Origin of the sequence: Streptomyces sp. NPDC050287 (assembly GCF_044459385.1) — a bacterium.
Classification (GTDB): domain Bacteria; phylum Actinomycetota; class Actinomycetes; order Streptomycetales; family Streptomycetaceae; genus Streptomyces.
This window is the reverse complement of sequence record NZ_JBITIY010000014.1, coordinates 170395-227686: the sequence shown is the minus strand read 5'-3', so window position 1 is coordinate 227686 and position 57292 is coordinate 170395. Positions and strand designations below refer to the sequence as shown.

Genomic DNA, 57292 nt, shown 5'->3' with positions numbered 1-57292 from the left:
GGGCTCGCCGTGGTCGGCGCGCAGATCGAGTTCGGCCTGTTCCCAGCGCGCCTGGATGGCGTCGGCGTGCGCGAGCAGACTCTCGGCGGCCGGGGTGAGCCGTACCCCGCGCCCTTGTGGTTCGAGGAGGTCGACATCCAGGTCACGGGCCAGTTGCCGGATCTGCTGGGAGGCGGCGGAGGGGGTGAAGTGGAGGGCGCGGGCGGCGGCGGTGACCGTGCCGTAGTGCGCCACCGCGCGCAGGACATGGAGTCGGCGCAGGTCAATCATGAAGCCGACGCTTCACGGTGACGTCCACAAAGTCAACCTGGACGTGTACGAACCCTTCCGCGCACGCTGGTGGTGTCGCGACGGCCACCAGTCCCCCGTACGAAGGAGAAGCCCATGACCAGCACGACCGGCGCCGTCTGCCCGCACTGCGGCCGGCCCGACGCCGCCGAGCCGTTCCGGGTGGTGTCCCGGCACGGCACCGCGGCCGGACGCACGGTGTGGACGCGCTGCGGCTGCGGCTCGTTGCAGGTCCGGATCGTCGACGACCGCGGCACACGAGTGGTCTCGCGCAGCCGGCCCGCGGTCGCTCATTCGGCCACCGGCGCGTAACCGGAAACGGCACGCTCAGTCCCAAGTGGCCGCCGCTCAGCCCCAGGGCAGCGCTCGACCGGAGGCCGCCGCTCAGCCCCAGGGCTGCGCTCGACCGGAGGCCGCCGCTCAGTCCAGAGCGGCCAGTCGCCGAACCGCGGGAGCCACGAAGCGCTCGATCCACGCGGCCGGTTCACCGACGCGTGGACCGACAATCACCGTGTCGATGCCCAGGTCGGTGTAGCCCGTCATGTCCCTGGTGAAGGCGTCCAGGTCGCCCTCGGTGGCGGGCTCGCCGGTGTAGGTGACCGTCTTGCGGATCTCGTCGTAGTCGCGGTTCTCGCGCTCGCAGTGGCCGCGCAGCACGTCGAGCTTGTGCTTGACCTCCTCGGGGGAGGTGGCGAACAGGTTGCAGGCGTCGCCGTACCTGGCCACGAGCCGGAGGGTCTTCAGCTCTCCGCCGCCGCCGATCATGATCTCGGGGTGCGGGCTGCTCAGCGGCGCGGGGACGCACAGCGTCTCGGCGAGCCGGTAGTGCTCGCCCTCGTAGGGGCCGTTCGCCTCCGGGTCCCACATCTGGAGACAGATCCGCAGGGTCTCCTCCAGCCGTTCGAAACGCTCCTTGAGCGGCGGGAACGGCACGCCGAGACCGTGGTGCTCACGGTCGTACCAGGCGGCCCCGATACCGAGCGTGGCCCTGCCGCCGGACAGGACGTCCAGCGAAGTGGCGATCTTGGCGAGGAGGCCGGGATGGCGATAGGTCACTCCGGTCACCAGGGCGCCGAGCCGGACGGTGGAGGTGTGGGCCGCGAGGTAGCCCAGGGTCGTGTAGGCCTCCAGCATCGGGGCCTCGGCGCCGCCGTTGAACTCCATCTGGAAGTAGTGGTCCATGACCGACAGCCAGCTCACGCCCGCCGCCTCGGCCGCGGCGCCCGCCGCAGCGAGTTCGGCACCGAGCGCGGGCCCGCCCCCGCCGTGGTCGAAGCGGTTGATGTGCACGCCCACTCGCATGTCCGTCTCCGTTCACCGGAACCTCCGCCGACTCCGGTGACGCTACGACTTGGAGCGTCCTCGAAGTCAAGGGGCCCACCGGCTGACCGCTCCTCAGACCACCCGTTCCGCCTCTTCCCGCTCCACTTCGGCTGTCTCCTGTTTCTTCGCGGCCCTGAGGCTGGTGATCGTGGTGACCGCGAGGACGAGCGTTCACTGATACTCCTGGTGCGTGGGGGGCATCGACAGCGTCGTCAGCGTGTCCGATGCCTTCCCACCGACAGCAGGTGGGGAAGAACCCGTGTCCGGGCAAAGAAGAGCAGGTCACGTAGGTGGGTGGCCGGAAGCCGGGAGGCCACCCGCCAGACGGCGGGGAGGTTCCGCCGGACGGCGGCGCCCCGGACGGCATCCGGTGTGCGAACCATTGCGCCAAGAGCCGCCGCACTTCGTGTGAGGAGAAGCCATGAGTCATGTTCCGCCCCCGTTCGACCCCGAGCTGGCCGCCGCCCTCGAACTCATCAAGGACGTCGTGTCGCCCGGTCTCACCCCGGACGAGATCGACACCGTGCGCCAGGGTGCGGGGATCGAGATGCTGGCCGACCTGGACCTGACCATGGACGGATTCTTCGAAGTCGAGGACCGTACGGTGCCGGGGCCCGAGAACGCCCCCGACATCTCGCTGCTGATCTGCCGCCCCGCCGCTCCCGCGATCGCGGGCCCGCTGCCGGTCGTGTACCACGTGCACGGCGGCGGCATGATCCTCGGCACCAACCGGGTGGGCGTGGACGGGCCGCTGACCTGGGCGAGGGAACTGGGCGCGGTCGTGGTGTCCGTCGAGTACCGGCTGGCGCCCGAGCACCCGCATCCGGCACCGGTCGAGGACGTCTACGCCGGCCTCGTATGGACGGCGGAACACGCTGCCGAGATCGGCGGCGACCCGGAGCGGATCGTGATCGCGGGGGCCAGCGCGGGCGGGGGCCTGAGCGCGGCGCTGGCCCTGCTCACCCGGGATCGCAAGGGTCCGCGGCCGATCGGCCAGATGCTGCTCTGCCCGATGCTCGACGACCGCAACGACACCCCGTCCTCCCACCAGATGGCGGGCCTCGGAGTCTGGGACCGCACCGCGAACGAGACCGGCTGGGGGGCGCTGCTGGGTGAGCTGCGCGGCGGCCCCGACGTACCCGCGTACGCGGCACCGGCCCGCGCGGAGGATCTGTCCGGTCTTCCCCCGGCCTTCCTCGACGTGGGCTCCGCGGAAACCTTCCGGGACGAGGTCGTCGCCTACGCCTCCCGCATCTGGCAGGCGGGCGGAGTGGCCGAGCTCCATGTCTGGCCCGGCGGCTTCCATGGCTTCGACGGCTTCGCTCCCCAGGCAGCCCTCTCCCAGGCGGCCCGAGCGGCTCATCTGACGTGGCTGCGGAGGTTGTTGGGCCAGTGAAGAGGGGCGGCGGGGACGGGCGGCGGAAAGGGCGGCGGGAGCAGCGGGGACAGCTGATCGGGGCTGGGCGGTCGAGGGGCTGACGGTCTGGAGGAGGGGCTGTTCGGTGGGGGCGGCGCCCGCCCCCACCCCGCGGAACCAATCCCCCGCAAGGCTGCACGGAACGTGACCCCATGCCGCACCATGGGCATATGAAAGAGCTGGCCGGGCGGCTGACCGCGCTGGATCCGGACGCCGGGGCCGCGGTGCAGGTCATCGCCTACTTCGACCGGCTGTCCGAGTCCCGGGCGGGGCTGGAGGCGCTGGTGCGCGGGGCCGCGGTGCTGGCCGGGGTGCCCGCACGGCTGGCGGACGCCGAGCGGCGGGTGCAGGTCCGGGTCGAAGCCGACGGCACGCGCCGGGACACGGATCTCCCGCCCGATCCCGCCTGGCCGTCCGCCGCGCTGACCCCGGGCAGAGCGGCCGCCCTGTGGCTGGAGCGGACGGAGGCCGGGCCGAGCGTGGTCGACGCGGTGATCCTGGAACGGGCGGCCGGCGCCGTACGTCTCGTCCTGGACCGCACCCGGGGCCGGGCCCCCGTCAACGACCCCGCGCTGGTCGAGACGGTCCTCGACGCCACCGCCCCGGACCAGGTCCGTCTGCACGCGGCGCGTGGACTGGGCCTGGACCCCGCGGCGCGGGCACGCGCGCTGGCCTCGCGCGACGGCCGCCCCCGGATCATCGCCGCGCACCCGGCCGCCGAACTGCCCGAAGGACGCCTCGGCGTAGGCCCCGCCGTCCCGGTGCTCGACCTGCCCCGGTCCTGGACCGAGGCCCGCACCGCCCTGCGGTTCACGGCGGACGGCACCGCGCAGGACCCCGGTCAGCGGGTGGTGTACGCCGACGAACTCGGCGGCGTCGCCCTGCTGGCGGACCTCGTCGTACCGGGCGCCGAGCCGCCGCCGGACGTCCGCGACCTGGAGACGGCCGCCGCGGCCACGCCCTGGCTGCTCTCCACCCTGTACGCGGTCGCCTCGACGGCGAGCCTGCGGGCGGCCGCCGCGGAGGCCAACGTCCACCACTCCACGCTCCAGGACCGTCTGGCCCACGCCGAGCACCTGCTCGGCTGGCCGGTGCGCACGCCTCAGGGCCGGCTCAGGCTGCAAGTGGCCCTGACCATGCGGGCCCTGGCGCGGCCGTGACCCGTCCCGGAGGTCACCGGAAAGCGTCTCGCTCTCCGTACCCGCCGTACCCGCCGTACCCGCCGTGCCCGGCTCGCAGCCGACCGTCCACCCGACTCACAGCGGACCGGCGCCCAGCTCGCGGCCGACCAGCCGCGGACCAGCTGCCGACCAGCTGCCGACCACAGCATTTAATTGCACACGCCTCATAAGAGCACGCGCCGGAAATTTCACTGATGCCATATCCTGGACGTCAGTCACCTCGGGACGGAGGAGCAACCCCCATGACCGCCACAGACCCCGCACTCACCGCCCTCGCCCAGGGCTGGTGCGCCCTTTCGCTGCTGCACGGCAGGATCGAGGCCCACATCGAGCGGGCTCTGCAGGCGAAGCATGACCTGAGCGTGCGCGAGTACTCCCTGCTCGACGTGCTCGGCCGCCAGCACGACGGAGTTGGCGGCCATCTCCAGATGAAGCAGGTCGCCGACGCGGTGGTCCTGAGCCAGAGCGCCACCACCCGCCTGGTGACCCGGCTGGAGGATCGCGGGCTGCTCTCCCGCTACCTGTGCCCCACCGACCGTCGCGGCATCTACACGGACGTCACCGACTCGGGCCGCACCCTGCTGGAAGAGGCGCGCCCCACGAACGAGGCCGCCCTGCGCGAGGCCCTCGACCAAGCCGCCGAGAACCCCGAACTGGCTCCCCTTGTCCGTGCGGTGGAGACACTCGGCGCCCCGGCCTGAGGCCGACCTACGGGTCGCTCCGGCTGCATGACGGGCCTTACGGGCTGACGGCCTTACGGGCTGACGGGCTGACGGGCTGACGGGCTGACGGGCTGACGGGCTGACGGGCTGACGGGCTGACGGGCCAAGAAAAAGCACAGGTCAGCGGGGATGCCCACCGTCGGCATCCCGTTGACAGCCCTTGCAGGCGCCCGTACAAATGGGCCCCATGAGCCTCCCGCAGCACCGCCCCCTGACCGGGATCACGGTGGTCAGCCTGGAACAGGCCGTGGCCGCCCCCTACGCCACCCGTCAGCTCGCCGACCTCGGCGCCCGGGTGATCAAGGTGGAGCGGCCCGGCGACGGCGACTTCGCGCGCCGCTACGACACGACGGTGCACGGCCACTCCAGCTATTTCGTCTGGCTCAACCGCTCCAAGGAATCCCTCACCCTGGACCTGAAGGACCCCCGGGCCCGCGAGATCCTGCACCAACTCCTCGACAGCGCCGACGTGTTCGTACAGAACCTGGCCCCGGGCGCCGCCGACCGCCTCGGTCTCGGCGTGGAGGCTCTCGGCAAGGGTCACCCCCGGCTCATCCCATGCACGATCTCCGGATACGGCACGTCGGGCCCCTGGGCCGACCGCAAGGCGTACGACCTGCTGGTGCAGTGCCAGACCGGGCTGGTGTCGCTCACCGGAACGGCCGAGGAGACCGCCCGGACCGGGATCTCCGTCGCCGACATCGCCGCCGGGATGTACGCCTACAGCGGCATCCTCACGGCCCTGTACACGCGTGCCACCACCGGCACGGCGCACCCCGTGGAGGTCTCCCTGTTCGAGGCGCTGGCGGAGTGGATGGGCCAGCCCGCCTACTACACCCGCTACGGCGGCACCCAGCCCCCGCGCCTGGGAACCCAGCACGCCACCATCGCGCCGTACGGCGCCTTCACGGCCGCCGACGGCAAGGACGTGCTGTTCTCGATCCAGAACGAGCGCGAGTGGGCCGCCCTGTGTGCTCGGTTCCTCGGCCGGCCCGAGCTCGCCGACGACCCGCGCTTCGTCACCGGGTCCGACCGGGTCGCCCACCGGGAGGAACTCAACGCCGTCGTCGCCGAGCGTGTCGCCCGCTCCGACGCCGAGAAGATCCTCAAGGAGCTGGAGGACATCGGCATCGCGTGCGCCGGCGTCAACGACGTCGCCGCGTTCCTCGACCACCCGGTGCTGGCCGCCCGCGACCGCTGGCGCGAGGTCGGCGTGCCCGGCGGCGCCCGGGTCGAGGCGCTGCTTCCGCCGGCGGACCTGGCGGGTCTGCCCGCGCGCATGGATCCGGTACCGGGGGTGGGCGAGCACACGGAGGCGATCCTCACGGAACTCGGCCGCGCCGACATCGAGGCGCTGCGCGCCGACGGGGTGATCTGAGCGCTTCCGCCGGCCGGCTCCGCCGGACACTGCCGCCGAGATCGCCTGCCAGGCCGGCGTTCCCTACCAGGCCAGCGGGCCCTCGGCGTCGAAGTAGGCGCCGGTCGGTCCGTCGGGGCCCACCTGGGCCATCCGGACGATGATCTCGGCGCCCTCCTCGACGGTCTGTGTGCCCGTGTTGCCGTTGAGGTCCGTCGCGGTGTAGCCGGGTTCCACGGCGTTGATCCGCATACCGGGGAACGCCTTCGCGTACTGCACCGTGATCGCGTTGACCGCCGTCTTCGACGCCGGGTAGGCGACGCCCGGGTAGAAGTGTGCCGGGTGGGACGGATCGCTGAGCGCGGTCAGCGAGGCGAGGCCGCTGCTGACGTTGACCACGACCGGCGCGGCCGAGCGACCCAGCAGCGGCAGGAACGCGTGGGTGACGCGGACCAGGCCGAAGACGTTCGTGTCGAACACCGTCCGCATCTGGTCGGCGGTCACGTCCGCGGCGCCGACCACGGTGTTGCCTTCTCCCCTCGCCTCGATTCCGGCGTTGTTGACCAGGACGTCGAGTCCGCCCTCGGCCTCGATCGTCCTCGCCGCGGCTTCGACGGAGGCGTCGTCGGTGACGTCGAGGAGGACCAAGCGGGCGCCGAGCTGTTCGGCGGCCCGGCGTCCGCGTTCGGCGTCGCGGCTGCCGACGTAGACGGTGTGGCCCGCCGCGACGAGGCGTCGGGCGGTCTCGAAGCCGAGGCCCTTGTTGGCTCCGGTGATCAGTGTTGTCGTCATGCCCCTACCCTCCGGCGCGCCGGGCCGGTCAGCCAGATGACCCTTCTTCCTGGGACTGCGGATACCAGGCAGCTGCCCGGCGGACGGTGTTCACTGGGAGCCATGACGACGACGGAACTCGGACAGGCGCTGCGGCGCTGGCGCGACCGCGTCTCCCCCGGGACGGCCGGGCTGCCCACCGGCGGCCACCGGCGCGCGGCCGGGCTGCGGCGCGAGGAACTGGCCCTGCTGGCCGGGATCTCCGTCGACTACGTCACCCGCCTCGAACAGGGCCGGGCGGCGAACCCGTCCGGGCAGGTCGTCGAGGCGCTGGGCCGGGCGCTGCGGCTGTCGGGGGACGAGCGCGCCCACCTGTTCCGGCTGGCCGGGCTGGTCCCGCCGGGTCCGGAAACCGTGCCCGCGTATCTCACACCAAGCCTCCAACGGCTGCTGGACCGGCTGGTCGACACGCCCGTCGGGGTCTCCGACGCGGCCATGACGCTGCTGCTGGCCAACCCGATGTACGCGGCGTTGATGGGCGATCCGTCCGGCTGGCACGGCTTCGAACGCAACGGCGTGTGGCGCAACTTCACGGGCGCGCCGACCCGTGTCCGGCACACACCACAGGAGCGGCGGGACTTCGAGACCGGCATGGTCGCGGAACTGCGTGCCACCGCCGCCCGATATCCCGCCGACCGTCAACTACGGCGGCTCGTCACGGAGTTGCGTTCCTCCAGCGAGCGGTTCGCCGAACTGTGGGACGCGGGCGTCGTCGGCCGCCTCGAGTCCTCCCGCAAGACGATCGAGCACCCGCACGTGGGCACGCTGACGCTGGACTGCGACGTGCTCCGCGTGTCCGGCAGCGACCTGCACCTTCTCGTCTACACGGCCGAGCCGGGCACCGAGGACGCCGAGCGGCTGGAACTGCTCGCCGTACTGGGCACCCAGGCCCTGGTCGGCTAGCCGGACAGCACCGACCGGTCGCCGTCCGCTCCTACGATGGTGCGGCCGCCTGGCTCAATGAGAGGCCAGAGGCCGTCGACTCGACGAGAGGTCAAGGCCGTTGACCTGACGAGCGGGCACGGCCGTTGACTGACGAGAGGGCAGAGGCTGTTGACCCGACGGGAGGTCACAGACCGTATCGGCTCTTGAGTGGCGCAGAAGTCGCGGAGCATCCACGAGATGAGTGCGCATGAGTGAACTCCCTTTGTGGGATACGGGATTTCACCCCTCTGGTTGCTGCCGGCGCGGTGGGGGTTGCCCGGTTCGGGCGTGGAGACCGTACGGATCGCCCGCCCGGCGGTCATCGAGGCAGAGGCACCGCGCCGGCGACCGCCGCGGTCGGCCGATGCCGACTCGCCCGTGAGTCACGGCAGCACAGAGAACGCACCATGACCACCGTGGCATTCACCCACGAGCGACAGTTCGGCCGGCGATGTCACCGCCCGTCGCCGCACAGGATGCGAGGGCGTCAGCCGTTCCCGCACGACGGGGCCTGTTTCACCGGCAGGACACTGGGATCGCCCTCGGTGACAGGCGTGATGTTCAAGAGGGAGTCGTCAGCGCCCACGCTCATCACGGTCCAGTCGTCCGACAAGCGGGAGAGTCCGTCGCCGTCCCGCTTCCAGATGACACCGTCCCGGTCGCGGAACACCATCCAGCGGACGACGCCGGGTGGCCGGTCGCCCGGTGCGTACGGCGGTCCCTGCCCCTCCTGTCCGGCCCACGCCGTTTCCTTCACGACCGTTTCGGAGCACGGCGCCAGGACCGGGAGCTGGAGCACATGATCCGGCCCCGCTTCTTCGGGCGACAGGAGCAGATCGGCTTCCGACACCGGATCGGGCGAACTGTTGATGACGTGCAAGCGTTTGACGAACGGGGTCGGGTATTCCGTCCAGTAGGACACGCGCAGGGCCTGGGCACGGGCCTCCTGATCGGCCGCCCGGTGCGCCTGCTGCAGCTCGCCCTGCGAGACGAGCGCGTCGTAGAGCGTGGACACGCCCGTGAGCAGCAGTCCCGCGAGAGCGGCGACGACCGCGGTGATGGTGCCGGCCCTGCCCCAGTCGATGCGACGCCACCACCGAGGGGGCCCTGCCGGCCTTCGAGGCCGGGCCCGGACCCGGATCCGGCCGGGTCCCGGCCGCCGCCCGGCCAGTCGTACCTCCGTCGCCCGTTGCCGACCGCCGCCCACCATGCCACTCTCCCCCTTGCGTCCGTCGGAAAGTAAGGACGCAGAGGTTGTCTGCCCGGACGTGCCGCGCCCTACGACACCGAATGCACGCTCGGCCCGTGGTGGTTGAGCGGCACCCGTCCCTCCCGGTCACACCCGAGCCAGCCGCGTCACCAACCTGTCCGGTCAGCACACCCGGCTGTGTTCGTCAGGGCGTCGAGCCGTTTCTCGGCCGGGACCGCGCCCGCTGCCACGTCGCCGAAGGGTCGGCCCGGTCCTGGAGGCGCCCTCCGCACACGGGCTTTGCCTGGTGTTGGCCCGGAGTACGGGCTTCCTTGCTTCCATCGGGGAATGGCGCACGAGGGCGAGACGACGGAACTGATGTCAGAGCTGCGGGTCGACTACACCGATCACGACGATCCGGTGCTGATCCGGCCGGACGGCACTCCCATCGACACCTGGCGGGAGAACTACCCGTACGACGAGCGCATGGAGCGCAAGGAGTACGACCTCCACAAGCGGCTCCAGCAGATCGAGTTGCTGAAGCTGCAGAGCTGGATCAAGGAGACCGGCCGGCGGCTCGTCATCGTCTTCGAGGGACGGGACGCGGCCGGCAAGGGCGGCACCATCAAGCGGTTCACCGAGCACCTCAACCCGCGCGGCGCCCGCGTGGTCGCGCTGGAGAAGCCGACCGAACGGGAACGCGGGCAGTGGTACTTCCAGCGGTACGTCGAACATCTGCCGACCGCGGGCGAGATCGTGCTGTTCGACCGGTCCTGGTACAACCGGGCCGGTGTGGAACGGGTGATGGGCTTCTGCACGGACGACGAGTACCGCCGTTTCATGCGGCAGGCGCCCGCCTTCGAGCGGATGCTGGTCGACGACGGCGTCGACCTGATCAAGTTCTGGTTCTCCGTCTCACAGAGCGAGCAGCGCACCCGGTTCACGATCCGCCAGGTCGATCCCGTACGGCAGTGGAAGCTCAGTCCCATGGACCTGGCGTCGCTGGACCGCTGGGACGACTACACCGCGGCCAAGGTCGCCATGTTCCGCGAGACGGACACCGAGCAGGCACCGTGGACCGTGGTCAAGAGCAACGACAAGAAGCGGGCCCGGGTGGAGGCCATGCGCAGCGTCCTGGCCCGCTTCGACTACACGGACAAGGACGAGGCGGTCGTCGGCAGCCCAGACCCACGCATCGTGGGCGCGGCGGCCACGCTGCTGGAGGCGGGCGAGGACTACACGAGCTCCGAGCACTGACGATCAGGGCCGGGGTCGGGCCCCGCGCCCGGACCGGGACCTGGCGCGGGAGCGGGAGCAGGAGGGGGGCCAGGAGCAGGAGGGGGACCAGGCGCATCCCAGCCCACCGCGTCGCGGGGTGTGGCAGTCCCCTCAGGGGTACTCGACACCGCGTCCCACCCCACTCACACGTAGTCGGCCGGACACGGACACGGTCCTCGGCCCCCGGCCCCGGCCCCCGGCCCCCGGCCCCCGGCCCCCGGAAGGGAGCTGCCCGATGCACGATCGCCCGAACCGGACCGACGCGGACCTGCTCGGCATCTACCTCAACGATCACCTCGCCGGAGCCACGCTCGCCGTGGACCGGGCAAGGCTGCTGGCCGAGGCGGAGGCGGAGCGGGACCCGGCGCTCGCCGACGCCGTGCGGCCGTTCGCCGACGAGATCGCCGAGGACCGCGCGAGCCTGCTGACGATCATGCGGTCGTTGGACGTGCCCGTGCGCCGGTACAAGATCGTCGCAGGCCGTCTGGCCGAGAAGGCGGGCCGGCTCAAGGCCAACGGCCGGCTCGTCCGCCGCTCACCTCTCTCCCCCATGCTGGAGCTGGAGCTGCTGCGTCTTGGCGTGGAGGGCAAGGCCGCCGGCTGGCGGACCCTGCGCCGGCTGACGGGCGCCGACCCGCGCCTCGATCCCGGACACCTCGACTCCCTCCTCGAACGCGCCCAGCGGCAGCTGGACACGCTGGAGGAGCTCCGTCTGCGCCAGATCACGCGGACCTTCCAGCAGGCCGCCGACCGGCCCACACCCCAGGAGTCGCCCTCCTGAGCGACACGGCGCAGGGCCGCCGGGGCATGGGCCCGGCGACGGAGATCGTCGACGACCTCGTCGTTCCTCCTGTCATCGGTCCTCCCGTCATCGGTCCTCCCGTCATCGCTCCTCCCGTCATGGCTCCTCCCGTCATCGGTCCTCTGTCATCGCTCCTCTGTCATCGCTCCCCCGCCTTCCGGTTACGGATGTGTTCCGGACTCTTGACGGGCGCCTTATGACTGCGTAGACATGACTGCGCAGTCAGCCAGCAGGAGTCTGGCATCATCAGGCTCTACCGCGCGGCGATCCGGAGGCACCATGACGCGAGAGACAGGACGGGGCCGTGGCTCAGCCACGCCCCGCAGCGTGGACGTGGCCCGCCTGGCCGGGGTGTCGCAGAAGACGGTGTCGCGTGTCTTCAACGACGAGCCGTACGTCTCCGCCGACGTGCGCCGGCGGGTGCTGGAAGCCGCGGAACAGCTCGGTTACCGGCTGAACAACGCCGCTCGGGCACTGGCCTCCGGGCGGACCCGCTCGATCGGCGTCGTCACGCTCGGCACCGCCCTGTACGGACCCGCCTCGTTGCTCATGGGGGTGGAGCGGGTCGTCCGGGACACGGGATACGCGCTGCGCGTGGTCAACACGATGGAAGGCGACCCGGCGGGCCTCGCCGGTGCCGTGGACTCGCTCCTCGATCAGGGCGTGGACGGCATCGTCATCTCCGAACCGATCGACGAGGAAGGGGTCGACGGACAGCCGTCCCTCCACGTCGACGTACCGGTCCTCGTCCTCGGCGCGCCCTCACCCGTCACCGCTCCCACGGTGCTGACCGCGGGGGACGGTGCCGACCTGATGGCCCGCACGGCCACCGAACATCTGCTGACCCTGGGGCATGTGACGGTCCATCACCTGGCCGGACCGCAGCGGTGGTACGCCGCCCGGGACCGTCTGGAAGGGTGGCGAGCGACGCTGACCGACCATGGCAGGGAGATCCCTCCGGTCGCCGAGGGCGACTGGTCGGCGGGGTCCGGCTACCGGGCGGGGCGCTCACTCGCGGAGAACGGTGACGTCACCGCCGTCTTCGCCGCCAATGACGACATGGCGATCGGCCTGATCCGCGCATTGGCGGAGGCCGGCCGGCGCGTGCCGGAGGACGTCAGCGTCGTCGGCTTCGACGACATCCCGGTCGCCGCCTATGTGACACCTCCGCTGACCACGGTGCGGCAGCCGTTCGACGCCGTGGCGCAGGAGGGACTCAAGCGTCTGGTGCACACCATCGAGAACCCGGACGTGGAGCCGCTGCCGGTGAGCGACCCACCGGTCGACCTCATCGTCCGCACGTCCACCGCGCCTCCGCCGAGCCGGACGACCCCGGCCCGCGGGCGGCGTACCGCCTCCCGTCCGCGTGGAGGCACGCACCGTCCGTCGCCGCCGAACGGAGGCCAGTCCACTCACGGTTGAACCACAACGGTCGGCCCGTACCTCACGAACTCACGGCCTGCGCGTGATCCCGGAACGAGCAGCTTCACCGGTCACGCCCACGCCCTTGCGGACGCCTCGGCAGAACGGGCGTCGCAGGGCCACCCCTGCACACAGCAGACACAGCAGACACCATAGACAGAGCGGGCACAGCAGGCTCTGATCCACGTATGCGGTCCCCCTTCGAACACGCTCTCTTCGAACACCCTCCCCGGACCGTCCGACCACATCGGCTTCACGCCCTCGGTCGTCACCTCCGTGTCTTTCCACCATGCCTATGCGCGTGCCCGCGCCAGGCGTGCCCTCATCTTCGCCACCGGCGGGAGTCCACCATGCGCACATTCAGGTCAACATCCACATTCACATCCACGTCCCTGCCCCTCCCCTCCCCGATGAGCCGTCGGCTGTTCCTCACCGCGACGGGTGCCCTGTCCCTGGGCACGGCTCTCACGGCGTGCGGCGGCGGTGACTCCGGTGGTTCCTCCGCCGCCGCCAAGCCGGTCAGCCAGTCCGACATCGACAAGGCGATGAAGACGCCGACCCAGCTGACGTTCTGGACCTGGGTCCCGAACATCGACAAGGAGGTCGCACTCTTCGAGAAGAAGTACCCGGCGATCGAGATCAAGGTCGTCAACGCAGGCCAGGGCACCCCGCAGTACACCAAGCTGCGCACCGCGCTGAAGGCGGGCAGCGGTGCTCCGGACATGGTGCAGATCGAGTACCAGGCCATCCCGACCTTCACGATCACCAACAGCCTGCTGGACCTGCGCCCCTACGGCGCATCCGCGCTCAAGGGCCAGTTCGTCGACTGGACCTGGGGTCAGGTCAGCGGCAGCGACGGCGAAGTCTGGGCGATCCCCCAGGACACCGGGCCGATGGGCATGCTGTACCGGCAGGACATCTTCGACAAGCACGGCATCGACGTGCCCAAGACATGGGACGAGTTCGCCGCCGCGGCCCGCAAGCTGCACAAGGCCGACCCCGACGTCTGTCTCACCAACCTCGCGGCGAACCAAGTCGCCGCCTGGCACGGCCTGTTGTGGCAGGCGGGCGCCAAGCCGTACGTCACCTCCGGCAAGAGCGACATCGCCATCAGTGTCGACGACGCCGTCTCCAGGAAGCTCGGCGACTACTGGGGCGGGCTCGCGAAAGAGGGCGTCATCGGCGTCGAGCCGGACTTCACCGACGCCTGGTACGCCGCGCTCAACAAGGGCAAGTACGCCACCTGGATCACCGCCGCCTGGGGGCCCGTCTTCCTCTCCGGCTCGGCCAAGGCCACCGCGGGCAAGTGGCGCGCGGCCCCGCTGCCGCAGTGGGACGCGGCCAAGCCCAGCTCGGGAAACTGGGGCGGCTCGACCACCGCGGTCATCCGCTCGACCAAGAACCCCATCGCCGCGGCCCAGTTCGCGCAGTTCCTCAACAGCGACCCGGCCAGCGCGAAGATGTTCGCCACCGAGCAGTTCTTCTTCCCGGCGACCAAGGCACTGCTCACGGACGCCGACTTCGTCGGGGACGCGCCCTCCTTCTACGGCGGCCAGAAGGTCAACCAGGTCTTCGCCGACATCAGCTCCACGGTCAACGCCCACTTCCAGTGGCCGCCCTTCCTCGACCAGGCCGCGACCGACTGGACCGAGACAGTCGGCAAGTCCCTCGCCGACAAGACCGACACCGTCCGCGCGCTCGGCACCTGGCAGACACGGCTGACCACCTACGCCAAGAACCAGGGCTTCACCGTCAAGGGGAGCTGAGATGACGACCGCCACCACCGCGGCCCCCGCCAGGGGGCGGCGCCGTTCGGCAGGGCCCCTGTTCGTCGCCCCGTTCATGGTGCTGTTCCTGCTGCTGTTCCTCGCCCCCCTCGGTTACGCCGGCTACCTCAGTCTGTTCCAGGAGCGCTTGGTCGGCGGCACCGCCTTCGTCGGCCTCGACAACTACGTCCAGGCTCTGGGTGACTCCCAGTTCCTGCACGGCGTCGGACGCGTCGCGCTGTTCTTCGTGATCCAGGTTCCGTTGATGCTGCTGCTGGCGCTGCTGTTCGCCCTCGCGCTCGACAGCGGTCTGCTGCGGCTCGCGCGAGTGATCCGGCTGGGCATCTTCGTCCCGTACGCCGTCCCGAGCGTGGTCGCGACCCTGATGTGGGGCTACCTGTACGGACCGGACTTCGGCCCGTTCGCCCAGCTGAGCCGGAAGCTGAGCCTGCCGGTCCCGGACTTCCTCAGCGACAGCTGGATGCTCGGCAGCCTGGCGAACATCGTGACCTGGGAGTTCGTCGGCTACAACATGATCATCCTGTACGCCGCCCTGCGGACGATCCCCCACGAGCTGTACGAGGCGGCCTCGATGGACGGGGCCGGTGCCTGGCGTATCGCCTGGTCCGTCAAGCTGCCGGCACTGCGCCCGGCACTCCTGCTCACCCTGCTGTTCTCGGTGATCGGCAGCTTCCAGCTGTTCAACGAGCCGAGCCTGCTGATGAAGATCGCCCCGGATGTCATCAGCAGCTCCTACACCGCCAACCTCTACGCCTACTCCCTCGCCTTCACCGGCCAGCAGGTCAACTACGCGGCCACGGTGTCCTTCCTCCTCGGCCTCGTCATCGTGATCGCCTCCTACGCCGTCCTGCTCACCGCGAACCGCAGGAGGACCCCGTGACCACGACCACCCCTCCGGCCCCGGTCGCGCCCAAGGCGACGGAACGGGTGCACGCCGCTCCCGCGAAACGGCACCGGGCCCGCCGCAGCACCCCGCTGACGATCGCCATGCTGGCCGTCCTGGCGTACTTCCTCCTCCCCCTGTTCTGGCTGCTGATCGCCTCGACCAAGAGCGCCCAGGACCTGTTCAACAGCTTCGGCCTGTGGTTCTCGCACGCCCCGCAGTTGCTGACGAACGTCGAGAAGACCTTCACCCAGGACGACGGGGTCTTCGTGCACTGGCTGCTCAACACGGTGTTGTACGCGGGCGTCAGCGCGGTCGGTGCGGCGCTGCTCGCCGCCGCCGGCGGATACGGCTTCGCCAAGTTCCGCTTCCGCGGCGACCGGGCCGCCTTCAACCTGGTGCTCGGCGCCGTCATGGTCCCGACCACCGCCCTGGCGATCCCGACCTACCTGCTCTTCGCCAAGGCGGGCCTGGTCAACACCCCGTGGGCGATCATCCTGCCCTCACTGGTCAACCCCTTCGGCCTGTACCTCATGCGCATCTACGCCCAGGACGCCATCCCGGACAGCCTCCTGGAGGCCGCCCGGATCGACGGTGCCGGCGAACCCCGGATCTTCTTCCGGATCGCGCTCAGGCTGCTGGGCCCGGGCCTGGTGACGGTCCTGCTGTTCACGCTCGTGGCGACCTGGAACAACTACTTCCTGCCGCTGATCATGCTGAACGACCCGGACCTGTACCCGATCACGGTCGGCCTGTCGTCCTGGGCCGCGCAGGCGCAGAACGGCGGGGCCGGTTCCAGCAGCGACATGCTCGCGCTGGTCGTGACCGGTTCCCTGATCTCGATCCTGCCTCTCGTCGTGGCCTTCCTCCTGCTCCAGCGGTACTGGCAGAGCGGCCTGGCCACGGGCGGCGTCAAGCAGTAGGGCGCGCAGTCCTCGTGAGGGCCACGCAGCCCTCGTTCCACTCCCTGTCTTCGGAGGTTCCCTTCATGGCGGCTCTGCCTGCCCGCGTCCTCTTCGGCGCCGCGTACTACCACGAATACCGGCCCCCCTACGGCACCGACCTCCCCGACGAGCGCCTCAAGACCGACCTCGACCTGATGGCCGACGCGCATCTCACCGTCATCCGGGTCGGCGAGTCGGTGTGGTCGACCTGGGAGCCGGAGAACGGGCGCTTCGACCTGGACTGGCTCCAGCCGGTGCTGGACGGCGCCCACGAACGGGGCATCTCCGTCGTCCTCGGCACGCCGACGTACGCCGTGCCGCCGTGGCTGGCCCGGCAGTACCCGGAGATCACCGGCGAGCGGCGCACCGGTGAGCGCATCGGCTGGGGCGCCCGTCAGGAGGTGGACTTCACCCACCCGGCGTTCCGGTTCCACGCCGAGCGGGTGATCCGTAGGATCGTCGCCCGCTACGCCGACCACCCGGCCGTCATCGGCTTCCAGGTCGACAACGAACCGGGCAACGAACTGCTCCACAACCACGGTGTGTTCCAGCGCTTCGTCGACCACCTGCGGGCCAGGTACGGCGACGTCGAGACCCTCAACCGCGAGTGGGGCCTGGTCTACTGGTCGCACCGGCTGTCGACATGGGCGGACCTGTGGACCCCGGACGGCAACGCCCAGCCGCAGTACGACGTCGCCTGGCGGGAGTTCCAGGCCCGTCAGGTCACCGAGTTCATCGGCTGGCAGGCCGACATCGTCCGCGAGTACGCCCGGCCCGAGCACTTCGTCACCACCTGCATCTCCTACAAGCGCCCCGCGGTGGAGGACGACGAGCTGACCGACCGGCTCGACATCGCCTCCGGCAACCCCTACTACGACATGCAGGACGGGCTTCTGCTGCCCGATCCCACGCCCGACGGCCACGAGCAGAGCTGGAAGACGACCGGCGTGTGGTCGCTGTACCAGACCGCCGACTGGATGTTCTCCTCGCGCCAGGAGCCGTTCCTGGTCACCGAGACCAACGCCGGCTCCATCGGCTTCCCGTGGGACAACCGGCCCGCCTACGACGGGCAGTGGCGGCAGGCCGCCTGGGCGCTCGTCGGGCGCGGGGCCCGCATGATCGAGTACTGGCACTGGCACACGCTGCACTTCGGTGCGGAGACCTACTGGGGCGGCATCCTGCCGCACACCGGCCGGCCCGGCCGCACCTTCGCCGAACTCGCCCGTCTGGGCGCCGAGTTCGAGGCGGCAGGGGAGCTCGTCGCCGGGCTCGAACCGGACGCGGACATCACGATGGTGTACTCGACGCCGAGCAAGTGGCTCATGCAGAAGTACCCGCCGCTGGCGAAACCGGACGGCCTTCCGGACCCGGAGGCCTACCACCGCATCTTCGACCCCTTCTACCGCGGCGCGTTCGAGGCCGACCGCCAGGTCCGCATCGTCCACGCCCGCCAGCTCCACGACCCGCGCGGGGAACGCGAGGGCCTGACGCCCGAGGAGGCCGTCCGCCGCCACCCCGCCCTCGTCGTCCCGGCGTTGTACCTCGCCGCCGACTCGACGCTCGACTGGTTCGCGGCCTACGCGGAGGCGGGCGGCCACCTGGTCCTCGGCCCGCGCACCGGCTACGCCGACCACGAGGCCAGGGCCCGGCAGGAACCGGCCCCGGGGCGGCTGACCGGCGCCGCGGGGGTGACGTACGACGAATTCAGCAACCTCGCGGCGGACATCCCCGTGCGCTCCACGCCCGGCGGGCCGCTCGACCTCCCCGAGGCCGCCACGGCGACGCGCTGGGCGGACGGCCTGACCGTCACCGACGCCGAGGTGCTGGTCACGTACGACCACCCGCACTTCGGCCGCTGGCCCGCGGTCACCACCCGCCGGCACGGGGCGGGCCGCGTCACCTGCGTCGGCACCGTCCCCGGCCACGGCCTCGCCCAGGCACTCGCCACGTGGCTGGCGCCGGCCTCCCGCAGCACCTGGCGGGACCTCCCGGCGTCCGTCACCGTCACGAGCGGCACCTCCCCCGACGGACGCCGCGTCCACATCGTCCACAACTGGAGCTGGGAGCCGGCGAGCGTCCCCGCTCCGGTGGACCTCACCGACGCCCTGGCCGGCACGCCCCTCCCCGCGGGCGCGGCGCTGGATCTCGGCGCCTGGGACGTCCGCGTGTTCGCCTCCTGATCCACCTTCATCCACCCCTCGATCCACCTCTTGCAGGCATCACCGTGGTCGTCGTCCCCCGAGGAGGGGCTATGCAGAGAAGAAGACTGGTGCAGGCGCTGGGAACCTTCGCCGCGGCATCCGCGATGCTGGCGATACCCATGGCCGGCGCGCGGGCGTACAACCCGACGGGCGGGATCCTCTACCAGCTCGGCAGCGATCCGTGCCTGAAGGGGCGGGGCAACTGCGCGATCTACCCCAAGTCGTCGCAGCTGCCGAGCGGCCGGCTGGTCGCGTCGTTCGAGAAGTCCACCGTCGTACCGGCGACGGGCAGCGCGGACCAGCAGACGCTCCCCGTCTACAAGAGCGACGACCACGGAACGACGTGGCAGCCTTTGTCGGAGGTGAAGGCTCCGGCGTACCTCTCCAGCGACCCCGCGTACGCGAAGTACACGAGCAACTGGACGAACCCCTACCTCTACACGCTTCCGCAGGACGTCGGGAACCTGAAGCAGGGCACGCTGCTGCTGGCGAGTGTCGTGTCCGGCGACGACTACTACTACAAGGAACACAAGGCGGCCGACCCGAACTGGACGCCGACCAACGACGGGGACCGCAAGGACCTGGCGATCGCCCTGTACTCCAGCACCGACGAAGGCGCGACGTGGAAGGTCGTCAACGTCGTCGCCACCGGCGGCTGGCAGGGCGGCAGCGCGGGCGCGACCGGCCAGAACATCGCGAACGCCAACACCGGCAAGCAGACGGATCCGCTGTGGGAGCCGTACCTGATGGTCTACAAGGGCCGGCTCGTCTGCTACTACTCCGACGAGAACGACTACACCGGCTTCGACGCGACGACCGGCGTCCCGACCCTGGACCCCGCGAACGACACGGCGAAGGACTCACTCGGCCAGATCCTCGTCCACAAGACCTGGGACGGCCGCAGCACGGCGTGGAGCGCCCCGGTCGTCGACATCGCCGGACTGACCCAGGACATGGGAGGCGGCAAGACGGAGATCGGCGGCGGCCGTCCGGGCATGGCCAACGTCGTCCGCATGACGGACGGCAAGTGGCTCCTCACCTACGAGTACTGGGGCGGCGGAGCGAACACCAGGTACCGGATCGCCACCGACCCGTTGAAGTTCTACACTGGCTCCGCCACCGGCGACGGCGTCACCTCGCTGCCCGTCGACACCGGCTCGCACGCCCTCGCGACCGGCGGCAGTCCGGTCCTCATCAGGCTTCCCGGTGGGCGCCTGGTGTACAACGCGGCCGGCAGCGGCAACGTCTGGGTCAACGAGAGCGGACGCGGCAACGGGGTCTGGAAGGAGTACCAGACGACCTCCCCGGCCGGCTACAGCCGCAACCTGCAGTACGTCGACGGCACCGGACGCCTCGCGATCCTCAACAACCAGGGCACGTCGACGCTCGCCTACGCCGAGGTCGACCTCGGCCATTCCGACGGCGCCTACTACCAGTTGGTGAACCGCAAGACCGACCAGGTGATCGGCACCGGGAACAAGACCAACGACGCGAACATCGGCAACGGGGACGTCCCCGACGTCGTCCTGGAGGATCCCGGGTCGGCGGCGAACGACGACACCCAGTACTGGCATGTGGTGACCGAGCCGAACGGCGGCACGACCCTGCTGAACAAGTCGGGTGGCCGGGCCGCCGCCATCTGGACCGGGAACGCGACGGCCGGCCAGCGGATCGGCCAGTGGGTCGACAACAGCGCCACCGGCAGCTGGAATCTCGTCAAGACCAGCGACGGCTTCTACAGACTGCAGGCGGTCAAGAACACCGGCCTGTACCTGACCGGCGCGTCCGCCGGGGCGCCGCTGACCCTGCAGACCGCGGCTCAGGACGGCTCGCAGGACTGGGAGCTCGTCCGGTAGGGCCGCTGCCCACGCTCTGCTCCGCCGCACGGTGCCGGGACGGCCGTACCTCCCCGACGTCGAGCTGCCGCCGTACGGGGCGCGGCAGGGCGCCGTCGATCTCGTCCTCGTCGCGCGGGCGGAGCAGGGTGCGCGAAAACCGAGCGGTGCGCCGAGGACGAGCGGCACGGCGGGCGGGGCGGTCCGGAAGCGGTCCCCGAGGGTGTTGACCAGCAGCACCGCCACGCCCGGGAGCACGGTCGGCTCAAGACCGGTCACGCTGTGTCCCCGGCCCGCTCAGGTCCAGGTCGTCCTGTGAAGCGCCGGTATCGTGCCGGTCCTGGTGCGGGCCCCACAGGGTGGTGTCCGCGCGCTCCCCTGCGGGACACGCCCCGCCGACCGGGAACCTTCCCCGCGCCCCGCCCGTTGAAGCCGATGGTTGTGGTTGAAGTTTTCGACCGTGGAGCGCCCGCGAAGCTCTGACAGCGGGTGCTCGTCGTTTTCGTGGGTTGTCTTCGACGGCTGGCGACCAGCAGCCCGGATCACGCGAGCGCGCGTCGTCCGACTTCTCGCCGTCTCGAAGGAGACACGTGACGACTGACATCATCGACCGGGGTACTGGTCCGGGTCCGGCGGATCCGGCCGGGACGACCACACGCCGGCCCGACAGCCGGGGCAGTGAGTACGCCGCGCTGTCCCGCGAGGTGAAGAAGAGCGGGCTGCTGAAGCGGCGCCCGGTCTACTACTCCGTCAAGGTCGGGGGGAACCTGCTCCTGCTGGCCGCCGGATGGACCGCGTTCGCCCTGATCGGGCAGTCGTGGTGGCAGCTGGTGACCGCCGCCTTCCTCGCGGTGATGTTCACCCAGACGGGGTTCATCGGGCACGACGCCGGGCACCACCAGATCGCCGCCTCCAAGCGTGTCAACAACCTGCTCGGCCGCGTGCACGCCGACCTGCTGATCGGGCTGAGCTACGGCTGGTGGATCTCCAAGCACAACCGGCACCACTCCCACCCCAACCACGTCGACCGCGACCCCGACATCGCCGACGGCGCGATCGCGTTCACCGAGGACCAGGCCCGGGTCCGGAGCGGGGCGTACGCCTGGCTGGCCCGCCACCAGGCCTGGCTGTTCTTCCCGATGCTGCTCCTGGAAGGGCTCGCCCTGCACGTCGCCGGCGTACGGGCATTGCTGGAGCGCACCGGCACCACGACCTCCCGGTCGACCAAACTGGCCGAGGCCGGACTGCTGACGGCCCACCTCGTCGGCTATCTCGCCGCGCTGTTCCTGGTCCTGTCCCCCCTGCAGGCTGTGGTTTTCCTCGCCGTGCACCAAGGACTGTTCGGGCTGTACATGGGGTGCTCGTTCGCCCCCAACCACAAGGGCATGCCCATGTTCGCCAAGGAAGACAAGATCGACTTCCTGCGCCGGCAGGTCCTGACCTCACGCAACATCCGTGGCAACCGGTTCACCGACTTCGCACTCGGCGGGCTGAACTACCAGATCGAACACCACCTGTTCCCCTCCATGCCGCGGCCCGGCCTGCGCCCCGCCCAGCAGCTCGTCCGCTCCTTCTGCGCCCGGCACGGCATCGCCTACCACGAGACCGGCCTCTTCAACTCCTACGCCCAGGTGCTACGGCACCTCCACGCGGTCGGCGGCCCACTCCGCCCCGAGCTGGAGTACTGAGGCCGTACCTCAGGTGCGGCAAGCCGTCGCCGACGCCGCCGGTCTGTCCCTGCCGCGGACGGGCGGACCCGGGGCCGATGCGGAACGCGGCCGGTCAATGGCTGTTTCGGTGTGCGTGTGCCTCGGCGAGGAGGAGGTAGCCGGCGGCGGTCCAGGTGTAGGCGCGGTCGCGCAGGCCTGTTCCGGTGAGGGCGTCGAAGTTCTCGGCGAAGCCGTGGGTCTCGCACAGGGCGCGGAAGCGGGCGCTGATCTCGTCCGCCAGGCGGTCGTGTCCGGCGCGGCGCAGTCCGTCCTCGATCAGGACCGTGGCGGGGGCCCAGATCGGCCCGCGCCAGTAGCCGTCGGAGAGATAATGGGGTGAGGTCGGCAGCTCGGTGGCCAGACCGTACGAGGTCAGGTGGGCCTCGATGCGGCCGGCCAGCACACCGCTGACGTCGTCCGGCAGATGCTCGCCCAGTGCGATGGGCATCAGGTCGAGGAGGCTGGAGCTGTCCCAGGTGTCCCCGCTGTCGACGCCCCGGGTGACGAACCGGTCACCGGTCCAGAGCTGGTCGAGCATCGCCGCCTGGGTCTCCGTGGCCGTACGCGTCCACCTGAGCGCCTGCTCCGGCCGCCCCAACTCCGTTGCGAGTTCGGCCAGTTGGTGCAGCTGGAGAACGAGGAAGGCGGCCAGGTCCGCGGTGACGACCACGCGTTCGGGGTCGAAGGTGGTCGCGTTGTCCCAGCCGCTGTCGTTGCCGTGCTGGTAGTGGGGCAGTTCGGCGCCGGGGGCGCGTCGCGCGGTGAGCCAGAAGTCGGTCCAGCGTTCCAGTCTGTCGTACGTCTCGGCCAATTCGGCCTGTCCGGGGGGCGTGCCCAGCCGGCGGCGGAGGTGGCCGAACGTCCAGCCGTGGATGGGGGGTTTGACGAAGTTGTGGAGCACCTCGGAGTGGGTGACCGAGTCGGGCAGCGCCCCGGTCTCGTCCTGGTGGTCGAAGGGCAGGTGGAACTGGTCCCAGGCCAGTTCGGGGCTACCGGGGGCCAGCGCAAGGGCATTGAAGCAGTGGTCCCAGCTCCAGACCTTGTCCATCCAGTGCTTGGACATGAGGACGGCGGGGCGGGTGACCAGCCCCGCCGGGCGCACGGTCGCGGACCACAGGACGTAGGCGGCGAGTTCGGCGGCCGGGGTGGCGGACGAGCGCCAGGGGGCCACCGTGTCGACGAAGTCCGCGAAGGCGTTCCGCGCGGCCTCGACGGTCTTGTCGAAGGTCACCGGCGCCGCGTACGGCGGGCGGGCCGTGTCGAGTTCCTCGACCGCGATCTCCCAGGTACCGTCCACGCCGACGGCGACCGTGAGGCCGCGGTCGGCGCTGCCGAGGGCCTGACTGCCGAACGTGTCGGTCACCGTGCCGGAGAGCACCGTCACGCGGTAGCGGCGTCCGGTCTCGTACGACGTGAACACATAGGCGCCGGCGGCCGCGTCGTGGAAGAAGTAGGTGCCGCTGAAGGGGGTCAGCGTCCCGGCCGCCGCCGAGACGCGCAGCGGCAGTCCTACGCCGCGCAGGCGTACGGTCTCCGGCGACTCGTAGGCGAGATCGGTGCGGCCGGCCGCGCCGATCCAGCTCAGCAGACCCGGTCTCGCCTCCACGCGGGTCTCGGCCCGCTCCCCCGTCGCACTGTCGAGCGGCATCAGGCGCAGGACGGCGTGCATGCCGTTCTGGTGCGAGACGAGGTGGAGGTCCTCGGCGTACGTCTTCTCCGCCACCACGGGCGAGATGTCGAACCAGGATCCGTGCGTGCTGAACGGGATTTCGTAGACGGAGAAGGCGGAGAAGGCCGGGCCGGATCGGTCGGCGGTCATGAAGTGTCACTCGTTTCTCGGGCAGGGTGGGCGACCGTCCGGCGGACGGACGGTGGAGCCGTGACGACGTGGAGGGAGTCGGTCAGTCCTTGACCGCGCCGGCGGTCACCCCGGCGGCGACGTAACGCTGCGCGAGGACGAGGATGACCGCGGCCGGCAGCGAGGCCACGACGGCGGTGGCCATGATGGCGTTCCACTCCTGGTTGTTGTTGCCGATGTAGTGGTAGATGCCGAGGGTGATCGGCTCGTGGGCGCCGCCGTTGACCAGGGTGCTGGCGAAGACGAAGTCGGACCAGGACCACAGGAACGCGAACAGCGACACCGTGACGACGGCGTTGCGGCTCATCGGCAGGACGATGGACCGGAAGGTGCGCAGGGCCGTTGCTCCGTCCATCTGCGCGGCCTGAATCAGTTCGCCGGGGATGCCGGACATGAACGCGGTGAAGATGAGCACCGCGAACGGCACGGCCAGCGTCGAGTCGGCGACGATCAGGCCGGGGACGGACTGGAGCAGGCCGAGGCTGAGGTAGATGGCGTAGAAGCCCATCGCCATGATGATGCCGGGGATCATCTGGGCGGCCAGCAGGACGAAGCTCAGCAGGCCGCCGCCGCGCGGGCGCAGCTTGGCCAGTGCGTAGCCGGCGGGCGCGGCCAGGGCCACGGTCAGGGCGACGGTGCCCAGGCCGACGACGAGGCTGGTGCCGAGGTAGGGCAACTGCTGGTCCAGGACGGCCCGGTAGCCCTCCAGGGTGCCGTGGACCGGGAAGAGACCCGGGGGCGACTTGCGCATGTCCTGGTCGCGGGTGAAGGACACGTTGAGCATCCAGTACACCGGGAAGAGCATGGCCCCCGTCAGCAGGAGGCCGATGGTCGTCTTCCACCACGTACGGCTGCGTCGGTTCATGGCGATTCCTGTCACGACAGCGCCTGCTTTCGCTGGACCCTCATGTAGATCAGGCCGAAGACCAGCGCGGCGACGACCAGCAGGTTGCCGACGGCGGCTCCGGGTCCGAAGGCGGGCAGCAGGTTGCCGAAGCCGAGTTGGTAGGACCAGGTGGCGAAGGTGGTGGACGAGTCGGCCGGGCCGCCCTTGGTCATGATCCAGATGATGTCGAAGACCTTGAGTGTGTAGACCAGACCCAGCAGGAGCGTGATGGCGGACACCGGGCGCAGCAGCGGGAAGGTGATGCTCCAGAACCGCCGCCAGGGACCCGCGCCGTCCAGGGCGGCGGCCTCGTACAGGCCGGCCGGGATGGACTGCAGGCCGCTGTAGAGCACGACCAGGTTGAACGGGACGCCGATCCAGATATTCGCGATGATCACCGAGGTCAGCGACCAGGACGGCGAGGTCAGCCAGTTCACCGGGCCGATACCGACGGCGTGCAGGGCGGCGTTGACGACGCCCGACTCGGTGTTGAGCATCCATGACCAGGTGGAGGCCGACACGATGAGCGGCAGCAGCCACGGCACCAGGAACAGGGCCCGCAGGGTGGCCGAGAGCCGGAAGTTCTGGTTGAAGAAGACGGCGAGCGCCAGGCCGATGGCGTACTGGAAGGCCAGGCACACGGCGGTGAACACCACGGTGTGGAGCAGGGCCGGGGCGAAGGTCGGGTCGTCGAAGACGGTCCGGTAGTTCTTCAGTCCCGTGAACGGCGCGTCGCCCCGGACGAAGGAGCGGACGGTGTAGTTGCGCAGGCTCAGGTCGATGTTTCGGTAGAGCGGATAGGCGTAGAAGAGGGCGAGGTAGAGGACGACCGGGGCGAGGAACGCCCAGGCGGCCCACTGCTGGGAGCCGCGGCGGCGCCGGGCCCGGGGCGGGGCGGTGGGCCCCGCCCCCGGGTGGTTCCCCACCGGTCGACGGTGCGGCACTTGTGTCGTGTGGCTCATCAACGGGCCCTGAGTCCTCGTTACTTGGCGGCGGACTGAGCTGCGGTCAGCGCGTCCTTCGGAGACTTCGAGCCGCTGAGGGCGGACTGGACGGCCTTCCACATCTGCTCGGAGATCTTGGGGTACTTGGTGCCCAGGTCGTCGCTGGTGCGGCCCTTGGCGGCCTTGACCGCGTCCACCCAGGGCTTGAGCTTCGCGTTGGCCGCCACCTGCTTGTCCTGGACCTCGGCTGTGGGGGCGACGTAGGACAGTGTGGTGTCGGTATCGAGCAGGTTCTGGCTGTTGGTCAGGCAGGACACGAGCTTCTGCGTGGTGGCGTAGCGGCCGGTCTTGTCCTGCACCGGGATGGTGACGAACTCACCGCCCGTCGGTGCCGCCGCGCTGCCTCCTGAGGCGCCGGGGACCGGTATGACCCCGTAGCCGAAGCCGGCCTTCTCGGCGTTGGCCAGCTGCCAGGTGCCGTTCTCCGCGAAGGCGTAGTCGCCGGTCGCGAACTCCTGCCAGCTGGTGGTCTGGGTGTTGTTGAGCACCGAGTTGGGGGCGTACTTCTTCTTGAGCCAGTCGCTCCACAGCGACAAGGCCGAGACACCCTGGGCGGAGTCCAGCTCGGTCAGCTTCGCGCCGGAGCCCCAGAACCACGGCAGGAACTGGAAGCTGCCCTCCTCCGTCCCGATGGCCGAGAACGTGATGCCCTTCTTGCCCGCCGCCTTGACCTTCTCCAGCGCCGCGGTCAGCGACTTCCAGTCCTTGACCGAGGCGATGTCCACCCCTGCCTTCTTCAGCACCGCCTTGTTGTAGTAGAGCGCCAGGGTGTTCGCGCCGATCGGTGTGCCGTACGTCTTCCCGCCCGCCTGACCCGCCGCGAGCAGGTTGGGGTCCACGGCCGAGGTGTCCAGCTTGTTGTCGGCGGTCGTGGTGAGTACCCCCGCCTCCGCCAGGGTCGACACGACGGGGTTGTCGACGATGAGCACGTCCGCGGAGTTGCCCTGCTGCGCCGCCAGCAGCGCCTTGTTGGCCAGGTCGCTGGTGTCGAACGCCGTCCGCTTGATCTTCACGCCGGCCTCGGTGCCACAGCCGTCGATCAGCTTCGCCCACGCCGAGCTGTTGTCGAACTGCGGGTAGGGGTCCCAGACGGTGTAGGTGCCGCCGCCGGCCGCCTCGTCGGCGGTGCCCCCCGAGCCGGATCCGCATGCGGTGGCTGTGGTGGCGACAGCCAGGGCGGTCAGGGCTGCGGCGGTCAGGCGGCGTCTTCTGGAGGAGCTGTTCATCACGGGTTCCTTTGTTTTGGCATGGAGGTGCCAAGGGCGAGGGTTTGGAGGAGGCGGGAGCGTCGAACGGCGGTGATGCGCGATTCGAGCGTCCGGGGAGGAAGGAGGGAGGGGTCGGTAAGAGGGTCAGGCCGTTGTGTCGGGCCCGGCGTCCACGGTGGGTGTGGCTCCCGCCGGGCCGGTGCTGGCCCGCAGGGAGATGGGTGGCGTGAGGAGATGGTGCCGGGGCGGTGCGCCGGGGTGGTCGAGCCGCTCCACCAGCAGGTCGACGGCGAGACGGCCCATCTCGGCCGCCGGTACGTCCGCCGCGGTGAGCTGCGGGGTCACCGTCTCCGCCCACCGTCCGGCGGCGACCCCGGTGACGGAGAAGTCGCGCGGCACATGGCGGCCGGCCTCGGCCAGCCCCCGGTAGAGGCCGCCCAGCGCGGCCTCGTTCAGTGTGACCAGGGCCGTGGTGGCCGGGTCGTCGTGCAGGATCCGTTCCACACAGGTCTGGCCGGAGGCGGCGTCGTCACCGCAGCAGTACGTCCGGACGGTCAGTCCGCGTTCGGCCGCGGCCTTCGTGAAACCGCCCAGACCCCGGTGCGCGGACTCGTACCCGGCCTGAAGCAGTTGCTCGGGGCGGTTGACGAAGGCGACCCGGCGGTGGCCGAGATCCGCCAGGTGGTGGACGCAGCGCTCGACCAGCGCGGTGTGGTCCAGGCCCACCCACCAGCCGCCCTCGGGGCGAGCGGTACGGCCGATGGCGACGGAGGGGAAGTCGAGGGTGGCCAGGTGCTCCACCCGGTCGTCCTCCAGCCTGATCTCCATCAGGATCGCACCGTCGACCCGCCGCTCCCCCAGCAGCCGCTGGAAGGACCGGTCGCTGTCCACGCCGCTGGGTGACAGCAGGACGTCGTAGTCGTAGGCCGCGGCGGCCTCCACCACGCTGCCGATGAAATCGAGCTGCATCCCGGTGTAGTGGCTCCCGGCGGGCGGGAAGACGAGGCCGAGGGTGCTGGTTCGTCCGTTGGCCAAGGCGCGGGCGCTGGCGCTGGGCTGGTAGCCCAACTCGTCGACGACCTGTTGGATCTTCCGGCGGGTGTCCTCCGAGACCGGGCGCTTGCCGCTCAGCGCGTAGGACACTGTGCTCCGCGAGACACCGGCCCGCCGGGCGATCTCACCGATGTTCACGGCAACTCCTTGCTCGAACCGGTTCGACACGTCGGAGAGGAGACAGTCGACCGGCCGCGTGGGGTTGAGAGGGAAGAGAGGCGAAAGGCCGGTGGTCGAACCGGTTCGCGTGAAGTGAAGGTAGGAACAAGCCGGGCGCCTGTCAACACTTCGGACCGTGCTTTTCGTAAAGTCCCCGCGATCCCGCGTACACGGCAGAGGTTCTGTGTGTCGGGGGGATTGCTGGCCGGTTTCCCCCGATGCTAGCTTCGCCGAACCGGTTCGACGCACCCCACCTCCACCATCCGACACAACCGAACCATCAGACGTCGGCCCGGCCGAGCGGGCAGAGACGGCCCGTCGCCGGTCGGCCGCCGCGGGTCGACCGGAAACGCTCTCCCAAGGATCCGGAACAGCTCCCCCCAAGGATGAGGACGTAATCCATGCCATCCGCTGACAGATCCGCCAGGCGCCGAGCCTCGGCCACCGTGGCCCTGACGCTCGGCGCGGGCCTGCTGACCGCACCGGCCGTCGCCGCGCAGGCGGCAGACGCTCCCCAGCCCGTCGCCCGCTACACCTTCGACCAGGACGACCTCGCCTCGGGCACGATCACCGACAGCTCCGGCAACGGTCTGACGGCGAGCCTGGTGAACGGCGACACCGCCCAGTCCGTCGCGGGCACCGGCGGAGGCAAGGCGCTCGCCCTGCCCGGCGGGGCACCCACCTCGAACGGCGCGTACGTCCGGCTGCCCCGTGAAGTGGTGGGCGACGCGACGGACTTGACGGTCTCGGCCCGCGTGAAGTGGGGCGACGACGCGTCGGCCTGGCAGCGGATCTTCGACCTGGGGACCGACAACACGAAGTACCTCTTCACCACTCCCGCCAACAACGGCGGGCTGCTGCAGACCTCCGTGACCACCGGCGGGGGCGGCGCGGAGGCACAGGTCCACGGTTACGCGAAGCTTCCCGCGGACCAGTGGCGGACGGTGACCGTCACCCTCGACAGCGGGGCCGGCCGGGTCACCACCTACCTCGACGGCGTGGCCGTCTCCTCCACCGCGACCGATGTCAAGGCGAGGGAGTTGCTGAACGGTTCGGCGACGTCGGCCGGTTACATAGGCAAGTCCTTCTACCCCGACCCGCTGCTCAAGGGCGCGATCGACGACTTCACCGTGTGGCACACGGCGCTCAGCGCCGACCAGGTGGCCGGGACGGTCGGGAGCCTTCCCACCCTCCAGGAGATCTCGCGGACGTCCTTCGAGGTCCGTACGACCTCAGGAACCGCCCCGTCCCTCCCGGTCGCCGTCCGCGCCTCCTTCTCCGACGGCTACGACCGTGACACGCCGGTCACCTGGGACGCCGTCCCGTCCGACAAGTACGCCCAGCCCGGCACGTTCACGGTGGCCGGGACCGCGTCCGGACGCGCGGTGCAGGCGACCGTCACCGTGGTCCGCGAGGGGCAGCTGACCGTCGACCTCGGCTCGGACACCGGCGCGTTCCACGGCGGCGCCTCCGGCACGCTCTACGGGGTGTACGGACCGGACGTCCCCACCAACAACCTCATCGAGGGCATGGGCCTGCGCACGGTCTCCACCAAGGCGCAGGACGGCCCGCAGCACCCCGGTGCCGACGCGCTGGACGTGGTCAGGCCGCTGGCCGACTCCACCGACGGTGACGTGTACATCTACATGACCGACATCCACCGCGGCTTCCCGTACCAATGGCCGGGCGACACCCCCGAGGAGAAGCTCAAGCTCTACCGGGAGAAGATCGCCAAGCAGGTCGACCAGGTCCTGCGGCTGCCGAAGGACTACCAGGACAACGTCGTCTTCGTGCCGTTCAACGAGCCCGAGGGCAACATGTTCGGCACCGGCGAGTGGAGCTACAACAAGGTCAGCTGGCTCACGGACCCGGACGACTACTTCGCCGCCTGGGACGACGCGTACAAGCTCATCAAGGGCAAGATGCCCGACGCCCGCATCGCCGGTCCCAACACCAGCGTCCTGTACGACCAGGTCAAGGGTTTCCTCACGCACGCCCTGGCCGCCGGTACCCTCCCGGACGTCATCACCTGGCACGAGCTGAGCCACCCGGAGGCGGTGCGCGAGAGCGTGGCCACGTACCGGGTGTGGGAGAAGGAGCTGTTCAAGGGCACCGCCCGGGAGGGTACGCAACTCCCGGTCAACATCAACGAGTACGCCTTCAACTACCACACCTCGGTCCCCGGTCAGATGATCCAGTGGGTGTCCGCGATCGAGGAGTCCAAGGTGGACGCCGACATCGCGTACTGGAACATCGACGGCAACCTCTCCGACTCCGCGGTGCAGTCCAACCGCGGCAACGGCCAGTGGTGGCTGCTGAACTCGTACGCCTCGATGAGCGGACACACCGTGAAGGTGACCCCGCCGTTCCCCGGCGAGAACTACACCATGCAGGGCGTCGGCACCCTCGACCAGAAGAAGAAGCAGGCCCGGCTGATCTTCGGCGGCTCCACCGGCAAGGGCCACATCACCTTCGCGGGCGTCCCGAAGAACCTGTTCGGGAACCGCGTGCACGCCTGGGTGCGGGAGATCGAGTGGACCGGGCAGGTGGGCGACTCGTCCGGCCCGAAGCTGCTCACCGAACAGAACCTGAAGGTCGCCGACGACGGCACGGTCGTCGTCGACTTCGGCGACGGCGCGCTGCCGAAGCTGAAGGAGTCCTCGGCGTACGAGATCGTCCTCAGCCCGGCCGGGAAGGCGCGGGGCACGCAGTCCCCGCCCGTGCGCTGGCAGGGTTCGTACGAGGCGGAGGACGCCGCGCACACCGGGTCCGGCTACTCGAAGAACGGGCCGGAGGGCTCGACCCGCGACGTGTCGAAGTTCTACACCTCCGGCGGCTACGACGTGGGCGGTCTGCGCACCGGCTCCGATCTCACCCTCGACACCACCGTGGACGTGCCCGAGGACGGCACCTACGACCTGAGCGTCTTCGCCAACTCCCTCAACACCTTCGACAAGGTGAAGGAGCAGGGCCCGACCAACGTCTTCCTGCGCGTGGACGGCAAGGCGGACAGCGAGCAGGAGCTGTTCCTGCCGCTGGGCTACAAGTGGGTGGTCTGGGACCACACCGACACCAAGGTCCAGCTGACCAAGGGCAAGCACACCCTGACGCTCGCCGCGAAGAGCGCCGACGGCAAGCGGGTCACGAAGGGCGACGCCATCGTCGACCGCCTCACCCTCACCCTCCCCGCGGCCTCGGCCGGCACCCAGGTGTACGAGGGCGAGCTGGCCTGGCTGGGCGGCGGGGCGCGGCCCGTCTACGACCTGCCGAAGCAGACCGGCACCCCGGCCACCGGCTCGGGCGCGGTCCGGCTCGAGAAGGACCAGAGCGCCACGTTCTGGGTCTACTCCCCCGCCGACCGCGAGGCCACCCTCGACGTCGCCACCCTCGGCGGCACGGGCGCCCGGCTCTCCGTCAACGGGCACGACGTCCTGCGTCTGGCCAAGGGCAGGAGCGGCGTGGCGGTCTCCCTCTCGGGCGGCGTCAACAAGGTGACGGTGACCGGAGGTTCGTCCACCACCCTCGTCGACCGCCTCACCGTCACTCCCACCGAGGGCACGCTCAAGACCCGTACGTACGAGGCGGGCGACGCCAGGCTCGCGGGCTCGGCCACGCTGACCCCGCTGTCCCTGGCCACCGCCGGCACGGCGATCACCGGCGTCGGCGGTGAACCCGGCAACGGCAACACCGCGACGTTCGATGTCGCCGCCGACCGGACCGGCCTGTACGCGCTGCGCATCCGCTACTCCAACCCCGAGCAGGCCGAGGCCACGCACTACAACCCGGACCCGCTCGCGCGCCACGCCGACATCAGCGTCAACGGCGGCGGAATACGGCGCGTCAGCTTCCCGCACAGCTTCCACCAGAACAACTTCTGGGAGCTGACCGTCCCCGTCCAGCTGAGGAAGGGACAGAACACGATCACGTTCCGCTCCGAGGAACTGCCGAACTTCGACGGCACCACGTACGCCTCGGACACCTTCCCCGGCGTACCGCTCCGCTCCCGCTACGCGCCGCTGATCGACCGGATCGCCGTCGCGCCCTACGCACGGGAGGTGCGCGAGACCCGATGAGGTGAACACCGTACGGCCGGGGGTCACTGTGACGCCCCGGCCGTACGGTGCAGGTGCGTCAGTTCTTGCCGAGCATCTTGTTCATCTGCTGGATCTCGGCGGTCTGGGCCGTGATGACGTCGTCCGCGAGCTTCACGGCGGGACCGTACGTGCCCTTGGCCTTCTCGGTCTTCGCCATCTCGACGGCGCCCTCGTGGTGCTGGACCATCATCTCGAGGAACATCTTGTCGAACCCGGCGCCGGACGCCTTGTCCAGCTTGCCCATGTCCTCGCTGCTCATCATGCCGGGCATGTCAGGCATGGAGGACGACATGTCATGGTCCATGCCCGGCATGGACGACATGTCCTCGGGGACCTCCTCGCCCCACGAGGTGAGCCAGCCGGACATGGTCTTGATCTCCGGGTCCTGCGCGCCCTTGATCTTCGTGGCCAGGTCCTTGACCTGCTGGGACGAGGCGCGGTCGGCGGCCAGACCGGCCATGGCGACGGCCTGGCGGTGGTGCTGGATCATCTCGGTGGCGAAGTCGACGTCGGCATCGTTGTGGGTGCCGGCCTTCGCCGAAGTGGAAGCGGACGGACCGGCCGACTCGGAGTTCATCGATCCCATGTCGTGACCGCCGCTGCCGCTGTCGCTGTCGCCGCCGCACGCGGCCAGTACGAGGGCGGCCACGCCGGCGGTGGCGGCGAGGGCGGCACGACGGATGAGCCTGCGATGTGCAGTCATGGTTGAGCTCCTGCGTTCTGGTGTCTCGGATCTGCTGAAGGGCATGCCGAAGCACGGCGCCACGCCCGCGTGAGCAGGTGGCGGCGTGCGGGCCGTTCTAGATCCGCAGAAGCTGCAGTTCGGAGAGTGAGGGCGGGGCTCGACCACCGTCGGGACCACTGCCGTCCGGGGACGTCCGCACGTCCGGCGCCGTCCCGGTGCGGGTCACCACGTCGGGTTCCAGCACCGGCACCACCGCGGGAGTCCCGGGCACGGAGGCGGATGCGCAGGTCGGGTCCGCATGCGTCACATGACCCGGACAACCGCCCTCACCGTGATCGCACTCTCCCGGGGTCGACATCACGACACCTGTGTGTGCGCTCGCCATGATCCGGTCGGGCCCCGCCTGGTCGTGACTCTCGGGGACCGGCCCGAGGCCGTGCATGCCGAGCAGACCCAGCAGCAGAGCGGCCACGAGCAACCCGAACGACCGCACCGTGCGGTGCGGTCGCGTGTGCTGGACGAGGCGGATCACGGCCTCATCGTAAGCATGGATCATGGGTCCCTTGCATCCCGGACACCGCCGAAGCGGCGACGGAGGTTCGATACCCGCCCAGGGTATACCAGAGAATGGGGCGGGCCGGCGCCCGGCTCAGGAACGGTAGGCCACGTTGGCCATCATCCCGGCCTCGCCGTGGTACGCGTTGTGGCAGTGCAGCATCCACTGGCCGGGGTTGTCGGCGTCGAAGAAGACGGACAGTTTCTTCTTCGGCAGCACGATCGCGGTGTCCTTGCGCGGCCCGGAGGCACCGAGTTGGTACGTGTGGCCGTGCAGGTGCATGGGGTGCCACATGTCGGTGTCGTTGACGAAGTCGAGCCGTACGCGCCGGCCCTCCTCGACGAGGATCGGGCGGGCCTGGGGATTCCTCATGTCGAACGGCGTGCCGTTGATGGCCCAGTTGTACTTGCCCATGCCGCCGGTCAGTTCGATCTGGTGCGCGATGTCGGTCTTCGCTGTCCTGAGGCGCACGTCGTCGGCGGCGCGCAGCTGCGACGCCGTCATGATCATGCCCTCGAGTTCCCTCGGACGGACCGTCGGCTTCGGCGTGCTCCCCGATCCCGTACGCACCAGGGCGAGTCCGTTCGCGTTCTTGCCTTCGGCCAGGGCGACCAAGGGGAAGACGCCGTCGCCGAGGGTGACGAGTACGTCGTAGCGCTCGCCCATGCCGACCAGCAGGGCGTCCACCTCCTGATGCCGGACCGGGAAGCCGTCGGTGTGCGTGATGGTCAGCTTGTGGTCGCCGAGGGCCACCCGGTACGCCGTGTCACCGCCGGCGTTGATGATCCGCAGACGCACCTTCTTGCCGGGCTTGCCGGTGTAGACGTCCGGGGACGTCGCCACGCGGCCGTTGATCAGGTGGTGGGGGTACTTCACGTCACCGGCGTCGCCGCCGAGCAGGTCGCTCTCGGCGCCCATGAGCATGAACTTCATCGACATGCCGCCGGAGGAGCTGGAGGCGGAGGCCGACGGGGACGGGGAACCTCCTCCCCCCTCCATCTCACTCATGTCCATCCCGCCCATGTCCATCCCGCCCATGTCCATCCCGCCCATGCCGTGCCTGAGTTCGGCGAAGACCTCGTCGGGGGTGCCGGTGACCCCGTCGACCCAGTCGTCGAGGAGGACGACCCACTCGTCGTCGTAGGCGAGGGTCTCCTTCGGGTCCTCGATGACCAGCGGGGCGTACAGACCGCGGTCGAGTTGGACGCCGACGTGCGGGTGGAAGAAGTACGTGCCGGGGGCGTCGGCGATGAACCGGTAGGTGAAGGCGGATCCGGCCCGGACGGCGGTCTGGGTGGCCGGCGGCACTCCGTCCATGTCGTTGCGCAGCGCGATGCCGTGCCAGTGGATGGAGGTGGCGGTGCGATCGGGGAGCTGGTTGGACAGTTCGGCGACGAGGGTGTCGCCGACGGACAGCCGCACCTCCTTGCCGGGGGTACGTCCGTCGAAGGCCCAGGTCCTGGGCATGACGCCGTCACCCAGATCGATCCTCGCGGGGGCTGCGGTCAGGGTGAGCTTCTGCTCCCGCCCCGTGCGCCCGCGCTTCTTCTCGGTGGCGGCGACCGCGGAGCCGGACGGGTCGGTGAGGGCGTCGGCGCTGCCGGAGCCGGAATCGCCGCTGCAGGCGGCGAGCGCGCCGGCGCCCGCGATTCCGAGCCCGGCGATCAGGGCGGAGCGACGGTTGATGCTGTTCATTTCACTGTGTCCTCTGCTGGAAACTGCCGATGCGGTCGCGGAGGGACGGCACATCGCGCCGTCCGGCGCGGCCTACACCCGCAGTCGGGAGAGGACGGACAGGTCCGGCGGGGCGCGGACGGCGACAGCCGCGCCGGGAGTGCGCCCCGCCGCGGTCTGCCGCGGTTTCCCCAGCGGGTCGAACGCGATCTGGGCGGGTACGGCGAGCTGTACGGAGCCGACGTTCGCCGAGGTGCAGTGCTGCATGCCCGGCATGCCGCAGGAGCCGTCGCCGGCGTCGTGCGCGGCAGCGCCCGCCCCGCGCGCCTCCAGGGTGGCCGAGGACGGCGGCGTCCCGTCCGGCATCACATGACCGGCGTGGACCGGGTCCGGCATGGACTGCACGGACGGCATGGACTGCATGGACTGAATGGATGAGACGTCCATCGATGGCGTCTCGTGGTGGACGAGCACGGCCAGCGCGACGCAGAGGGTGACGAGCACCCCGTACGCCCAACGGGCGGCTGTTCCGCCACCGCGGGCCGGTCGAATCGTCATGCGCTCCACCTGTGTACTGTCATCGCCGGATTTGATCGTACCCCTAGGGGGTACCCGGGCGCTCGGCGGGGTTCCTGGCAGAAGTCGCCCATGTGGCCCACGCCACAGATGACGGAATACCCCAGGGGGGTATAGTGTTGTCATCCGGCGGGCGAGGCAGGCAGTCGCACCTCCCCCGTAAGGACCATTCACGCACTCACACCCCGAGGGAAGAGCCATGACCACCGAGACGAACTCCGGCTCCTGCTGCGGCTCCGGTTCCTGCGGCTCCGGCGCCACGGTCGACGTCCAGGACGTCGGCGTGACCACCGTGTACAAGGTCTCCGGGATGACCTGCGGCCACTGCGAGGGCGCGGTCTCCCAGGAGATCTCCGCGCTGGACGGCGTCACCGCGGTCAGCGCGGTCGCCAAGACCGGCGAGGTCACCGTGAGCTCCGCCGCCCCGCTCGACGAGGAGGCCGTCCGCGCCGCCGTCGACGAGGCCGGTTACGAACTCGTCGGCCCCGCCTGACGAATCGGCGGGCCACCGCCCGTCACGTGAACTCCCTCCCGCGCCGGGACGTACCGCACCGCTGATACGGTCGCCGTGCGTCCCGGCCTCCCCTGGAGACATGTCATGACCAGTACGGCTCCCGAGAAGGCCCTTTCCGGCGCCGCTCCCGCGCCCGCGACCGTCCAGCAGGTCGAGCTCTCCATCGGCGGGATGACCTGCGCCTCCTGCGCCGCCCGCATCGAGAAGAAGCTCAACCGTATGGACGGCGTCACGGCGACCGTCAACTACGCCACCGAGAAGGCGAAGGTCTCCTACCCGGACGGCACCGGGGTCGCCGATCTCATCGCCACTGTCGAGAGGACCGGCTACACCGCCCAGGAACCGCCCCCGCCCGCCCCCGTCCCGGGCGAGGGGGGCGAGGCGCAGGCCGCGCCCGCGGCGGACGGCGAACTGCTGTCCTTGCGGCAGCGTCTGTACGTGTCGCTGGTGCTCACCGTGCCCGTCGTCCTGATGGCGATGGTTCCGGCCCTGCAGTTCGACAACTGGCAGTGGCTGTCCCTGACCCTGGCCGCTCCGGTCGTGGCCTGGGGCGCCTTCCCCTTCCACAAGGCCGCCTGGACGAACGCCCGGCACGGCGCCGCGACCATGGACACGCTGGTGTCGATCGGTACGCTCGCCGCGCTCGGCTGGTCGGTGTGGGCCCTGTTCTGGGGGCACGCGGGGATGCCGGGAATGCGGCACGCCTTCGAGTTCACCATCTCCCGTTCGGACGGTTCCTCCTCCATCTACCTGGAGGCCGCGGCCGGGGTGACCACGTTCATCCTCGCCGGGCGCTATCTGGAGGCCCGCGCCAAGAGGAAGTCGGGCGCGGCGCTACGGGCCCTGCTGGAGCTGGGCGCCAAGGACGTCTCCGTACTGCGCGGCGGCACTGAAGTGCGCATCCCCGTGGGCCAGTTGGCCGTAGGTGACCGTTTCGTCGTACGGCCCGGGGAGAAGATCGCCACCGACGGCACCGTCGTCGAGGGCTCCTCCGCGGTGGACGCCGCCATGCTGACCGGCGAGTCCGTGCCCGTGGACGTCACCGTCGGCGACGCGGTGACCGGGGCGACCGTGAACGCCGGCGGCCGGCTCGTCGTCGAGGCGACCCGGGTCGGCTCGGACACCCAGCTCGCGCGGATGGCGCAGCTCGTCGAGGACGCCCAGAACGGAAAGGCCGAGGTACAGCGGCTCGCCGACCGGATCTCCGGCGTCTTCGTACCGGCCGTCCTCTTCATCGCGGTCGCGACCTTCGGAGTGTGGCTCGGCGCGACGGGCGACACCGTGGCCGCCTTCACCGCCGCCATCGCCGTCCTGATCATCGCCTGCCCGTGCGCCCTGGGCCTGGCCACGCCGACCGCGCTGATGGTCGGCACCGGCCGGGGCGCCCAGCTCGGCATCCTCATCAAGGGCCCAGAGGTACTGGAGTCCACACGGCGCGTCGACACCGTCGTCCTGGACAAGACCGGCACGGTGACCACGGGCCGGATGCAACTCCAGGACGTGTTCACCGCACCCGGCGTGGACGAGGGCGAACTGCTGCGGCTGGCGGGCGCGTTGGAACACGCATCGGAGCACCCGATCGCCCAGGCGATCGCGGCCGGTGCCGTCGAGAGGGCCGGAAGCCTGTCCGTCCCGGAGAACTTCGAGAACATCGCCGGCCTGGGAGTCCAGGGCGTCGTCGACGGGCACGCGGTGCTCGTCGGGCGGCAGAAGCTCCTGGCCGACTGGGCCATCGAACTCCCCCGGGAACTGGCTGAGGCCAAGGCCGCGGCGGAGGGCGAAGGACGTACCGCGGTCGCCGTCGCCTGGGACGGCGAGGCCCGTGGTGTCCTCACCGTGGCCGACGCGATCAAGGAGACCAGCGCCGAAGCGGTCGCCGAGCTGCGCCGGCTCGGCCTGAAGCCGGTCCTGCTGACCGGTGACAACCAGCTCGTCGCGGAGTCCGTGGCCAAGGCCGTCGGTATCGACGAGGTCATCGCCGAAGTCCTCCCGCAGGACAAGGTGGACGTCGTCAAGCGGCTGCAGGGCGAGGGCCGTACGGTCGCGATGGTCGGCGACGGCGTCAACGACGCGGCCGCCCTCGCCACCGCCGACCTGGGCCTGGCCATGGGCACCGGTACGGACGCGGCGATCGAGGCGGGGGACCTGACCCTCGTACGAGGCGATCTGCGGGTGGCGGCGGACGCGATCCGCCTCTCGCGCAGGACCCTGGCCACGATCAAGGGCAACCTGTTCTGGGCCTTCGGCTACAACGTCGCCGCCCTGCCGCTCGCCGCCTTCGGCATGCTGAACCCGATGATCGCCGGAGCGGCCATGGCGTTCTCGTCGGTGTTCGTGGTAACCAACAGCCTGCGGCTGCGGGCCTTCAAGTAGCGACTACGGGTCTTCAGGTGGCGGCTGCGGGCTTCGAGTTGAGGCCCGCAGCCACCGCGCCGGCCTCCGCACACTAAGCTGCTTAGAAGATCGAGGCCGCGGACACATCAGGAAGGGGCCGAGTGGTGGGTTCGGACTGGCAACCCGTACTGGCGCTGCTGGTACTCGTCGTCGTGGCGATCGTCCTGCTGCACGCCGTCTCCATCGCACTGCGAGCGGTCCGTGAGCCGCTGCACACCGGCCCGTTCAGCGGCGGCCTCGAACCGCAGGAGCACGCGCTGTCCCGGTTCCACGTCCGCTGGTATCCCGTCACGATGATCTTTCTGGCCTTCGACATGGAGATGCTGTTCATGTATCCGTGGACGAAGGTGGTCTCGGCGGTCGGTACCAGTGCGGTCGTCGAGATGTTCCTCTTCCTCGGCGTACTGCTCGCGGGAGTCGGATACGCCTGGCGCGAGGGGGCGTTCCGGTGGAGCTGAGATCCCTGCTCGCCCGCGCGGCCCTGGCCCGGCCCGGAGTCCTGCTGGCGACGTCCCCCGGAGCCACGCGAGAACGGCTCGCGGTGGAGGCGGAGTTGGCGCGGAGGGCGTGGCCGTGCGTGGCCGCACCGGCGGACGCGGATCTGCTGGTGATCGTGGGGGATCCCGGTGACGGGGGGGACACGGGCGGCCAGGGCGGCGCGGGCGGTGACTGGGTTGCGAACGTCTGGGGCGCCGTATCGGCTCCGAAGGCGTGGGTCCGGGTCACGGATGCGGTGCACGTCGCCGATGCGCTCGATCGCGGGCTGGCGGAACTCGGCCGGGGAGGTTCGCCGTCGGGTCCGCCTCCGGCGGTCGGGCACGTGGGACATGACGGTCGGGGAGAGCACGGGGACCACGGCGGGCACGGGGATCACGGGGACCCCGAAGATCACGGCCATCATGCGGACCACATGGACCACATGGACCATGACGTTCACGCGGATAACGGGGGCCACTGGGATCACGGAGGCCACGAGGGCCACGGTGGCCACGATGGCCACCACAGTCACCAAGACCATGAAAGCCACGAAGGCAGCACGGGCCCCCAACATCACGAGACCCACGGCGGGCACCACGCCCATGACGGCCAGATGGAGCACGCCGATCACGCCATGCACGGCGGGCACGGCGCCCACACCACGCACGGCGGACACAGCGGCCACGGCGGGCACAGCGGCCACGGCGGACACGGCGGGCATCAAGGCCACGGCGGACACGACATGGGCGTCGTGGACGGGCTTCCCATGGCGGACCGGGCCGACGACCGTGACGGGCTGCGGCTGGACCGCTTGCACGTCCCGCTGGGTCCGGTCCTCGCCGACTGGCCCTCCGGCCTGGTGCTACGGCTCACTCTGCAGGGCGACATCGTCCAGGAGGCCGCCGTAGAGGTCGTAGAAGTCGCACGAGCCGTAGAAAGCGTGGAGGCCGTAGACCAGGCCACCACTCCCCCGGCGCCGCGACCGCCCTTCTGGAACGAGCCGTTCCTGCTCGCCGCCGAGGGCGTACGGGTTCCCGAGGGTGACGCGGCACGGCGGTTGTGCGCGGCGCATCTGGACAGTCTCGGCAGGTTCTTCGCCGTGGTGGGGTGGGGCGACCTGGCCGCGCGTGCCCGGTTCGCACGGGACCGCGCACTCGCCGGAGCCTCGGCCGCCGAACTCACCGCTCTCGTACGCCTGTTGATCCGTCGCGCCGAACGTTCGCGGACGTTGCGCTGGTTGACCGCCGGAGTGGGTGTACTGCCTGCCGAGCACGCGCGGCACCATGGAGTCACGGGTCCGGCTCTGGTCGCGGACGGAGACGCCCACGCCCGCATGCTGGTGTGGCTCGAAGCCGTCGGGCGCAGCGCGGCGGCGGTCGACGTGTCCGACGTCCTGGACGCGGCGGAAGAGGCCGTCGGGCCTCGCGGGCGGATCGCCGGCGGTGCGACGCCCGCCTCGCAGGGGCTGTTGGACGTCCTGCCCGGTCTGTTGCGGGGTGCCGAGTTCGCGTGTGCGCGGATCATCGTGGCGAGCCTCGACCCGGATCTCGACGAGATCGCACACGTCACGAGGGCGGAGACGCACCATGGCTGAGCGCGCGCCGCTGTGGTCGGTCTTCGTCCTGCCCGCCGTCCTGGTCGTCGTGGCCATGGCGTTGGCCGGGCTGGACTCCGTGCTCGCGGCGGGGGCTCGCACCGGCCGTATCGGGTCGCTGCGTGCGGCGGCCGTCCATGCCGTCCGGCCCGCCGTTGAGGTGCTACGGCATCTTGTGCGGCAGCCGCGGCGCACGCGTGCGTCCGATCTGCCGCTGGCCCGGATCGGCGCGGCTCTGCTTCCCGTCGCGGCCGTGCTGGCCGCCGTCGTACTGCCGCTGGGCTTCCGGTCGGTGAGCGATCTGCCGGAAGGCATCGTCTGGTTCAACGCCATGGAGGCGCTGGCCTGGGCGGCGGTGTGGCTGGCCGGCTGGGGGCCGAACTCGGCGCTGTCGCTCATCGGCGGCTACCGGTTCCTCGCGCAGGGCCTGGCGTACGAGCTGCCGCACATGCTCGCCCTCACCACGGCGGCGCTCGGGGCGGAGTCACTGCGGGTGGGCGAAGTCGTCGACAGACAGGCGGGGTTGTGGTTCGCCGTGTGGATGCCGGCGGCCTTCGGGATCTATCTGCTCAGTGCCATGGCGATGGCGTTCTGGGGGCCGTTCGACCAGCCCGTCGGAGCGGACGTGGCCGGTGGCGCGGCAGCCGAACTGTCGGGCGTGGACCGCGTGTTGTTCCTGGGCGGCCGGTGGCTGCTGCTGGTCGTGGCCGCGGCGTTCAGTGTGCCGCTCTTCCTGGGCGGCGGGTACGGGCCGCTGCTGCCCGGCTGGGCGTGGACCGTGCTCAAGACGGCGGCCGTGCTGGCCGTCCTGGTCTGGGCCCGGCGCAGGGTCCCGACGCCGCGCATGGAGAGGTACGTGGAGCTGGCGTGGGTCGTGCTGACTCCGCTGGCCGTCGTGCAGGCCCTGGTCGTGGCCGTCGTAGTGCTGAACCGATGACGAGAGCGAGGTGCGGGACGTCCATGGATGTCGCCGTCTTCTGGGTGCTGGCGGTCCTCGGGGTCGCCGGCGGCGTGATGGTGTTCCGCTTCGACTCCATGGCGCGCGCGACGTTCTCCCTGCTGGCCTCGCTGCTGTGCGTGGGCGGGCTCGTCGTGCTGCTGGGGCTCGACTATCTCGGCATCGTCATCGTGCTGATGATGACCATCGAGATGGCCATCATGGCCGTCTTCATGGTGATGTACATGATGAACCCGGCCGGGCTCATGCCGATGACGATGATGCACAACAAGAAGGGCGCGGCCGTGGTCTGCGCGCTGGTGTTCGCGCTGCTGGCCGCCGGGATCGTGCTCGCGCCCTGGCCCGGGCGCCGGGGCAGGGCCCCGAAGGACCCGACCATGGATCTCGGCATGTCCCTCATGGGGCCGCAGATGCTCACCATGATGACGCTGGGCATGGCGCTGTTCGCGACGATCGTGGCCACGGTGGTGCTGGCCACCCGCCGGGGACGGTACGACCGGCTCGGCGACGACCTGCGGGCGAGGCGCGCGGACGATCCCGTACGAGGCGGTGTCGGCCGGTGAGTCTGGAGCTGTTTCTGCTGCTGGCCGCCGCCCTGTTCTGCATCGGGTTGTTCGGCGCGCTGACCCAGCAGTCGATCGTGATGCTGATGATGGGCCTCGAACTGATGCTGGGCGGGGTGATCCTGGCCGCCGCCGCCGTCTGGCACTACGTCGCGCCGGCGACCTCCGACGGTCAGGTGCTGATCGTCGTGGCGGTCACGGCGATGGCTCTGGAGATGGCGATCGGATTCGCCGTGGTCACCGCCTTGTTCCGGTCGCGTGAGATCGACATGACCGACATGGCGGCGGAGTTGAAGGAGTGAGCGCCCTGCTGTGGGCGCTGGTCGCCCTCCCCCTCGGTTCCGGTGTCCTGCTTCTGGCGGCGGGGCGCGGGGCCGACCGGATCGCCCCCGCCCTGGCCCTCGCGGTGACGGTCGCCGCGACGGGACTGGCCGTCACGGCCGCCTTCCGGCACCCCACCGCGCGGGCCCCGTTCCTCGACGGGCTCCCGCTGCGGCTCGCCGTGGACGGACTGTCCGGGCTGCTGGCGGTCACGGTCACCGGGGTCGCCCTCGCCGTCCTCGTCTTCAGCGTCGCCGAGTTCGGCCCGGACGAGGCGCGCGCCCGTTTCTTCGGGCTGATGCTGCTGTTCGCCGGGAGCATGCTCGTCACCGTGACGGCCGCGACCCTGCCCGTCCTGTTGATGGGCTGGGAGGTCATGGGTGCCACGTCCTGGGCGCTCATCGGCTACTGGTGGCGGGAACCCCGGCGGACGGGGGCCGCCGACACCGCGTTCCTCACCACCCGTACCGCGGACCTGGGTCTGTACCTGGCGGCGGGTGCCGCGCTCGCGAGCGGGCGCGACTCGACGCTCTCGCTGGACGCCCTGGCCCGCGCCGACGATCCGTGGCTGTCCTTCATCACCGCGGGCATCGTCGTCGCGGCCCTCGGCAAGTCTGCCCAACTGCCTTTCAGTTTCTGGCTGTCGAAGGCCATGCAGGGCCCGAGCCCGGTCTCCGCGCTGCTGCACTCGGCGACGATGGTGGTGGCGGGGGCGTATCTGCTGCTGCGGACCGGGCCGTTGCTGGACGCCTCCGGCTGGGGCGACGACGTGGTGGCGTGGACGGGTGCGGCCACCGCGCTCTGCCTCGGCCTGGTCGCCGCCGCCCAGAGCGACCTCAAGCAGTTGCTGGCCGCCTCGAGTTGTGCGCAGATCGGCTTCATGGTGCTGGCGGCGGGGGTCGGAACGGCGTCCGGCGGCACGTTGCAACTCATCGCCCACGCCGCCGCGAAGAGTCTGCTCTTCCTGGCGGCCGGCGCCTGGCTGACCGCGCTGGGCACACAGCGACTTCCCGAACTGCGCGGTGCGGCACGGCGCCACGTGACCCTCGGCGCCGCGTTCACGGTGGCCGCGTTGTCCCTGGCCGGACTTCCCCCGCTCTCGCTGTGGGCCGCCAAGGACGTCCTGCTCGCGCAGGCCCTGGAGAACAGCCCCTGGCTCTACGGCGTGGGTCTGGCCGCGGCTGTGCTGTCCGCGGTCTACAGCGCCAAGGCCTTGTGGTACGTGTGGCAGCGGCCCGAGGTACCTGGTCCCGATGCCGCGGCGCGGGCGGACGGCCGGCGGTCGCGGTCGCCCGGCCGCCGTGTTCCGGCCGGTGCCGTGGCTCCCCTGGTCCTGCTTGGTCTGGCCTGTCTCGCCCTGACACCGCTGGCCTTCCCGCCGTTGCGGGAGGCTGTCGGACGCGTGGTCGGCGGCCCCGGTCCCCTCGCCCCGGCCGCCTGGGAGTTCGCGCTGTCCGGGGGACTCGCCCTCGTGGCGGCCGCACTCGCCTGGTCCTGGAACACGCGCCCGCTGCCCCTGCCGGGTCGTGCCAAGGTGGTGCTCGCCGACTGGCTGGGTCTGGAACGTGCCGCCCATGTCCTTCTCGTCGCCCCGGTGATGCGGCTCGCGCGCGTGGCCGCCATGTTCGACGACCGGGGCCTGGACCGCGCGGTCGACGGCTCGGCCGCGGCCGCCGTACGGCTCGCGCGCTGGACGAACGGCGTCGTCGAACGTGCCCTGGACGGCACGGTGACGGCGGTCGCGTCCGCAACTCGTACGCTCGGCCGCTGGGCCCGCCGCCCGCAGACCGGACAGCTGCACCAGTACCTCGCCCAGGCCGTCGCGGCCTTCACCGTCCTTGCCGTCGTGCTCGTCCTCGTGAGGTGACCCGGATGCTGACCGCCCTCGTCTTCGCGCCCACGGCCGTCGCGCTGCTGCTCTTCGTCCTGCCCCGGCGTACGGGCCCGGCGGTGTTCCGGGTCGTCTGGGTGGTGGCGTCCGCCGTAGAACTGGCCCTCGTCGTCGCGATGTGGGCCGGGTACGACGCCGGCGGCGGAACGCAGTACGAGCAACGGGCCCGCTGGATCCCCAGCGCGGGCGTCGGCTACCACGTCGGCGTGGACGGTCTGTCCCTGCCGCTGCTCGCCCTGACCTGCCTGATGTTCCTGGCCTGCGCGCTGTACTCACTGCGCGAGAACCGTCGTGTCCGCGAGTTCGCCGCCCTGTTCCTCTTCCTGGAGACGACCTGTCTCGGCCTGTTCGCGGCCCTCGACCTGATCCTGTTCTTCGTCTTCTTCGACCTGTCCATCGTGGCGATGTACTTCGTGATCGCCGGCTGGGGCCACCGGCAGGCGTCCCGTGCCGCGCTGAAGTTCTTCCTCTACACCTTCGTCGGCTCGCTCGCCCTGCTGCTCGGCTTCATCGGGCTCTACCTCGCCGCGTCCCCGCACACCTTCGACATGGTCGACCTGACCCGGCAGAACCCGCTCGCCGGACGGTCCGTCTACGGCGGCCTCGTCCTGCTGGCCGTCCTGGTGGGCCTGGCGGTGAAAACGCCGACGGTGCCGTTCCACACCTGGCTGCCGCCGGCCCACGTCGAGGCGCCGGCCGCCGGTTCGGCGATCCTGGCCGGGGTGCTGCTGAAGATGGGCACCTACGGGTTCGTGCGCATCGCCATGCCGATGCTGCCCGAGGCCTGGCGGCGCTACGCCCTCGTGCTGGTCGTCGTCGGCGTCGTGTCCGTACTGCACGGAGCCCTGGTCGCGCTCGCACAGACCGACTTCAAACGGATGGTCGCCTACACGTCCGTGAACCACATGGGTTACATCGTCCTCGCGGTCGGCGCCGCCGCGGCGACGGCGGACAGTTCGGAGCAGGCCCGCTCTCTGGCCGTCACCGGAGCGGTGACGCAGATGGTCAGCCACGGGCTGCTCACCGGCGCGCTGTTCCTGCTCGCCGGGGTGATGTACGAGCGGGGACGGACGTACGACATGCCGTCCTACGGCGGAGTCGCGGGCGTGGCCCCCGTGTTCGCGGCCATGACCGGCATCGCGGCCTTCGCCTCGCTCGGGCTGCCCGGCTTCTCCGGCTTCATCGCCGAGTTCCAGATCTTCACCGGAAGTCTCGGACCGCGGCCCGTGGCCACCTCACTCGCCGTGCTCGGCATCCTCCTCACGGCCGGGCTGTTCCTGCGGGCGCTGCGACAGGTCCTGACGGGGCCGCTGCGCCTGCCCGACGCCCCGGGGACGCCGCGCCCCTTCACCGACATGCGCCCGCACGAAAACCTCGCGGTCGTACCACTGCTCGTTCTGGCCGTGGTGCTCGGAGTGGCACCGCGCTTCCTGCTCGACGTGATCGAGCCGGCCTCGCGCTCCGTTCTGGAGCTGCTCGCCCGATGACCGAGATGAACGAGAACCCGCTCGACCTCCTGCCCGAGGTGCTGCTGGCCGCGTCGGCCGTGCTCGGCCTGCTGCTCGGCTCCTGGCTGCCGCGTGCCCGGCAGTGGGCGGTCGGGGCGCTGGCGGCCGTCGCCTGCGTCGCGGGGATCGTCGCGGCGTCCGTGGCCGCGGCCAAGCCCGCCACGACCGCCTTCGGTGAGGCGTTCGCCGTCGACCCGGTGACGAGCACGTCCAGGATCGTGGTCCTCGGCGGCACGCTCCTCGTCCTCGGCGTCTCCTTCCGACCGCTGCGGGGCGACGCGCGGGAGAGCGAGTTCTACGTCCTGCTGCAACTGGCGTCCCTCGGCGCGCTGATGATGGCGGGCACGCAGGACCTGCTGCTGTTCGCCGCCGCCTACCTGCTGGCGAGCATCCCCGCGTACACGCTCGCCGGTTTCCGCAAGGACGGGCCCGGCACCGAGGCGGCCCTCAAGTACTACGTCGTGGGCGCCCTGTTGGGCGTGCTGATGCTGACCGGCATCACGATCCTGTACGCGGCCGGGCGCGCCACCGGGTATCCGATGCTCGCGGAAGCCTTCCGCGACGCGCCCGAGCCACTGCTCGCCACCGGCGCGATCGGGCTGCTGACCGGCGTGCTGTTCAAGGCCGGAGGCGTGCCCGCGCACTTCTGGGTGCCCGACGCGGTGCAGGGCAGCAGCCCGCCGGTGGCCGCGCTGCTCACCAGCATCCCGAAGATCGGGGCTCTGGCCGCGCTGTTCCGCCTCGGGGATGTCGTGTTCGCGGACAGCACGCTGCCGTGGGCCGCGCTCGTCGCCGTACTGGCCGCCGCGTCGATGACCCTCGGCAACCTGGGGGCGTTCTTCCAGCAGGACGTCAAGCGGCTGCTCGCCTACTCGACGATCAGCCAGGTCGGATACCTGCTGATACCGGTGGCCGTCGCGGGTCGCGCGGACCTGGCCCAGCCGGCGCTGCTGTACTACCTGGCGGCCTACACGGTCACCAACCTCGGCGCGTTCGCCGTGGTCTGCGCCCTGCCCCGAGCCGAGTCGCTGGACGACTACCGCGGTCTCGCGAAGGAGCGTCCGCTGCTGGCGGCGAGCCTGATCGTCTGCCTGTTGGGGCTCGTCGGCACCCCGCCGACAGCGGTCTTCCTCGGCAAACTGGAGGTGTTCAGCGCCGCGTTCGACGGCGGCTACGCCTGGCTCGCGGTCCTGGCCGCCGTCAACACCGTGGCGTCGCTCTTCTACTACCTGCGCTGGATCGTGCCCGCGGCCTCCCGGAGCGGGTCCGTGCCCCCGGCGGAGAGCGACCGGACGGCGCGCGTCGTCGCCTACGCCGCCGCGGCCGTGTCCCTCGGGCTGGGCATCGGCGGCGGGCCGGTCCTGGACGTACTGACCGGACCGATCAGCCACTGACGTACGTCCGACCGGGGGCGGCCTGCCGCCGAAGGTCCGCTCAGTGCTCGTGCGGGGCTTCCCGGTGGACCGGGCCGTGCGCGTCGGCGCAGTGGGCGGCGGCGTCCGTGGCCAGCAGGTCGCGGTCGCCGGGCAGGGTGAGCTGCAGCACCGGAGCAGCCGTGTGGTCGACCTGGAGGGTGGTGTGGGTGATGCCGTAGTCGTGGCGCAGCAGCTCTTCGAGGTCGCGGCGGACGGCATGGCAGTCGCCCCCGGGTTCGACCAGGATGTGCGCGGAAAGGGCGGCCTGGCCGGAGGTGATCTGCCATACGTGCAGGTCGTGGACCTCGACGACGGCGGGCTCTGCGACGAGTTGGTCACCGAGCGCGTCAGGGTCGACGTTCACGGGGGCTGCCTCGAGGAAGATCCGCCCGGACTCCCGCAACAGCCCGTACCCCGCCTTGACCATGAGGGCCACGACCACGAGCGTGGCGATGCCGTCGGCGCGGGCGAAGCCGGTGAGGACGACGATCAGGCCGGCCACGGCGGTGCCGATGAAGGCGAACAGGTCGTTGAGGATGTGCTGATACGCGCCCTCGACGTTCAGGGAGGAGCGGTTGGCCTTGGAGATGCACCAGGCCGCGGCCACGTTCACGGCGATACCGGCGAGTGCCGTGCCGAGCACCAGGCCGCCCTGCACCTCGGGCGGATCGATCAGCCGGTGGACCGCCTCGTACGCCAGCCAGGCCCCCAGCAGAAGCAGACTGAGGCCGTTGGCCTGGGCGGAGAGGATCTCTGCGCGCTTGAGGCCGTAGGTGTAGCCGCCGCGCGCCGGACGCGCGGCCAGCCGCATGGCGATGAGCGCGAGGACGATGGAGACGGCGTCGGTGAGCATGTGCGCCGCGTCCGAGATCAGCGCCAGGGACTGGGCGACGACACCGATGACGACCTCGACCGCCATGAACGCGGCGATCAGCGTCAGGGCGATCGCCAGCCAGCGACGGTCGGCGTCCGCCGAGACACCGTGCGAGTGCCCGGCATGGCCGCCCGGACCGTGCTCGTGTCCGGGGCGGTGCTCCTGACCCTGATGACGCATGCCTACGCCTTCCCCGTGGTGACGGACGTCCTGACCGCAGTGAAACCCATACACACGCCAATCGCCAAAGGCTGCACCGGTGACCGTTGTCATGTCGGATAACAAGCCTGTGACCTGGGGAAACATCCGATGCCAGAGTGGGTGCCCCGGCGCCGTCCCACGTGCCACCGCTGGTGATCCGGACCAGCAGGACGTTGACGGCCAGGTCGTACGCCCGGCGATGCCGGCCGTACCTCTGCCCGGCGATCACCACCACGGCGACACCGACCGACGTGCACTCTGCGTGCACATTTGATTACATAGCGCACTGATGGATGTCTGGTCGGTACGCCGCGACAGCCGTCCCGTGTCACGGACCGGGGCGGCCGTCGTGCTGCTGCTGGCCGGGCTGCTGCACCTGCTGGCGTGCGCCCACGGCCCCACCCCCACGGGGACCGTCCGTGCGGATGCCCTCCCCGTCGCCTCCGCTGTGTCCTGCGGACCGGTCGAGCGGGCGTCCGGCGGTCCCGCCGCCCAGGATCCCGGCTCCGGCGAGGGCGGCGCCACGGAGTGCCGGGGCGCGGACGTGCCGACGGTCCAGCCGCCGCGCGAGATCGCCCCGGCCGCCGCGGCGGCCCAGCACGGGCTCCCGGGCACATGCCTCGACGCACCGCCCGATGCCGTACGACGTGCGGCACCGGCGCCCGCGCGATCGACAGCCTTCTCCGACTCGAGCGAACGGGCCCGCCTGGGCGTGTGGCGCACCTGATCGGCCCCGAGCCGCACCCGAGGACAGCACCCGCACGCCCCGGCGACGGCTCCCGGTCAGTCCAGCCCCCTTCCCGACACAACGGCCGGCAAAGCGCATGCCGCCGGCCGCAGGAGAAGCACGCCATGAACCAGATCACCCCCACACCCGGCCCGTCCGCGCCCGCCCAACTCCTCACCGTCGGCAAGCTCCCGACGCACACCCCGGCCGGCCTGGTCGGGGACACCCCCGTCCTGTGGATCGGCGCCCCCTTCACCGCCCCCGGGCGCGGCTTCTGGGCCAAGCTCGAAGGGCACAACCCCGGCGGCATCAAGGACCGCACCGCCCTGCACATGGTCCGCGCCGCCCGTGAGCGCGGGCAGTTGCCGCCCGGCGCCCGCATCGTCGAGTCCACCTCCGGAACCCTGGGCCTCGGACTGGCGCTCGCAGGTGCCGTCCACGGCCACCCGGTCACCGTCGTCACCGACCCCGGCATGGAACCCCTGATGACCGGCCTGCTCACGGCATACGGCGCCGAGGTGCACCTCGTCGACACCCCGCACCCCGCCGGCGGCTGGCAGGAAGCCCGCCGCCGGCGCGTCGAGGAACTCCTCGCCGGCCATCCCGGCGCCTGGTGGCCCGACCAGTACAACAACCCCGACAACGTGGCCGCCTACGCCCCGCTCGCCCACGAACTCGTCGGCCAGCTCGGCCGGATCGACACCCTCGTCGTATCCGTCGGCACCGGCGGCCACTCCGCCGGCATCGCCTCCGTGCTGCGCGGCTACTTCCCCCGCCTGCGGGTGGTCGGCGTGGACACCACCGGCTCGACCATCTTCGGCCAGCCCGCCACCACCCGTCTGATGCGCGGTCTGGGCAGCAGCATCCACCCCCGCAACGTCGCCTACGACCTGTTCGACGAGGTCCACTGGGTCGCGGCCCCGGAAGCGGTGTGGGCGGCGCGCCGCCTGGCCCGCGACCACTACGCCACCGGCGGCTGGAGCGTCGGCGCGGTCGCGCTCGTCGCGCGCTGGCTGGCCCGCACCCTGCCCGCGGAGGACCGGATCGTCACGGTCTTCCCCGACGGGCCCCAGCGGTATGTCGGCACCGTCTTCGACGACACCTACTGCCGCGAACACGGCCTGCTCGGCCACCTCCCCGCCGACGACCCGGACGAGATCGCCGACCCCCGCGACCGGACCGTCACCCGCTGGACGCGCTGCACCCACGTCACCGACCCGCTCAGCACGGCCGAAGCGCACCACGACGACGCCGGTCACGTCCTCGCGGGAGCCGCCCGATGAAGAGCCTGTGGCAGCAGACCCGCTCCTTCCCGCCCGCCGCACGGCTGCTGATGGCCAACCAGTTCGCCATCAACCTCGCCTTCTACATGCTCATGCCCTATCTCGCCGCCCACCTCTCCGGCGGAGTCGGCCTCGCGGCCTGGGCGGTCGGACTCGTCCTGGGGGTGCGCAACTTCTCGCAGCAGGGCATGTTCCTCATCGGCGGCACCCTCGCCGACCGCTTCGGCTACAAGGCCCCGATCATGGCCGGCTGCCTGCTGCGCACCGTCGGCTTCGGCCTGCTCGGCTGGGTCGACAACCTCCCCGCCCTGATCGCCGCGTCCGCCGCGACCGGCTTCGCGGGCGCCCTGTTCAACCCGGCCGTCCGCGCCTACCTCGCCGCCGAGTCCGGTGAGCGGCGCGTGGACGCCTTCGCCACCTTCAACGTGTACTACCAGGCCGGCATGCTGCTCGGCCCGCTCGTCGGACTCGCCCTGCTGGCCGCCGACTTCCGGCTCGTCTGCACGGCCTCTGCCGCGATCTTCGCCGCCCTGACGGTGCTGCAGGCACGGTCGCTGCCCGCCCGCCGGGGCGCAGCCACCGGCTCCGGGCCCCAGAACGTTCTGGCCCAGTGGCGCACGGTCGTCGCCAACCGGCCCTTCCTCCTCTTCGCCACCGCGATGACCGGCTCGTACGTCCTGACTTTCCAGGTCTATCTGGCTCTCCCGCTGGCCGCCGCCAAGGCCCTTGGATCCGGGGGGACCTGGGCCACGAGCGGACTGTTCGTCGTCTCGGCCGTGGTCGCCGTCGTGGCGCAGCTACGGCTGACGAGCTGGGCGAAGGAGAAGTGGAGCGGGGCCCAGGCACTGGTGCGCGGACTGGCCACGATGGGGCTGGCCTTCCTGCCGCTCGCCCTCACGCCGAACGATGCTCCGGCCGCCGTGCTCAGCGCCCTGGTGGCGGCCGTCGCGCTGCTCGCGGCCGGCAGCGCCATCGTCTACCCCTTCGAGATGGACACCGTCGTCACGCTCTGCGGCAACCGCCTCGTCGCGACCCACTACGGCCTCTACAGCACCGTCTCCGGCCTGGGCATCACCCTCGGCAACCTCGCCACCGGCGCCCTGTGGGACTTCGCCACGCGCCACCACGCCCTCTGGCTGACCTGGAGCGCCCTGACCGTGACGGGGCTCGGCTGTGCGGCCTCCGTCGGCGCCCTCGTCCGCAGCGGACGCCTGGCCGTGCGAGAGGAGCCGCGGCTCGCCGTCGCCTGAGCGAACGGTCCGGCGAAGGGACGGGAGGCCGGTGGTGGCCGGTCTCCCTCCCGCTGGAACGCTCCCGTGCCGGCCGCCGCGGACGCCGTTGTCACCCGAACCGCTTAATATTCACTCGTCATGGGGAGCCGGACACAGGACACGACCCGCGAGGCGTGGCGGACCACGCGCATCGTGGCGCTCCGCTCTGCCGTCGCGGTCCTGCTCGCCGCGCTGATGGTGTGCCTGGGGTACGCCCCCCACGGTCACAGCGCCCCCGCCGCCACCCCGGCCGCCACCTCCATGACGGCCCTGTCCGCCGCGGCCGGCCTGACGGCCCTACCGGCCGATCACCCCGCGTCGACAGTCGCGCACCCGGCCGACTGCCCGTCCCGCGACGGATGCTGCGGCCCGGCGGGCGCCGGCATGGGAGCCGTACGCGTCGCGCCCGCGCACCCGCTCCAGGCGACGCTGCCGCGCGGGGCGGACCTCCCCCGGCAGCCGGACACAGCCGCGCGCGCCGCCGAGCCCGCGCCGACCTGCCGGGCTCCCGACCTCCACGTCCTCCAGGTGCAACGGACCTAGACGGATGCCCGAGACACCCGAAGCCGTGCGCTGCCGCGTACGGCTCGGCACGTCCGTCCATTCCCGTCCACCCCGCACCCACCACGAGGATCACTCAGCCATGAGCAAGACCAGCAAGAAGGCGGCCACCGAAGCACGTCGGGCCAAGATAGAGGAGGCGCGTCGCGCCGAGAGAGCCCGCGAGCGCCGCAACCGGATCATCACCGTCACGGTCAGCGCCCTCATCGTCGTCGGCCTCGTCGGGTGGGGCGCGTACGCCATCAACGACGCGAACGAGAAGGAGGACCAGCAGGCCGCCGCGGCGAAGAAGCCGGTTCGGGGCGAGAAGAGCTGGGACGCCAAAAAGCTCGGCCGCAACCACGTTCAGCAGAAGGTCAAGTACCCGATGAACCCGCCCGTCGGCGGCGACCACAACCAGGCGTGGATGACCTGCGACGGTACCGTCTACACCAAGCCCGTCGCCAACGAGAACGCCGTGCACTCCCTGGAGCACGGCGCGGTATGGGTGACGTACAACGACAAGGCCGCGGACGCGGACGTCAAGACGCTCGCCGACAAGGTCGCCAAGACGCCCTACACGCTGATGAGTCCGGACAAGACCCAGTCCGGGGCGATCATGCTGTCGGCCTGGGGCCACCAGCTCGCCGTCGACAAGGCGTCCGACCCCAGGGTCGAGCAGTTCCTCACCAAGTACGTCCAGGGCTCGCAGACCCCGGAACCGGGCGCGGCCTGCACGAACGGCCTCACCGCTTCCTGAGGGGCCGGCAGCCGGGCCGTCTACTATGGCCGTGCGTATTCGCTTGCGCATTCGGTGGCGAAAGGGAGTAAGGGTCATGCGGCGGTTGGGGGATCTCGAGGCGGAGATCATGGACCGTCTGTGGACGTGGAACCGTCCAGCGACGGTGCGTGAGGTCGTCGACGACATCAACACGATCCGGCCCGTCGCCTACACGACGGTGATGACCGTCACCAACATCCTGTACACCAAGGGCTGGCTGCTGCGGGGCAAGCAGGGTCGCGCCTGGCTGTACTCGCCGGTCCGCAGTCGTGAGGCGTACGCCGCCGCGCTCATGGAGGACGGTCTGGGCGCGAGCAAGGACCGCCCGGCCGCCCTGGTCCACTTCGTCGAGAACATGTCCGAGGAAGAGGTGGCCGCCCTGCGCAAGGCCCTGCGGAACGTCGGACGACAGGCGCGTGCGTGAACGCGGCTCCCGTCCTGGTCGGTTACACGACCGCGGTGGGTTTCGTCGCACCGCGGCTGATCCTGCGGGCCCGCTGGCCGCACCGTGCTCCGGCGCTGGCGGCGGCGGTGTGGCTGGCCTTGGTGGTGTCCTTCTCGGTCGGGGTGGCGTTGTTCGCCTACAACCTCGCGATGCCGACCGAGCACCTGCACGCGGGCCTGGTGGGCCTGCTCCACTCCTGCGGGTTCGATGTGGGAGTGGGCAGGCCCGGCCCGGACCTCGCGGACCCGCCGGCCGTCGGGGTGCCCGCCGCCGTCGCGATCGCCCTGGCGGCCAGTTTCGCCTTCCAGGTGGTGCGCGCCCGGCGGGCTCGGGCAGCACACCGGGAGGCCCTCGACCTGGTGGGCCGGCACTCGGCACGGCTGAGCGCCACCGTCCTGCCGTATGACATCCCCGCCGCCTACTGCCTGCCCGGTCGCCGCCCCAGGGTCGTGGTCAGCGACGCGGCCGTGCGCACGCTGACGCCGGAGCAGCTCGGCGCCGTGCTGGAGCACGAACAGGCCCACATCGCGGGCCGCCATCACCTCGTCCTGGCCGCCGTGGAGGCCTTCCACTCGGTGTTCCGCCGGCTCCCCCTGGCCCGCCACGCGCGTGAGCAGACGGCGCTGCTGCTGGAGATGATCGCGGACGACCGTGCTCTGCGCCATCACTCCGACGAGGTGCTGGCCACCGCCATGTACGAGATGGCCACGACCCGTCCCCCCAACGGCGCGCTGGCCGCGGGCGGCCACACGGTCCTCGTCCGGTTGCAGCGGGTCCTGGGTCCGCGCGAGGCACCCCACCCCGCCCTGTGGGGTTCCGTCGCCATCGTGGCCGTGGCGGTTCCGCTGCTGCCGCTGCTGGTCGCCTGCCCGCCCGGCCTCGGTTGATCCATGTCGGGTGGGACGCCCGCGAATCGGACTCACTTGCGATGCGAACTACGAAGCTACTAAGTTCTACCGCACTTGACTGGTCCATCGCCCGGGGGCGTCGGTACGACGTACGACCGCCGACCCGTCGCCCGGTCACACAAGCACGCCCGTCGCCCGGTACACAGACCGCACAGAGGAGTCACCCCCAAGATGGGAACCCACCGTCGGCCTAAGCCGCCCAGCCGTGCCCGGATGGCCACCCTCGGCATGGCCGCCGGCGCCGTCAGCCTCCTGCCGACGCAGAGCGAGGCGGCTCCCGAGCCCACGGTCGACGAGGTGCGCAAGCGGGTCGAGAAGCTCTACGAGGAGGCCGAGGCCCCCACCGAGGAGTACAACGCCATCAGCGAGAAGCAGGCGAAGCTGCAGCGCGAGGTGGACGGTGCGCGGGACCGGGTGGCGCGCAAGCAGCAGGAGATCAATGAACTGCGGGCGAAAATAGGTCCGTTGGCGGCGGCACAGTACCGCAGTGGTGGCGTTGACCCGAGTGTGCAGCTCTTTCTCTCCGGTGACCCGGACGACTATCTCCACCAGGCCGAGATGCTCGACCGTACGAGCAGCCGGCAGGCCGGCGCCCTGCGGGCGATGCAGTCCAAGCAGCGCGAACTCACCCAGGAGCGTCAGGACGCCCAGCGGCGCCTGGCGGCCCTTCAGGAGACGCGCGCCAAGGCCGCCAGGACGAAGAACGAGGTACAGGGCAAGCTCGCCGAGGCCCGCAAGCTCCTGAACAGCCTGACCGCACAGCAGCGCGCCACCATGGAGGCCGCCCAGGAACGCGACGACGCCTCCGCGGGCGCCAGCGACTCCCCCGCCCCCTACAACGGCCCCGCCAGTGGTCGCGCGAAGACCGCCCTCGACTTCGCGTACGCCCAGCTCGGCAAGCCCTACGAGTGGGGCTCGACCGGTCCCGATTCCTACGACTGCTCCGGACTCGTGGGAGCGGCCTGGCGCTCGGCGGGCGTGTCCCTGCCCCGCACGGTCAAGCAGATGTACGACGCCGGCCGCAAGGTGGCCAAGTCGGACCTGCGACCGGGCGACATCATCTACTGGTACAACGACAACCAGCACAACGGCATGTACGTCGGCGACGGCAAGGCCATCCACGCCCCGCGCACCGGCAAGAACATCGAGATCGTCCCCCTGGACTCGATGCCGCTCTTCGCCGCGTCCCGGCCCTGAGCAACAACGCTCGCGCCGGGCAAGGAACTTCGGTCCCGCTCTCGCACACCCCGATGATCAGGTGGACGCCGGATCGGGTTCCGCCTCGGCGCGTACCGAATAGCGCTTGTCGTAACCGCGCAGCTTCCACAGGGCGACCGCGCCGATCCAGGTCGCCAGGAAGGTGACCACGATGACGATGCCGATCGTGTTGAGGTCGAGGGCGGCGAACCATGACCAGGGTGCGTGGTCGGCCGCGCCGAGCCGCTCGGCGAGCAGGGAGACCAGTTCCACCGTTCCGACCACGAAGGCCACGAAGATCGACAGGCCGGTCATGGTGAGGTTGTAGTAGATCTTGCGAACGGGGTTCGAGAACGACCACTCGTACGCCTTCGCCATGAAGACCCCGTCGGTGGTGTCCATCAGGCTCATACCGGCCGCGAAGATCAACGGCAGCGCGATGATGGCGAGCGGCGGCAAGGTGCCGTCCGCGGCGGAGCCCGCCGCGAGGCCGAGGGCGCCGACCTGGGTGGCGGTGTCGAAACCGAGGCCGAAGAGCAGGCCCACGAAGTAGAGCTGCCAGCTGTGGTCGATGAACTTGTTGTAGCGGCCCTTGAAGACCCGGTTCATCAGCCCCCGGTCGGCCAGCAGCCGCTCCAGCTCCTCCGGCTGGTGGCGACCCTCCTTCGCCTCGCGCCAGGTCCTGACGATGCCGCGCAGCACGGCGAAGTTCAGGGCGGCGATGGCGTACAGGAACACACCCGAGACCAGCGTGCCGATGACGCCCCCGATGTCGGCGAAGCCCGCCTGGAAACGGTTCGCGGCCTGGGCCGCGAAGGCGATGCCCACGGAGAGCGCGAAGACGACGGTCGAATGGCCGAGCGAGAAGGCGAGGCCGGCGCCGAGCGGCCGCTTACCCTTCTGCAGCAGGTAGCGGGTGGTGTCGTCGATGGCCGAGATGTGGTCCGCGTCGAAGGCGTGCCGCATGCCCAGCGTGTACGCCAGCCCGGCCGCGCCGGCGTACAGCAGTTCGCCCTGGCTGTCGGCGAGGCCGTGGTATCGGGCGTTGTAGTACGCGAAGAGACCGAACCCGGCCACGTGCAGGGCCACGATGAAGCCGTACATCGCCGCCAGGCGCCGTATCTCCCCGCGGTCGAACCGGCGGCGCCGCTGGGCGACGGGTGCGGTCTGCGTGGTCATGGGCGGCTTCCCCCCGGGTTCAGTCCTGCGGCTGGCTACTAATGCGATGGTTCACTATATGCAACCCATGTGCAGCAGGGTCCGGCGAGGTCGAATCGGGCCTGGCTCGCGGGCCCGCGAGGGGGGTCCTGCCGGGGTTCGGCGCGGCTCGGCACCGTCGGGTTCCGAGTCGCGCGGGTCGGCCTCACCGCCAGGCACACTCGTGCCCCGTCGACCCCCGGGCCTGGGACTGCCGCGGCCATACTGACCACATGGATGTCTCGCCGGACAACTCACCGCCGGAGGCCGGAATGGTCGACCTCGTTCTGTTCCATCACGCTCTGGGGCTCACGCCGGGGGTCACCGGTTTCGCCGACACACTCCGTCGCGCCGGGCACAGCGTCCACACGCCCGACCTCTTCGAGG

General features: G+C 70.8%; 50 protein-coding genes (2 of these 50 running past the window's edge). 35 read left to right on the top strand and 15 right to left on the bottom strand.

The window, feature by feature from the left end; translation table 11 throughout:
• Positions 1–270, bottom strand: the 5' portion of a protein-coding gene (locus ACIBK3_RS37575; protein ID WP_399372290.1) for a LysR family transcriptional regulator. It extends 636 nt beyond the left edge of the window; the window shows 270 of its 906 coding nt (coding positions 1–270); the start codon lies at positions 268–270; the stop codon falls past the left edge of the window.
• A 114-nt stretch (positions 271–384) separates the two neighbouring features.
• Here ACIBK3_RS37575 and ACIBK3_RS37570 point away from each other — a divergent pair, with 114 nt between their 5' ends.
• Positions 385–600, top strand: a complete 216-nt coding sequence (locus ACIBK3_RS37570) for a hypothetical protein (RefSeq protein WP_399372289.1) — start codon at positions 385–387, stop codon at positions 598–600.
• A 108-nt stretch (positions 601–708) separates the two neighbouring features.
• Here ACIBK3_RS37570 and ACIBK3_RS37565 read toward each other — a convergent pair whose 3' ends face one another.
• A complete protein-coding gene (locus ACIBK3_RS37565; protein WP_399372287.1) occupies positions 709–1590 on the bottom strand; it encodes an LLM class F420-dependent oxidoreductase in 882 nt (293 codons plus the stop codon).
• Positions 1591–2032: 442 nt separating this feature from the next.
• Here ACIBK3_RS37565 and ACIBK3_RS37560 point away from each other — a divergent pair, with 442 nt between their 5' ends.
• The 4 genes from ACIBK3_RS37560 (at position 2033) to ACIBK3_RS37545 (ending at position 6309) form a co-directional block, all read left to right on the top strand.
• Positions 2033–3007 carry an alpha/beta hydrolase gene (locus tag ACIBK3_RS37560; protein ID WP_399372285.1) on the top strand — a complete coding sequence of 325 codons (975 nt, stop codon included), beginning with the start codon at positions 2033–2035 and terminating at the stop codon, positions 3005–3007.
• A 191-nt stretch (positions 3008–3198) separates the two neighbouring features.
• On the top strand, positions 3199–4188 hold the full coding sequence (locus tag ACIBK3_RS37555) for a helix-turn-helix domain-containing protein (protein WP_399372284.1): 990 nt from the start codon (positions 3199–3201) through the stop codon (positions 4186–4188).
• Between the two features lie 263 nt (positions 4189–4451).
• Positions 4452–4910, top strand: coding sequence for a MarR family winged helix-turn-helix transcriptional regulator (locus tag ACIBK3_RS37550; protein ID WP_399372283.1), 459 nt, complete (start codon positions 4452–4454; stop codon positions 4908–4910).
• Positions 4911–5118: 208 nt separating this feature from the next.
• Complete coding sequence (locus ACIBK3_RS37545; protein WP_399372281.1) at positions 5119–6309, top strand: CaiB/BaiF CoA transferase family protein; 1191 nt, start codon at positions 5119–5121, stop codon at positions 6307–6309.
• 63 nt (positions 6310–6372) lie between these two features.
• Here the strand turns inward: ACIBK3_RS37545 and ACIBK3_RS37540 are convergent, their stop codons facing one another.
• The gene (locus tag ACIBK3_RS37540; RefSeq protein WP_399372280.1) at positions 6373–7080 is read right to left on the bottom strand and encodes an SDR family NAD(P)-dependent oxidoreductase; all 708 of its coding nucleotides are present in this window, start codon (positions 7078–7080) and stop codon (positions 6373–6375) included.
• A 102-nt stretch (positions 7081–7182) separates the two neighbouring features.
• Here ACIBK3_RS37540 and ACIBK3_RS37535 point away from each other — a divergent pair, with 102 nt between their 5' ends.
• Positions 7183–8022, top strand: coding sequence for a helix-turn-helix transcriptional regulator (locus tag ACIBK3_RS37535; protein ID WP_399372279.1), 840 nt, complete (start codon positions 7183–7185; stop codon positions 8020–8022).
• 508 nt (positions 8023–8530) lie between these two features.
• On the opposite strand, the gene ACIBK3_RS37530 is transcribed toward ACIBK3_RS37535, so the two are convergent.
• Complete coding sequence (locus ACIBK3_RS37530) at positions 8531–9253, bottom strand: hypothetical protein (protein ID WP_399372277.1); 723 nt, start codon at positions 9251–9253, stop codon at positions 8531–8533.
• 327 nt (positions 9254–9580) lie between these two features.
• On the opposite strand from ACIBK3_RS37530, the gene ppk2 reads away from it, so the two are divergent.
• The 9 genes from ppk2 (at position 9581) to ACIBK3_RS37485 (ending at position 22072) form a co-directional block, all read left to right on the top strand.
• The gene (ppk2, locus tag ACIBK3_RS37525) at positions 9581–10489 is read left to right on the top strand and encodes a polyphosphate kinase 2 (RefSeq protein WP_399372275.1); all 909 of its coding nucleotides are present in this window, start codon (positions 9581–9583) and stop codon (positions 10487–10489) included.
• A gap of 256 nt (positions 10490–10745) precedes the next feature.
• Positions 10746–11291, top strand: a complete 546-nt coding sequence (locus tag ACIBK3_RS37520; RefSeq protein WP_399372274.1) for a hypothetical protein — start codon at positions 10746–10748, stop codon at positions 11289–11291.
• 300 nt (positions 11292–11591) lie between these two features.
• Positions 11592–12734 (top strand): LacI family DNA-binding transcriptional regulator, encoded by a 1143-nt coding sequence (locus ACIBK3_RS37515; protein ID WP_399372273.1) that lies wholly within the window; start codon positions 11592–11594, stop codon positions 12732–12734.
• Between the two features lie 410 nt (positions 12735–13144).
• Entirely contained in the window at positions 13145–14500 is a 1356-nt protein-coding gene (locus tag ACIBK3_RS37510) for an ABC transporter substrate-binding protein (protein WP_399372272.1), read from the top strand.
• Position 14501: 1 nt separating this feature from the next.
• Complete coding sequence (locus ACIBK3_RS37505; RefSeq protein ID WP_399372271.1) at positions 14502–15401, top strand: carbohydrate ABC transporter permease; 900 nt, start codon at positions 14502–14504, stop codon at positions 15399–15401.
• Positions 15398–16327 (top strand): carbohydrate ABC transporter permease, encoded by a 930-nt coding sequence (locus tag ACIBK3_RS37500; protein ID WP_399372269.1) that lies wholly within the window; start codon positions 15398–15400, stop codon positions 16325–16327. Before ACIBK3_RS37505 ends, ACIBK3_RS37500 begins: the two co-directional genes overlap by 4 nt.
• Positions 16328–16392: 65 nt before the next feature.
• On the top strand, positions 16393–18528 hold the full coding sequence (locus ACIBK3_RS37495; protein ID WP_399372268.1) for a beta-galactosidase: 2136 nt from the start codon (positions 16393–16395) through the stop codon (positions 18526–18528).
• Positions 18529–18599: 71 nt separating this feature from the next.
• The gene (locus ACIBK3_RS37490; protein ID WP_399372266.1) at positions 18600–20405 is read left to right on the top strand and encodes an RICIN domain-containing protein; all 1806 of its coding nucleotides are present in this window, start codon (positions 18600–18602) and stop codon (positions 20403–20405) included.
• Between the two features lie 569 nt (positions 20406–20974).
• Entirely contained in the window at positions 20975–22072 is a 1098-nt protein-coding gene (locus tag ACIBK3_RS37485) for a fatty acid desaturase family protein (protein ID WP_399372264.1), read from the top strand.
• 94 nt (positions 22073–22166) lie between these two features.
• On the opposite strand, the gene ACIBK3_RS37480 is transcribed toward ACIBK3_RS37485, so the two are convergent.
• The 5 genes from ACIBK3_RS37480 to ACIBK3_RS37460 form a co-directional block, all read right to left on the bottom strand.
• Positions 22167–23912: an amylo-alpha-1,6-glucosidase gene (locus tag ACIBK3_RS37480; protein WP_399372263.1), complete on the bottom strand. Its 1746-nt coding sequence runs from the start codon at positions 23910–23912 to the stop codon at positions 22167–22169.
• An 82-nt stretch (positions 23913–23994) separates the two neighbouring features.
• Positions 23995–24816, bottom strand: coding sequence for a carbohydrate ABC transporter permease (locus ACIBK3_RS37475; RefSeq protein WP_399372262.1), 822 nt, complete (start codon positions 24814–24816; stop codon positions 23995–23997).
• Positions 24817–24827: 11 nt separating this feature from the next.
• Positions 24828–25799, bottom strand: a complete 972-nt coding sequence (locus ACIBK3_RS37470) for a carbohydrate ABC transporter permease (protein ID WP_399372261.1) — start codon at positions 25797–25799, stop codon at positions 24828–24830.
• 20 nt (positions 25800–25819) lie between these two features.
• Positions 25820–27067 (bottom strand): extracellular solute-binding protein, encoded by a 1248-nt coding sequence (locus ACIBK3_RS37465; RefSeq protein ID WP_399372259.1) that lies wholly within the window; start codon positions 27065–27067, stop codon positions 25820–25822.
• A 126-nt stretch (positions 27068–27193) separates the two neighbouring features.
• Positions 27194–28240, bottom strand: coding sequence for a LacI family DNA-binding transcriptional regulator (locus ACIBK3_RS37460; protein WP_399372257.1), 1047 nt, complete (start codon positions 28238–28240; stop codon positions 27194–27196).
• Positions 28241–28662: 422 nt separating this feature from the next.
• On the opposite strand from ACIBK3_RS37460, the gene ACIBK3_RS37455 reads away from it, so the two are divergent.
• Positions 28663–32334, top strand: coding sequence for a LamG-like jellyroll fold domain-containing protein (locus ACIBK3_RS37455; protein ID WP_399372256.1), 3672 nt, complete (start codon positions 28663–28665; stop codon positions 32332–32334).
• 58 nt (positions 32335–32392) lie between these two features.
• Here the strand turns inward: ACIBK3_RS37455 and ACIBK3_RS37450 are convergent, their stop codons facing one another.
• From ACIBK3_RS37450 to ACIBK3_RS37435, 4 genes are all read right to left on the bottom strand, one after another.
• On the bottom strand, positions 32393–33058 hold the full coding sequence (locus ACIBK3_RS37450) for a DUF305 domain-containing protein (protein ID WP_399372255.1): 666 nt from the start codon (positions 33056–33058) through the stop codon (positions 32393–32395).
• Between the two features lie 97 nt (positions 33059–33155).
• A complete protein-coding gene (locus ACIBK3_RS37445) occupies positions 33156–33572 on the bottom strand; it encodes a DUF6153 family protein (RefSeq protein WP_399372254.1) in 417 nt (138 codons plus the stop codon).
• Positions 33573–33689: 117 nt separating this feature from the next.
• Entirely contained in the window at positions 33690–35291 is a 1602-nt protein-coding gene (locus tag ACIBK3_RS37440) for a multicopper oxidase family protein (RefSeq protein WP_399372252.1), read from the bottom strand.
• 72 nt (positions 35292–35363) lie between these two features.
• Positions 35364–35828 (bottom strand): DUF6153 family protein, encoded by a 465-nt coding sequence (locus ACIBK3_RS37435; protein ID WP_399372251.1) that lies wholly within the window; start codon positions 35826–35828, stop codon positions 35364–35366.
• Between the two features lie 217 nt (positions 35829–36045).
• Between ACIBK3_RS37435 and ACIBK3_RS37430 the strand changes: the two genes are divergently transcribed.
• The 10 genes from ACIBK3_RS37430 to ACIBK3_RS37385 all read left to right on the top strand — a co-directional run bounded on the left by ACIBK3_RS37430 (position 36046) and on the right by ACIBK3_RS37385 (position 47460).
• Positions 36046–36339 (top strand): heavy-metal-associated domain-containing protein, encoded by a 294-nt coding sequence (locus tag ACIBK3_RS37430; protein ID WP_399372250.1) that lies wholly within the window; start codon positions 36046–36048, stop codon positions 36337–36339.
• A gap of 105 nt (positions 36340–36444) precedes the next feature.
• Positions 36445–38733, top strand: coding sequence for a heavy metal translocating P-type ATPase (locus ACIBK3_RS37425; RefSeq protein WP_399372249.1), 2289 nt, complete (start codon positions 36445–36447; stop codon positions 38731–38733).
• Positions 38734–38855: 122 nt separating this feature from the next.
• Positions 38856–39212 (top strand): NADH-quinone oxidoreductase subunit A, encoded by a 357-nt coding sequence (locus ACIBK3_RS37420; RefSeq protein WP_399372248.1) that lies wholly within the window; start codon positions 38856–38858, stop codon positions 39210–39212.
• A 632-nt stretch (positions 39213–39844) separates the two neighbouring features.
• Positions 39845–40825, top strand: coding sequence for a hypothetical protein (locus ACIBK3_RS37415; protein WP_399372247.1), 981 nt, complete (start codon positions 39845–39847; stop codon positions 40823–40825).
• Positions 40818–41762, top strand: a complete 945-nt coding sequence (locus tag ACIBK3_RS37410) for an NADH-quinone oxidoreductase subunit H (RefSeq protein ID WP_399372246.1) — start codon at positions 40818–40820, stop codon at positions 41760–41762. Before ACIBK3_RS37415 ends, ACIBK3_RS37410 begins: the two co-directional genes overlap by 8 nt.
• A gap of 23 nt (positions 41763–41785) precedes the next feature.
• The gene (locus tag ACIBK3_RS37405) at positions 41786–42346 is read left to right on the top strand and encodes an NADH-quinone oxidoreductase subunit J (RefSeq protein WP_399372245.1); all 561 of its coding nucleotides are present in this window, start codon (positions 41786–41788) and stop codon (positions 42344–42346) included.
• Complete coding sequence (gene nuoK / locus ACIBK3_RS37400; RefSeq protein ID WP_399372244.1) at positions 42343–42648, top strand: NADH-quinone oxidoreductase subunit NuoK; 306 nt, start codon at positions 42343–42345, stop codon at positions 42646–42648. Before ACIBK3_RS37405 ends, nuoK begins: the two co-directional genes overlap by 4 nt.
• Positions 42645–44534: an NADH-quinone oxidoreductase subunit L gene (locus tag ACIBK3_RS37395; protein WP_399372243.1), complete on the top strand. Its 1890-nt coding sequence runs from the start codon at positions 42645–42647 to the stop codon at positions 44532–44534. The genes nuoK and ACIBK3_RS37395 overlap by 4 nt, the downstream gene beginning before the upstream one ends.
• A 5-nt stretch (positions 44535–44539) precedes the next feature.
• Positions 44540–46045 (top strand): NuoM family protein, encoded by a 1506-nt coding sequence (locus tag ACIBK3_RS37390; RefSeq protein WP_399372242.1) that lies wholly within the window; start codon positions 44540–44542, stop codon positions 46043–46045.
• The gene (locus ACIBK3_RS37385) at positions 46042–47460 is read left to right on the top strand and encodes an NADH-quinone oxidoreductase subunit N (RefSeq protein ID WP_399372240.1); all 1419 of its coding nucleotides are present in this window, start codon (positions 46042–46044) and stop codon (positions 47458–47460) included. Before ACIBK3_RS37390 ends, ACIBK3_RS37385 begins: the two co-directional genes overlap by 4 nt.
• 40 nt (positions 47461–47500) lie before the next feature.
• Here the strand turns inward: ACIBK3_RS37385 and ACIBK3_RS37380 are convergent, their stop codons facing one another.
• Positions 47501–48535 carry a cation diffusion facilitator family transporter gene (locus ACIBK3_RS37380; RefSeq protein ID WP_399372239.1) on the bottom strand — a complete coding sequence of 345 codons (1035 nt, stop codon included), beginning with the start codon at positions 48533–48535 and terminating at the stop codon, positions 47501–47503.
• Between the two features lie 346 nt (positions 48536–48881).
• On the opposite strand from ACIBK3_RS37380, the gene ACIBK3_RS37375 reads away from it, so the two are divergent.
• From ACIBK3_RS37375 to ACIBK3_RS37340, 8 genes are all read left to right on the top strand, one after another.
• The gene (locus ACIBK3_RS37375; protein WP_399372238.1) at positions 48882–49283 is read left to right on the top strand and encodes a hypothetical protein; all 402 of its coding nucleotides are present in this window, start codon (positions 48882–48884) and stop codon (positions 49281–49283) included.
• A gap of 125 nt (positions 49284–49408) precedes the next feature.
• Positions 49409–50566, top strand: a complete 1158-nt coding sequence (locus ACIBK3_RS37370) for a PLP-dependent cysteine synthase family protein (RefSeq protein WP_399372237.1) — start codon at positions 49409–49411, stop codon at positions 50564–50566.
• A complete protein-coding gene (locus ACIBK3_RS37365; protein ID WP_399372236.1) occupies positions 50563–51816 on the top strand; it encodes an MFS transporter in 1254 nt (417 codons plus the stop codon). Before ACIBK3_RS37370 ends, ACIBK3_RS37365 begins: the two co-directional genes overlap by 4 nt.
• 120 nt (positions 51817–51936) lie before the next feature.
• Entirely contained in the window at positions 51937–52380 is a 444-nt protein-coding gene (locus ACIBK3_RS37360; protein ID WP_399372235.1) for a hypothetical protein, read from the top strand.
• Between the two features lie 100 nt (positions 52381–52480).
• Positions 52481–53137: a DUF3105 domain-containing protein gene (locus tag ACIBK3_RS37355; protein WP_399372233.1), complete on the top strand. Its 657-nt coding sequence runs from the start codon at positions 52481–52483 to the stop codon at positions 53135–53137.
• A 76-nt stretch (positions 53138–53213) separates the two neighbouring features.
• Positions 53214–53582 carry a BlaI/MecI/CopY family transcriptional regulator gene (locus ACIBK3_RS37350; protein ID WP_399372231.1) on the top strand — a complete coding sequence of 123 codons (369 nt, stop codon included), beginning with the start codon at positions 53214–53216 and terminating at the stop codon, positions 53580–53582.
• Positions 53579–54490, top strand: coding sequence for a M56 family metallopeptidase (locus ACIBK3_RS37345; protein ID WP_399372230.1), 912 nt, complete (start codon positions 53579–53581; stop codon positions 54488–54490). Before ACIBK3_RS37350 ends, ACIBK3_RS37345 begins: the two co-directional genes overlap by 4 nt.
• A 192-nt stretch (positions 54491–54682) precedes the next feature.
• Positions 54683–55708: an NlpC/P60 family protein gene (locus ACIBK3_RS37340; RefSeq protein WP_399372229.1), complete on the top strand. Its 1026-nt coding sequence runs from the start codon at positions 54683–54685 to the stop codon at positions 55706–55708.
• A gap of 57 nt (positions 55709–55765) precedes the next feature.
• Here the strand turns inward: ACIBK3_RS37340 and ACIBK3_RS37335 are convergent, their stop codons facing one another.
• Positions 55766–56887: a HoxN/HupN/NixA family nickel/cobalt transporter gene (locus ACIBK3_RS37335; RefSeq protein WP_399372228.1), complete on the bottom strand. Its 1122-nt coding sequence runs from the start codon at positions 56885–56887 to the stop codon at positions 55766–55768.
• Positions 56888–57177: 290 nt separating this feature from the next.
• Between ACIBK3_RS37335 and ACIBK3_RS37330 the strand changes: the two genes are divergently transcribed.
• Positions 57178–57292 carry the 5' end (the start) of a dienelactone hydrolase family protein gene (locus tag ACIBK3_RS37330; protein ID WP_399372362.1) on the top strand. It continues 458 nt past the right edge of the window, so only the first 115 of its 573 coding nucleotides appear in the window; it begins with the start codon at positions 57178–57180; its stop codon lies off the right edge, out of view.

Excerpts from the sequence above, each read along its gene's own strand:
- ACIBK3_RS37570 (WP_399372289.1), top strand. The coding sequence starts at position 385 with ATGACCAGCACGACCGGCGCCGTCTGCCCGCACTGCGGCCGGCCCGAC.
- ACIBK3_RS37565 (WP_399372287.1), bottom strand. The coding sequence starts at position 1,590 with ATGCGAGTGGGCGTGCACATCAACCGCTTCGACCACGGCGGGGGCGGG.
- ACIBK3_RS37560 (WP_399372285.1), top strand. The coding sequence starts at position 2,033 with ATGAGTCATGTTCCGCCCCCGTTCGACCCCGAGCTGGCCGCCGCCCTC.
- ACIBK3_RS37555 (WP_399372284.1), top strand. The coding sequence starts at position 3,199 with ATGAAAGAGCTGGCCGGGCGGCTGACCGCGCTGGATCCGGACGCCGGG.
- ACIBK3_RS37550 (WP_399372283.1), top strand. The coding sequence starts at position 4,452 with ATGACCGCCACAGACCCCGCACTCACCGCCCTCGCCCAGGGCTGGTGC.
- ACIBK3_RS37545 (WP_399372281.1), top strand. The coding sequence starts at position 5,119 with ATGAGCCTCCCGCAGCACCGCCCCCTGACCGGGATCACGGTGGTCAGC.
- ACIBK3_RS37540 (WP_399372280.1), bottom strand. The coding sequence starts at position 7,080 with ATGACGACAACACTGATCACCGGAGCCAACAAGGGCCTCGGCTTCGAG.
- ACIBK3_RS37535 (WP_399372279.1), top strand. The coding sequence starts at position 7,183 with ATGACGACGACGGAACTCGGACAGGCGCTGCGGCGCTGGCGCGACCGC.
- ACIBK3_RS37530 (WP_399372277.1), bottom strand. The coding sequence starts at position 9,253 with ATGGTGGGCGGCGGTCGGCAACGGGCGACGGAGGTACGACTGGCCGGG.
- ppk2 (WP_399372275.1), top strand. The coding sequence starts at position 9,581 with ATGGCGCACGAGGGCGAGACGACGGAACTGATGTCAGAGCTGCGGGTC.
- ACIBK3_RS37520 (WP_399372274.1), top strand. The coding sequence starts at position 10,746 with ATGCACGATCGCCCGAACCGGACCGACGCGGACCTGCTCGGCATCTAC.
- ACIBK3_RS37515 (WP_399372273.1), top strand. The coding sequence starts at position 11,592 with ATGACGCGAGAGACAGGACGGGGCCGTGGCTCAGCCACGCCCCGCAGC.
- ACIBK3_RS37510 (WP_399372272.1), top strand. The coding sequence starts at position 13,145 with ATGAGCCGTCGGCTGTTCCTCACCGCGACGGGTGCCCTGTCCCTGGGC.
- ACIBK3_RS37505 (WP_399372271.1), top strand. The coding sequence starts at position 14,502 with ATGACGACCGCCACCACCGCGGCCCCCGCCAGGGGGCGGCGCCGTTCG.
- ACIBK3_RS37495 (WP_399372268.1), top strand. The coding sequence starts at position 16,393 with ATGGCGGCTCTGCCTGCCCGCGTCCTCTTCGGCGCCGCGTACTACCAC.
- ACIBK3_RS37490 (WP_399372266.1), top strand. The coding sequence starts at position 18,600 with ATGCAGAGAAGAAGACTGGTGCAGGCGCTGGGAACCTTCGCCGCGGCA.
- ACIBK3_RS37480 (WP_399372263.1), bottom strand. The coding sequence starts at position 23,912 with ATGACCGCCGACCGATCCGGCCCGGCCTTCTCCGCCTTCTCCGTCTAC.
- ACIBK3_RS37475 (WP_399372262.1), bottom strand. The coding sequence starts at position 24,816 with ATGAACCGACGCAGCCGTACGTGGTGGAAGACGACCATCGGCCTCCTG.
- ACIBK3_RS37470 (WP_399372261.1), bottom strand. The coding sequence starts at position 25,799 with ATGAGCCACACGACACAAGTGCCGCACCGTCGACCGGTGGGGAACCAC.
- ACIBK3_RS37465 (WP_399372259.1), bottom strand. The coding sequence starts at position 27,067 with ATGAACAGCTCCTCCAGAAGACGCCGCCTGACCGCCGCAGCCCTGACC.
- ACIBK3_RS37455 (WP_399372256.1), top strand. The coding sequence starts at position 28,663 with ATGCCATCCGCTGACAGATCCGCCAGGCGCCGAGCCTCGGCCACCGTG.
- ACIBK3_RS37450 (WP_399372255.1), bottom strand. The coding sequence starts at position 33,058 with ATGACTGCACATCGCAGGCTCATCCGTCGTGCCGCCCTCGCCGCCACC.
- ACIBK3_RS37440 (WP_399372252.1), bottom strand. The coding sequence starts at position 35,291 with ATGAACAGCATCAACCGTCGCTCCGCCCTGATCGCCGGGCTCGGAATC.
- ACIBK3_RS37435 (WP_399372251.1), bottom strand. The coding sequence starts at position 35,828 with ATGACGATTCGACCGGCCCGCGGTGGCGGAACAGCCGCCCGTTGGGCG.
- ACIBK3_RS37430 (WP_399372250.1), top strand. The coding sequence starts at position 36,046 with ATGACCACCGAGACGAACTCCGGCTCCTGCTGCGGCTCCGGTTCCTGC.
- ACIBK3_RS37425 (WP_399372249.1), top strand. The coding sequence starts at position 36,445 with ATGACCAGTACGGCTCCCGAGAAGGCCCTTTCCGGCGCCGCTCCCGCG.
- ACIBK3_RS37415 (WP_399372247.1), top strand. The coding sequence starts at position 39,845 with ATGGAGCACGCCGATCACGCCATGCACGGCGGGCACGGCGCCCACACC.
- ACIBK3_RS37410 (WP_399372246.1), top strand. The coding sequence starts at position 40,818 with ATGGCTGAGCGCGCGCCGCTGTGGTCGGTCTTCGTCCTGCCCGCCGTC.
- ACIBK3_RS37405 (WP_399372245.1), top strand. The coding sequence starts at position 41,786 with ATGGATGTCGCCGTCTTCTGGGTGCTGGCGGTCCTCGGGGTCGCCGGC.
- ACIBK3_RS37390 (WP_399372242.1), top strand. The coding sequence starts at position 44,540 with ATGCTGACCGCCCTCGTCTTCGCGCCCACGGCCGTCGCGCTGCTGCTC.
- ACIBK3_RS37385 (WP_399372240.1), top strand. The coding sequence starts at position 46,042 with ATGACCGAGATGAACGAGAACCCGCTCGACCTCCTGCCCGAGGTGCTG.
- ACIBK3_RS37380 (WP_399372239.1), bottom strand. The coding sequence starts at position 48,535 with ATGCGTCATCAGGGTCAGGAGCACCGCCCCGGACACGAGCACGGTCCG.
- ACIBK3_RS37370 (WP_399372237.1), top strand. The coding sequence starts at position 49,409 with ATGAACCAGATCACCCCCACACCCGGCCCGTCCGCGCCCGCCCAACTC.
- ACIBK3_RS37365 (WP_399372236.1), top strand. The coding sequence starts at position 50,563 with ATGAAGAGCCTGTGGCAGCAGACCCGCTCCTTCCCGCCCGCCGCACGG.
- ACIBK3_RS37360 (WP_399372235.1), top strand. The coding sequence starts at position 51,937 with ATGGGGAGCCGGACACAGGACACGACCCGCGAGGCGTGGCGGACCACG.
- ACIBK3_RS37355 (WP_399372233.1), top strand. The coding sequence starts at position 52,481 with ATGAGCAAGACCAGCAAGAAGGCGGCCACCGAAGCACGTCGGGCCAAG.
- ACIBK3_RS37350 (WP_399372231.1), top strand. The coding sequence starts at position 53,214 with ATGCGGCGGTTGGGGGATCTCGAGGCGGAGATCATGGACCGTCTGTGG.
- ACIBK3_RS37340 (WP_399372229.1), top strand. The coding sequence starts at position 54,683 with ATGGGAACCCACCGTCGGCCTAAGCCGCCCAGCCGTGCCCGGATGGCC.
- ACIBK3_RS37335 (WP_399372228.1), bottom strand. The coding sequence starts at position 56,887 with ATGACCACGCAGACCGCACCCGTCGCCCAGCGGCGCCGCCGGTTCGAC.